The sequence below is a fragment of the Vibrio sp. genome (assembly GCF_050299255.1).
Classification (GTDB): domain Bacteria; phylum Pseudomonadota; class Gammaproteobacteria; order Enterobacterales; family Vibrionaceae; genus Vibrio.
Genome location: NZ_JBNKVP010000021.1, coordinates 1 through 49839, shown reverse-complemented (window position 1 = coordinate 49839; position 49839 = coordinate 1). Strand labels below are relative to the sequence as shown.

The window sequence follows — 49839 nt, the reverse complement described above, 5'->3', positions numbered from 1 at the left end:
TGTCGCGGAAGAAGCCTTGTTCCGAGGGTTTATTCAACAAGCACTAAGTCGACGTTTTAATTGGAAGATTGGCTTATCAGTGGCGAGTATCTTGTTTGGGTTGGCACATATTGCAGGTGGTGGATTACTGGTTGTATTTGCTGCGCTTGCGGGATTGGGCTATGGCTTAATTTTCCATTTTACCGAGCGATTGTGGTGTGCCGTCTTAGTGCACTTCCTGTTCAATTTTGTTCATCTGCTTTTCTTTACTTACCCTGCATTAGCGCGTTAATTCGTATCCAGCTACTCACTGGGAAACATAAGCGAGATAAAGTCGTGGCCAATGTTACTTGGCCACACTGGTTAACCTGAGCCAGGGATAACCAGCGCTTGTTGACTTGCTTATCCCGAGTTCAGGTTAGTTAAGATTAAACTGCTAACTCTTGAGAAGTTTTGATGTAAATATCGCGCAGTTTTAAAGCGATCTCACCGGGTTTTCCATTAGCAATTGGCTTATCATCGATAGCAACGACAGGCCACACAAACGTAGTTGCAGAGCTGATAAATGCTTCTTTCGCTTGATAGGCTTCTTCAATGGTGAAGAAACGTTCTTCAATGGTTAAATCCAGTTCGTTAGCGAGTGTCATCAATGACGCGCGAGTAATGCCGTGCAAAATATCATTACTGAGAGGGCGAGTGACCAACACATTGTCTTTCGTCACAATGTAAGCGTTACTTGAACCTCCTTCAGTGACATAGCCATCTTCAATCAGCCATACATCTTCTGCACCAGCGGCATATGCTACCTGTTTTGCCAAGCAAGCCGGTAGCAAACTGGTTGTTTTAATATCACGACGACGCCAGCGAATATCATCAAACGAAATGACTCTGATACCCGTTTGAGCTTTCGGGCTATCGATGAGATTGCGTGACTGAGTAAATAGCACCAGCGTCGGCTCAATATCCTTGCTATAAGAAAAATCTCGATCGCCTTCGTCACCACGGGTCAGCTGGAGATAGATACCACCTTCGACTAAGCCATTTTTTTCAATCAGCTGTCGTTGAATATCCATCAACTGTTCGCCGGTCACTGGCATTTTAATACCCAGTTCTTTGGACGAACGCTCTAAGCGGGCAAGGTGACCTTCACAATCAATCAACTTTCCATCTAATACTGCGGTCACTTCATAGACAGCGTCAGCAAAAAGAAACCCTCTATCAAATACTGAAATTTTTGCTTCGCTTTCAGCAAGATATTCTCCATTGAGATATACAATACGTTCCATTATATTTCCCCTCATCCCCACAATTCGCAGTGGAAAGGCAGCATAGAATTATTATCAAATTCGAAACCGTGTTCGATATCTTCACTTAGCAGCAGCGGGCCATCTAAATCTACAACTTCTGCACCCTGGGCTACGACAAATGCTGGTGCCATGCTTAGTGAGGACGCCACCATACAGCCGACCATAATACGTAAACCAGCCGCTTCTGCCTGCTGTTTAAGTGCTAATGCTTCGGTTAAACCGCCTGTTTTATCGAGCTTTATGTTAACCATGTCATAGCGACCAATTACGTTTTTAAGGCTCATTCGATCATGACAAGATTCGTCGGCACAAATCGCAATTGGGCGTTCAAGATCATCAAGGACATGGTCTTCATCCGCATGGAATGGCTGTTCTATCATTGAGACATCAAGCTTGAGTAGTTCAGGAATGAGCTGCTGATAGTTCTCTACTGTCCACGCTTCGTTGGCATCAACAATGATCGCAGAATGTGGTGCACCACGGCGTACTGCCTGAACGCGTTTTAGATCGTCCGGGCCGCCTAGCTTCAATTTAAGCAGTGGGCGATGAGAATGTTCTATCGCTTTTTTTTCCATATTTTCTGGTGTATCAAGAGAAAGGGTGTACGCTGTGGTTAGCCTTTCTGCAACCACATCGACTTTCTTCCAGATAGACTGATTGGCTTGTTTACATTCCAAGTCCCACATTGCGCAGTCTACGGCGTTACGCGCTGCTCCTGATGGCAGTAATGGTTGCAAATCTTCTCGGCTAATTCCTGATTCAATTTTTGGAATGATGCTTTCGATTTGCGTCAGTACATTCTGAATCGATTCACCATATCGAGCGTAAGGGACGCATTCTCCGCGCCCTTTTTCGCCTTGGTGTTCAATTTCCACAATGATGGTTTCAGCGTGGGTTTTACTACCACGAGAGATTGTAAAACTTCCGAGAATAGGCCAACGTTTTGTATAAAGACTAACCTTCATTACAGCTCCGCTAATTTATCTACAATACGTGCTACGCCTTGACGGAATGGGTCGACAACGGGCAAGCCAACTTCAGACTCAACTTTATCCATATACTTCAATGCTTCGCTCTCAGTCAGGCCTGAAGTATTGATCGATACACCGACAAACTGGACATTAGGGTTTGTGAGTTTGGCGGTGGCAATATTCGCTTCCATGCAGGTCTTAATGTCAGGCAACTGATAATCTGGCAGGCCACGCATGTGGGTGCGAGTTGGTTCATGACACAAAACTAAAGCGTCCGCTTGCGAACCGTGAATAAGGCCTGTGGTAACACCGGCAAAAGAAGCATGGAACAGCGATCCCTGACCTTCAATCACATCCCAGTGTTGTGGGGCATTTTCTGGAGCGATCGTTTCTATCGCACCTGCGATGAAGTCGGCCACAACACAGTCTGCACTTACACCGTCACCAGTAATAAGAATACCTGTTTGACCCGTAGCGCGAAAATCTGTATCGATACCTCGCGCTTTCATCTCTTTTTCAATCGCCAGAGATGTATACATTTTACCTACAGAGCAGTCCGTACCTACGGTCAGTAAGCGTTTACCCGAGCGTTTCTTGCCGTTAGCGACTGGGTAAACTTGAGTTGGGTAGCGAACATCAAAAAGGCTACAACCGTTTTTCTTCGCACATTCAACCAGCTCAGGGATATCGCTTAACTTATTGTGCAAACCTGACGCTATGTCCATACCCGCTTCTAAAGCTTCTATCAGCACAGAAACCCATTCTTTAGAAATGATGCCGCCTCTGTTAGCTACACCAATAACCAAGGTTTTAGCACCAGCTTCAACGGCCTGGGCTACACTCAAATCATCGAGACCAACGTCGGCATTACAGCCTTCAAGGCGTAACTGACCAACGCAATGCTCTGGACGCCATGTCTTGATTCCTTGTGCTACTTTCGCGGCTAAAGAATCTGCAGCGTCACCCAAAAATAATAGATAAGGTTGTTTAATTTCCATTTCGTGTTAGCTCCGTGTCGTGAACCTGGTGTCCCACCAGCTGTTAATCTTGTGTGTTAATACAAACTACAGTGCAAAATTCGTGACAGCAATATCAATTAATAGGTAGGAATATTTAAATTATAAGCATTGAAACTCAGTCATATGCAGAATTTATTCATATAAAATCAACCTCGTGAATATTAATTCACCTTTAGGGTTTTTATAAAATCCTGTATGTAGTTTATTTGTTAGATTTTAATTGAAGTTCGTGCCCGTATCAGCGACAGATTGTTTTATTACTAAATGAATTCTGCGTCCTATCTATAAAATAACACATTAAAACCCAATTGGTTGTTTACACCGTATTTATGAGCATTAATAGATTATTATAAAATGTGATAAATATCACATTAGGATGATTTGTTTTTATCGTCAGGTTTTAGTGTGTTGTTTGAATATTCACATATTTGCACCAAAACAATGCGTATAGTTCACTTTTGGTGCATAAAATTGCGCTTTTTATGAATTACTTATTTGCGGTTATACTATTCCTAGTTTGTTTTTTTGGGATTTCATAGCGCTCATTAATAGATAAATAATCTGATTATATTTATTGTAATGGTGGTATATGCTGATTGAAGTATTGCTGAGCGGAACTTTTGGTATGAATTTTTATTTAGGATATCTATCTATAAAAGTATTGACCAATGATTATATGTGCTAGTTGGTCAGGAAAATTTAATATGGTCTGCATATTGCTTAGATAGCTTTAAGCATATTTGTCTTAAAGTAATTTGGAGCAAGTTAAATGGAATTAATACAAGAGTTTATTGGACAAGTGAACGGGATAGTTTGGGGTGTTCCCATGCTCGTCATGATCTTGGGGATCGGTATTTATCTGAATGTTGGACTGAAGTTTATGCCACTGTTCAATATTGGCCGAGCATTCAAATTAATGTGGCGGGGGCGAAAAGCCACCGATAGTAAAGATGGAGAAATTCCTCCATATCAAGCGCTGATGACTGCGCTTTCCGCAACCGTTGGTACGGGTAATATCGCCGGTGTTGCAACTGCAGTGTTTATAGGTGGCCCTGGCGCGTTGTTTTGGATGTGGATAACCGCACTACTTGGTATGGCTACGAAGTACGCGGAAGCAGTGTTGGCGGTAAAGTATCGTGAAACAGATGCAAATGGCAGTTTTGTTGGTGGCCCAATGTACTACATCAAGAATGGTATGGGTAAAAAGTGGGCATGGTTAGGCACTGCATTTGCGCTGTTTGGTTCTTTCGCCTGCTTTGGTATTGGCAATGGTGTACAGATTAACTCCATCGCTCAAGTTATGGAAACGACATTCAACTTCTCGCCTTTAGTTGTCGGTGTTGTCGTAATGTTCTTATCTGGTGCTGTTCTACTTGGTGGTGTAAAACGTATTGGAGCTTTTGCAGGTTCTCTTGTTCCTGTTATGGGGATCGCTTACGTTGGTTGCGGTGTGGTCATACTGATTATGAATATCGACCAAATAGGTAATGCATTAGCACTCGTTGTTCAACACGCGTTTACACCAACGTCTGCTCAAGGTGGTTTTGCCGGAGCGACAGTTTGGATGGCAATTCGATTTGGCGTAGCTCGCGGTATCTTCTCAAATGAAGCTGGGTTGGGTTCGGCACCGATTGCACATGCTACGGCGCAGACAAGTGATCCTGTTCGTCAAGGCTTCATTGCTATGCTAGGCACCTTTATTGATACCATTCTAATTTGTAGTATCACCGGCTTGGTCATTATCATTTCGGGACAATGGACGGGTAGTGAATCGGGTGCGGCGTTAACATCGGCGGCTTTCGGTCAAGTTCTGCCTGGATTCGGCAGCTATTTGGTGGCAATTAGCCTGGCTATATTCGCTTTCACGACAATCGTTGGCTGGTCTGTTTACGGCGAACGATGCGCGTCTTATTTATTTGGCTCAAAAGCAGTCATACCTTTTAGACTCATTTTTGTACTGGTTTTACCCATTGGTGCAACCATGGAACTGGATTTTATTTGGCTGCTTAGTGATACGTTAAACGCAATGATGGCAATCCCTAACTTGATTGCGTTACTGGCTTTAAGCCCAGTTGTGTACAAGCTGACTAAGGAATTCTTTGTAGAAGAAGCCTCCGAACGCATCGCGGAAGAAGAACTGTAACCGCAAAATAAGCAGCTCAGCACAACGTCATCCCTATCGCAAACGGTGTTGGCTGAGCTGTCATGGATGAAATGAAGTACAGGAAAGAATTAATGATCACTGCTGAAGCTGTTATCAATCTAAAAGCACTTAGCGATAACTACAATATACTTAAGAAAAAAAGCGCGAATAAATCGGTTGTCGCCGTCATAAAAGGCGATGCTTATGGGCACAATGCGGTAAAAACGGCACAAACGCTAACACAAGCCGACATGTTTGCGGTGTCTCGCATAGAAGAAGCGCTAGAGCTAAGAGGCGAAGGAATTACGCAGCCAGTATTGCTACTTGAAGGTTGCTTTTGTAAAGCAGACCTCGAAACGGCCGCTCGCGAAGGATTTCACACCGCGATTCACTGCAAAGAGCAGTTGGAAGATCTTAAACAGGCGAATATCACTCAACCGATCACTGTTTGGCTCAAGCTCGATACGGGAATGCATCGATTAGGAGTTCATCCTTATGAACTCAACGATTACGTTCGACAAATCGAAGCAACCAATAAGATCGCCGGACCAGTGGGGTTTATGAGCCATTTCAGCTGTGCGGACGATATGTCTTCTTCAACAACACAAAAGCAGATTGATCTGTTTTTATCGCAAACCGCCGGCTACCCAGGACCCAAAACATTGGCCAATTCTGCCGGTATTTTATATTGGACTGACTCCCATTTAGACTACATGCGCGCAGGTATTTCACTGTATGGTATCAGTCCTAACGAAGATGAAACTGGCGCGCAGCACGGGTTACGTTGCGCAATGACGCTGAATTCAAAACTCATTGCTGTTCGTGAACACAAAGCGAATCAGCCTGTCGGATATGGAGAAAAATGGACATCAGGCCGTGATACCTATATCGGCGTTGTCGCGATGGGCTATGGCGATGGCTATCCTAGGAACGCCCCGGAAGGGACTCCTGTTTACATAAATGGACGTATTGTACCAATCTCAGGCCGCGTCTCTATGGATATGGTAACCGTTGACCTAGGGCCAGATGCACTCGATAAGGTTGGAGACAATGTCGAGTTTTGGGGAGAAAACTTACCTATTGAAAACGTTGCGCAACATATAGGGACAATCCCGTATGAGCTCGTTATCAAGCTGACTAAGCGAGTTCGAAAAACGTTCGTTGAGAACTAAATTTTAGAGTCATCGCCAGAGCGGCTTGAGTTATGGCCTGCGTGAATATTTTCTATTGAATCACTGTAAAATGATGAGGTTATATTCATTAGCTGTTTCACAATCTGCTCTTTATCTGATGCGCTGATCAAACGTTGTCGGACGAACTTTTCCAAATGTGCTTTATGCACCGTATTTAACATGTGGTGCAACCATTTTCTATGAGCTGTCGCAGTAATTACAGGATAGGTTTTGTCTAGTTTATTGACGGTATCAGAACTCTGTTTACGCCACGATTCCCAAACTTGCAGGACTCGTTTTTTCAACGCTTCCTCAACCGGATAATCGTTTAAAAGCGTCTTTAGCTCGATGAGAGTTAAGTCAGACGTTAGCAATCGAGACCATGCGATTTCATATTGGGTTGTCACATTGGATGTATGTTTCTTTGTCCATTTATCGAACATATGAGTAAGCCATCGTTTGTGAGTCGTTTGAGTTTGGGGATGCTGGTATTTATGACGAACTGCATCCATTTGTTGATCTAAAAACTCTCTTTGATTTTGATAACTTGCCATTGATAACAAGCCTTGATCATATAGCAGATATAAGTATTCACTCTCTATGCTGAGACCCTCCATGAGCAGTTTCTTAAACAAACTTTCAGTATCCAATTGTGTAGAATAGAGCTGGCGTAGGTTTTGTCTTTCTTCATCTACATGCGATTGAAGAGACTGCATCATTTGGTTCGGGGCTCCGCTATCCGCTAACGGTGTTTTAGCCAGATGAACAAGGACTTTCTCGCTGGCTTTCATGGCAGATAGCATAAGTTCTTTCTTGGTAATCTTTTCTTCTATGCTGGTTTCATCCAGCTTCAACCGGCTCGCAAGGGGAGACAAAGTTAATCCCTGAACCAGAATGGTAAAGAATACCGCGCCCATTGCGACCGCTAACATGGTTTCTCGTTCCTCAAGAGCAAACACTGAGCTGTCAGTAATAATCAGTATTGAAAGAGCCAGAGTGACAGCACCTCTTAATCCACCCCAAAGACAGATGTGTTGGTAGGCTCTGGGCAGAGAGTAGGATAGGCGTCGTAGCCGACCGAAAAATGGCAATATCCAGTATACAAAGCCTGCTCTCGCAGCAAGCATGCTGATGATCACCAGCAAAGTGATAAACCAGTGGGACGCGATCAATTCCAAGTTTAACCACAATCCAACCAGTATAAAAATCATGGACTTGGCAAGATCTGATAAATAGGTCCAGAATCTATTCAAATACTGGTTCGACTCATTACTGATCGGCAGTGGGGTGTTTTTCGCCAACACCAAGCCGCAAATGGTCAGGGCTACAATGCTGCTGGCATGGATAAATTGTTCAACACCAACAAAGCACCCAATCGCGGTGACCAGGCTGATGCTGATTTCAATGTAGGGATCGTCAGGAAGGGCTTTCATGAGCCAGAGAAGTATGTGCCCCGTAATGTAGCCGGACAGTGCACCAACTACAAAAACCCAGGTAAATTGCCAGATACCAGTCAATACCATTTCGGTTGGCGTTAGGCTCATTGCGAAAACCAATACCGCGATTTTAAATGCCGCAATGACGGTCGCATCATTAAATAAACTCTCCCCTTCGACAATTGTGATGAGATCTTTAGGGGCCCCGGATTCTTTAAAAATGGCAATCGTGGCACTGGGATCGGTAGCACTTAAAATAATCCCGAGTATAAGGGCGGTCTGAGGGGGGAAAATGCCAGTGAAAACCAATGTAGCCGTTATTACGAAGGTTGAGAACATGACACCAGGAATTGCCATTATCATGATGGCCGCCCAGTTAGCGGTGAACTTAGCAAAATCGAATTTATACGCAGCCTCAAACACTAATAAGGGTAAGAAGACAAATAAGATGGTCTTCTCTGTTATCTCGGGCTTGTAGAAGATGCTGATTCCGGTCGGCAATTCTGGTAACAGAGTCAGGAAAACGCCAGACATCACTAAAACAATAGGGAAGGGTACGCGTAAGGCTTTTGCAATAAGTGACGACGTAACGGATACCGTCAATAACAATACGATACCTAAGATGGACGATATGAAAATGTCAGGAACATTCATACTTATTGGACGTCTTATTTTATTCGTTGCGCTAAGCCTATGAATTAATCATGGTTGATCTTTTGAAAAGGTTCCGAATAAATTTCAACAAGTACCCAATGTTCCTTTTTTGAGTTTAAACGTCGGTATTTACGCTCAACTATGACTCAACATTTTTTGTTGCTTAGAAAATCCGCAATAATTAATCCAAATACCGATGCCAGCAATGAGCGAGCCAATAAAGGCGAGCGCCGAGTGCTGGATAAAGAGCATACGACTCCCAAATCAAGTAATGTTCCACCACCAATGGCCCAGTTACTTTTGTCTTTTGTGTTTGTCTCTTTACGAGCGATTGTATAGTTTTTCGAAATTGCTCGGATTCCAGCCAATCATGATCCGGTCGCCAATTTTTAGAACCGGTACCGAACGGGCGCCGATGGCATCCAGCTCTTTACGTCCGCGCTGCATTTTGGCATTACACAGCCGGTATTGAATACCTTTGGCTTCCAGATAGCGCTGGGCATCTTTACAGTGGGGGCACTTATCTTTGACATATAATACGACGCGTTTCATACCAGTAGGTTCCTGACAGCTTTTTGACCGGAAAAGTGTACAGAATTTTTCTCCGATGGCAATCTGACTGACAGATTGATAAGCGGTGTATTGTTGCGCTCAATCCGTTACACTATGCGCCCTCAAGAGGAAAGGTCCCGGAATGATTGCCCAGCTTCGTTATATTCAAGGTTATCCTGATCATATTGTCAGTTCAGTTGAACAACTGCTGCAAAAAGGCCAGTTCAAAACCTGGTTTGAACGCCGTTATCCGTCCTATCACGATATTCGCAGTGATCAGGCGTTGTACGAGTACACTCTGGCGATTAAAAATCGTTACATGAAAAAAACCGCGCCGCTGAGCAAAGTGATTTACGACGGCAAGATTCATCTCATTAACAACGCCCTGGGCCTGCACAGCTATGTGTCGCGGGTGCACGGCAATAAAATCAAAGCTAAAAATGAAATCAGAATCGCCAACGTATTTCGCCAGGCGCCGGAACCGCTACTCAGGATGCTGGTAGTGCATGAACTGGCACACCTGAAAGAGAAGCAGCACGACAAAGCGTTTTATCAGCTCTGTTGTCATATGGAGCCGGATTACCATCAGCTCGAACTGGACGCCCGCTTGTTTATGATTTACCAGGAAATCGATACATGACCAGCCGCAATAAACGTTTTTCCCGACCAACCAAACCCAAGCAAGCTGATTCGTCTCACCGCAAGCCAGCACAAAAAGCGGCCAAGCCTTCCGGTTCTCCATCATTGGGTTCAGCCGCCACTAAAAAACGGGTGAAATCTGGCTTGCATCCGCGCAACCGTCACCGCCATGGTTACGATTTCGCCGCCTTGGTTATGCAAACGCCGCAACTCAAAAAGTATTTACGTACAACGCCTGGTGGAGAAACCAGTGTCGATTTTGCCGATCCTACCGCGGTTAAGCTGCTTAACAAGGCGTTGCTGGCCTGTCACTACCAGGTTGAGGTGTGGGATATCCCGGCAGGATACTTGTGTCCGCCTATCCCGGGACGGGCAGACTATATTCATCGTCTGGCAGATTTACTCAATGAAGACTGCCCTGGGCTAGATCCGAAAGCCGTGCAGCTACTGGATATAGGGGTGGGTGCCAGTTGCATCTATCCCATCATCGCCTGCCAGGAATACCAGTGGCGCTGTATCGGCAGTGATATCGACCCGGTTTCGGTCAAAGTTGCCAACCAGATCGTATCGGCTAACGCTCAATTAAGCGGCAAAATCGATTGTCGTTTGCAGAGCGATTCACGCCGGCTGTTTACCAATATTATTCAGCCCGGCGAGCGCATTCACCTGACCTGTTGTAACCCACCATTTCATAAATCATTGCAGGAAGCCGAGCAGGGCACTAAGCGCAAACTGACCAATTTGCAGAATAACCGCCGTAAGCGTGGTGCCGCTGAGGTTGCTTCGCCTAAAAAAACGCTGAATTTCGGCGGACAAAAAGCAGAATTGTGGTGTCCGGGTGGTGAAGCGGCATTTATCAAAAACATGGCGCATGAGAGCCACCAGTTTGCCGACCAGGTACTGTGGTTTTCAAGCTTAATATCGAAAAAAGACAATGTTCGTTGGATGCGCAAGCAACTCGATAAGGCGGGGGCCAAGGATGTTCGCGTGGTTGAAATGCAGCAGGGACAAAAAGTCAGTCGTTTTATCGCCTGGAGTTTCAAAAATGAGACGGAGCGCCACAACTGGTTAAGGTCAAACGACTAAAATTTACCCCTACTTAGTGATACAAAAGTCAATAAGTTAGGAGTGGTGATGGAATTTAACCTTATATTGCCCTGCCAACCCATGTGGGTTTGTGGTGCTTTCGCTAACCTGTTTGCCATCGTGTTCTGCATTGGCCTGGTGCTGTCTACTGTTATGCTCTATCGGGACTGCGTCTGCGCACCACGCAGCAGGCGCGACAGGTAGTGACCACATCGGCATCATTAGTGACCGAGCTTGGTTGCTAAAGCAGAGTAATGATCGCTCAGCTTTGGATTGCCGGCCGCCAGCTCCAGTTCAGCCATCATCTCCAAGGCCAGCTTGTTCCAGCCCACTTCGCGTTTAAACTCAAACAGAGTGGCCCGGGCCTGAATCAATTTGCCCTGTTCCCGTTGCAATCTGGCCAGTTGCAGCCGTGCTTGAGCGTGACCCGGCTGAAACGCTAACAAGCGTTCAAAATACCGTTCTGCACGTTCGGCGTGGCCAGCTTTCCAGGCACATAAGGCCGCATTCTCAAAGCTGGATGTCAGTTGGTAATAGTCTGAAAGATCAAACGCTTTGTTAAACATTTCATCGGCGAGCGGAAAGTCGCCCTGTTTACATAAAAATGCCCCGTAGTTGTTCAGAACATGGCCGTTGCCAGGATGCTGTTTGAGGGCTTGCTGGTAGATGTCGCGTGCTTTATCCGGTTCTTTAACGAACTCCCAGTAGTGTGCCAGCGCCAATTGGGCGCGGTAATAGTCTGGCGCCTGTTGCAGCGCTCGTTCCAGGTTCTCTCTCGCTTTAACCGGCTGCTGTTGTTTTAAGTAGCCCAGACCAAGGGCGATTCTGGATTCCGCTATTGAAATCGGGTCCTGGTCGGGCAGGGTTTGGCTATTTTCAACCTGAGTAACACAGCCGACAAGTAATGCACTGATTAATAACAGATAGTTTTTCATCTCTTCTCCTTACTGCAGACCACATAATAAAAACTGGCGATGGTTGCGGTACGGCTGAAACAGAAGGATGCGAGTGAGTTGGCACAAATAGCGGGGTAAAAGACAAGGCCGCAGTTGCGGCCCTGGAAGAGTACTATTGATCGTCTTTGGTAAACGCGTCTTCGCTGAAATGATCCAGGTCGTATGGCGTTTGTTGGTACACGCAGTAGTTCAGCCAGTTGGCAAACAGCAAATGACCATGACTGCGCCAGCTGGCGATCGGTTTGTTATCCGGGTTGTTATTCGGATAGTAGTTAATCGGAATTGCCGGCTCCATGCCTTCGCCCAGATCACGAATATACTCGTTGTGCAGAGTCATCGCGTCATATTCCGGGTGGCCAGTCACAAACACGTTTCGTTTGTCTTTCGTTGATGCCAGATAAACCCCGGCCAATTCCGACGTGGCCAAGATATCCAGGTCGGTATGTTCGGCCAAAAATTCAGGTGAAAAGTCGGCGTAGCGGGAATGAGGCGCTAAAAACGTATCGTCAAAGCCGCGCAGAACCGGGTGGTGTGGGTCATGAATGTCATGCTGATACACACCGGATAATTTTTCTTTCCGGGTTCGCTTCGGCAGGTTGTACAGCAGCTTCAGTCCTGCCTGAGCAGCCCAGCAAACATATAGGGTTGAAGTTACATGTTCCTTCGCCCAGTTCATGATGGTTTTAAGGTGATCCCAGTACAGCACATCTTCAAATTGCACCAGGCCAAGTGGCGCACCGGTGATGATCAAACCATCGAAATTGCGGTGCTTGAGCATATCGAACTGGCGGTAGAAATTGTCCAGGTGTTCTGTCGGGGTGTTTTTACTCGGTCTGTCGTCGATACGCAGCAATTCGATATCGACCTGCAACGGACTATTGGACAATAAGCGCAGAAATTGAGTTTCCGTCTCAATTTTTTTCGGCATAAGATTCAGGATCAACACCTTCAGTGGACGAATTTCCTGAGTCATTGCGCGAGTCTCCGTCATAACGAAGATATTTTCGGTACGCAATACGTCTGATGCGGGTAATTGATCGGGGATCTTAATCGGCACAGCTCTCTCCCTAAAGCAGTTTGGACGTCTATACTTCTGAAATTAACTCAATAGCAGCGCGTTGTCGATAGCAAATTGCAACTAAATTACGTTAGTATCGAGTTCGAATCACTCAGCACGAAAACCTTATGACAGTTAGTTTAACCCTGATTCGCGGTTTGCCCGGGTCGGGAAAGTCCACTTTAGCCAGAACCATGGACGCGGCGCATTTCGAAGCAGACATGTTCTTTACTGACGAAAATGGCCAGTATCATTTTGAACCGGAAAAACTCGACCAGGCCCACCATTGGTGCCAACAGCAGACCGAATGCGCGCTACGAAACCACCAGAGCGTGGTAGTGGCGAATACCTTTGTCCGGCTGTGGGAGATGGCGCCTTATATTCGAATGGCGAAGCGGCTAGGCGCAGAGCTCAGAGTGGTGGAGTGTCACGGCAATTATGTCAGCCTGCATGGGGTACCAGAGAAAACCATCGCGACTATGCGTCGGCGCTGGCAAAACTGGCAGGGCGCGGAGCAGGTTAATGGCGGCTAGAAGCTTAAATGAGCCAGCACGGTGCTGGCGCTGGCTTAGAAGGGTTACTGTTGTTTTACGTCTCTTAAGTGGCTCAGCCAGAGTATGACGGACCAGCCCAGGAGCACCAGCCACAACTGGCTCCACTGCGCAGCGATTTGCCACCACTGGGCCCCCATCTGGTTAATCGCCAGAAAGGCCTGAATCGCCGCAGTGCTGGGTACCAGCTCAGATAAGACAAGTAAAGGCTGGGGAATGACTTCCAGCGGCCAGATAAAGCCAGCGGTGAAAATCAGCGGCATGGAGCTGATCAGTACCACCAGCGTCACCAGCTCACGGCGTGGCAGCAGTTTGCCTAATACCAGTCCGACCACCGTGCTGGCGACAAAAAATGGTAGCATCAGTAGCAGCAAGTCGCTGGTTTGGGCCAGCTGGTTGATCCCGTGAGTGGTAAAGCTGATGCCGAAATAAAACAGACCGAGCAGATAATAGATGCTAACCAGCAGGATGATACGGGCCAGGTAAAGCTTTAGTGGCGGGGTGTGAGTCCAGTAGCCGATGCCATCTTTCTGGGTGCCGACCATCAGCCCACTGGCCATGATCAGGGTTTGCTGCAGTATTAACACAAACACCGCCGGTACCACGTAATCGACATAGCCCATACGCGGGTTAAACGTCGGTTTAAGGTTGAGTTTGATGCTGGTGTACTGTTCACTGGCCTGATTCAGCGGCTGACCGTCCAACAGCAACTGGGAGACTTTCACCTGAGCGGCCAGCGTGCCACCAGCTTGTCCCAGACCTTCCACTACGGTGCCGTACACCAGAAAATAGGAAGCATCCCCCGCATAGGCCAGCGTGGGGCTGCGCCCGAGAAGCAGATCTTTATAAAAGTGCTCCGGGATCACCACCAGGCCACTAATGTTACCTTGCAGAAAAGCCTGTTTAGCTTGTTCGAGGCTGTGGTCTCTTTGCACCACTTTGACTTGTGGCGTGGCATCGATCATACGTTCAAGCTGGTAACTGGCGCTGGATTTATCCAGATTGACCACACTGACCAGTTGCTCCCGTGGTGTCTGATTAGCGTAGGGCAACGGGTAGAGCACAGAATAAAACAGTACGCCACCGAATACGGTAATCACCACTGCGGTATTGCTCAGCAGTGCGCGCAGTTCCAACCACAATAACCTGCCAAAATTCATGCGGTGGCTCCTCGCTTAGGTTCATTGTATAAGGCCCGTTTTAGCAGCAGGGCTGTAACGGCCAGTGGCAGGACAAATCCAGCCAATGGTAACAGGTGTTGCAACGACTGCCATGCCGTGACGCCGTAACTTGCCTGGCTGACTTGCAGCTCAATATAGTGACTGACGGGAAGCAAACTGCGCCAGAATTGCGCTAATGCCGGCATATCGCTGACCGGAAAGGTAATACCCAAAAACGCAAAGCTGGGAGCGGTAAACGCGCCGGCGAAACTGAGCGCACGAGCCGGGTCGAGCGACAGGAAAAAGAACAGACAGGCCATGATCATCGCTGCGATGGCCGTGACACACAGGCCAAGCAACATAGGCCATAGTTGCCCCTGCATTGGCCAGTCCATGCCCCAATAGAACCAGCACAAAAAGGCTGCGCCCTGCAGCAGATAGACAGGCAGATACCAGGCGAGAGTTTTAGCCAGTGACAATAGCGGTGTGACGTTACCCAGCCAGCGTTGCAGGCCAAAATAGCGTTGATGCGCAGCCAGGATCAGAATCGTTGATGCCACCACCATGATCTGCCAAAGGGCCGGGATGATGGCGCTGACCAGAAACTGGGCATAGTTGCTGTTCTGGTTAAACAGTGCTGTGATTTGCGTCTGAACCGTTACCGCGCGCCCGGCGGCGGCTGCGAGATCCGTGTCTCCTTTCGCCAATTGCTTGGCTACCGCCAGTTCAGCGTTGAACGTGCCCTGAGCACGCAATAGTGCAGAGCTAATCAGTTTGGCAGTAAGAATATACTGGCTGTTGTAGTAGGCCGAAATCTGTGGTGTTTGGCCGCTATACACCCCTTTGTCGAGTTGATGGGGAATGACCACATAGGCATAGATATCGCCCGATACCATAGCTTGCTTTGCCTGAGTTGCATCCTGATAGTGGCGCTGTACATCTAACGTGGGTGAGGCGTCATAGTAACGGACCAGTTTCTGGGACATGACGCTGTGCTGCAGGTCGACCACACCAATCGGTAATTCGGTTGCAATGGCAGCAGAAAATATCCAGCCAATCATGATCGCCAGGCCGACCGGAATCCAGGTCAGGCTGGCGAGTAACCATTTGTCATGGCGAAGGACTAACCATTGTGAAACCAGAGACTTTGGCATAGTTACAACTCAACTACCAGGCTCATCCCCATCCGCAGTGGCAGCAGCGGGTCTACAGGACGCGCTTCCACTTCAAAGGTTCTTAAATCGAATCCTTGTGAAGCGTCGGTTGAGCGCCAGGTGGCAAAGTCACCCATTACCGCGATATGGGACACTTCAAACTCAGCGTTTTTGTCCAGTGCTGGCAGGTAGGCACTAAAACGCTGGCCCTTAGCGAATGACTTAAGCTGATCTTCACGTACATTCAGCACTGCCCAGGAGTCTTGGGTATCGATCACGGTGACCACCGGAAAACCCTGCGGAGCCAATTCACCGCTGTGTAGCAGTACCTGCGATACTTCGCCGTTAAACCAGCTTTCGATCTTGGTGTCCTCGGCATACGCCTCCACTTCGGCGACCGCGCCAGCGGCCATACGCGCTTTTTCAGCGGCCGCCAGTTTGGTTTCATCACGGGCACCTTCACGGGCCATCTGATACATCTGGTAAGCGGCGCTTTCACTGTATTTTGCTGCCTGCCACTGGGTCTTGGCTTCATCACGTTTCTGCTCTGAAACCACCCCGTCCTGATAGAGGTTATTGACCCGCTGATAAGTTTTTTCCCTCAACTCTGCGGCGGCTTTGGCTTTTAACCACTGGTCTTTTGCCGCCTGGATTTGCTGAGTCCTGGCGCCTTTTTCCGCTTCCTGCGCCAGCGCGCCAGCGGCTTTTTGTCCGGCTACCGCCTGTTCCAGTTTGGCGTCAATTTCAGGGCTGTGCAGGGTAAAGATCAGCTGACCTTTTTCCACCGCGTCACCTTTTCTCACCATCACCTGATCAATCCGGCCCGGTACTTTAGAGGAGATAGAATATTGCTGAGATTCAATCTGGCCCTGAATTCTGACCGGCTGCGGTTGATAGGCCTGATAAAATCCGTAACCAACCCAAGCTGCAATGGCCGTTGTCGCGAGAGTGAAAAGAGCAGGTTTAACAACTTTCATGATGCATCCTCTAGGCTTAGCTCGTTGTCCGTCAGTGATGATTGTTGGTATTGATCAAAAGCATTCATTTCGCCGGATAAAGCCAGCAACTTGGTCAGGGAGAGCAGGTAATTGAAGCGTGCCGCTGCCTGTTGAGTACGGATACTGGCGAGATACAGTTCGGCGTCAACCACGTCGACCGAGGTGGATAGGCCCTGGTTAAAGGCTTTTTGCCGTAAACGCAGGTTTTCGTCTGCCAGTTGTAAGCTGCTTTGCAAGCCCAGAACTTCGTCACGTGCTTGCTCCGCTTGCAGATAACTTTTTTGTACCAGTACCGTGAGATCCTGTTTGGCCTGAGCTTTAAGGTATTTCACCTGAGCCACCGCACTGTGTGCTGCCTGTACTTGCTGTGAGCGGCCGCTGGATTCTATCAGCGGAATACTGACTCCGACGCCGACTAACCAATCCGGCTTCATCTGGCTGGCCAGCGACTCATGCTCATACAGGCTGTAATCCCCGTACAGATACACTTCTGGGTAGTATTTGCCTTTTTCTGCCTTCATCAAACTGTCGGCCTGCTTTTGTTTGGCTTCCAGCAGCGCCAGACCGGGGTAAGTGGTGAGGGTTTGATCGACAAACGCATCCAGTGGTGGCAGATGCTGGTTGATAAACAGCGCATCGGATGGGACCGCTGAAGAGGTTAAGTTCAGTATCTGGGTCAGAGCCGATTGGGCAATGGTGAGGTTTTTCAAGGCCTTGCGGGTTTCGACTTTTGCTTTATCCAGCGATGCTTCGGCTTGCAGTCTTTCTACCCGGGCAATCTGGCCCTGCTGCTCCAGTTTTATCGAGTTGTCGCGGTGTTGTGTCAGGCCGGCTTCAACCGCCTGGCGCGTAGAGAGTACTTCCTGGGCCAGTTTAACGCTGAAGTAATACTTACTTAAATCTTCGTAGCGGGCCTGGGTTTCCATCGCCAACTGGCTTTGAGCTTCTTCGCGGCGGCCGGCAGCAGCAGCTTGAGCCGCATTGATTCGTCCTCCGGTAAAAATCGGCCAAATTGCACGAATGGATGAACTAAAGATGTCGCGCTCGGTGATGGTCGATGTAGTATTGCTGATCTGGCGGATGATTGGGTCCAGCATCGGGCCCATACTGGCCGGTAAACTTTGCCCGGTACTGTCGATGATCTGTTTACCCGATAAAGTAACATCTCTGTCCAGTCGGGTGTAGTTGGCCCCCACCGTGACCTGCGGCAAATTGAGATTATCCGTTGCGTCTTCCAGATATTGGTAACGGCTGACGTTAGCCCGTTCGGCCGCCAGGGAATTGTTTTGTTGCTGTAGGATCTGCCACGCCTGACTAAAGCTGATATCTTGTGCAAAAGCCACATTTATACTGCTTGCGAGTAGCGGTAGCGCAATGACCCAAGGACGAATATTCACAAACCAGAGCTCATATTAAAATTAAAAATAGAGTATAAACTCTAGTAATGAGCTGTGCAATTCGTTCCAGTGGGATAACGAAGGAAAATAAAGTGCAGATGGACGCTTGAAGCGAGGGGGCAAACGATAAAAAGGGAGCCGAAGCTCCCTGTCAGGTTTACGATTCCGTTGGTAACGGTTGCCTGCGCCATCTGCTGACGATCATCATGATGATCGGGCTGGCCAATACCAGCACTGCTAGCAGAGTGAAGCTGAAGGTTATCGGTCTTTCCCATAAGAAGGACAACTCACCATCGCTTAACATCAGTGCCCGGCGCAGGTTCTCTTCCATTAATCCACCAAGGATAAAGCCGAGCAACAATGGGGCAAGAGGAAAACTCGCCAGCCTCAGCGCGATTGCGCCCATGGCGATCAGTATCATGATGAAGATATCCATGGTGTTAAACGAAACTAAATATACACCGGTGATCGAGAAAAACAGGATCATAGGCAGCAATACGGTGCGAGGTACCGCCAACAAACGCGAGATATATGGGATCAGCGGCAAATTGAGGATTACCAGGACGATATTGCCGAAATACATTGATATGATCACTGACCAGAACACGTCCGGATGCTCAACAAACAGTCTTGGGCCCGGCTGAATGCCGTAGGCGATCAGCGCGCCAAGCATGATGGCAGTGGTGCCGGAACCCGGAATTCCCAGTGTCAGCAGCGGGACAAAGGATCCACTGGATGCCGCATTGTTGGCTGACTCAGGAGCGACTAATCCACGCAGACTACCTTTACCAAACTGCTCTCGCTCTTTTTTCGGTGCCAGGTTGCGTTCCATGCCGTAGCTCAGAAACGCGGCGATTGTCGCCCCGGCGCCCGGTAGCACGCCGGTGAAAAATCCCAGAATCGAGGAGCGGATCGAAACAGGTGCGAGCTCTTTAACCTCTTCCCTGGTCACTTTCATACTGCCAAGCTGACTGATCTTCGACTGTTCGTCAGAGCGGGTGTCCTGGTCAGGTTTCAGGATACCCATGAGTGTTTCGCCCAGGGCAAACGTTGCCATCGCCAACAGCAGGAAGCTAAAGCCATCCATCAGGTCGGTCAGGCCGAAGGTAAATCGTTCAACTCCAACGCCTTTGTCTATGCCGACAGTCGACAGCATCAGGCCGAGCACGGTCATCATCCAGGCTTTGAGTACCTGTCCTTTGCCGGCAAACGCGGCCACGGCAGACAAACCAAGCAACATCAGCGCGAAATAGTCGGAAGACTGGAAGCTCAGCGAGACTTTGGCCAGCGCAGGTGCGGCGACCAGTAGCATCAGTGCTGACAATGTGCCGCCGGTAAACGACGAGTAAGCCGCCAGTGCCAGTGCTTTACCAGCCTGACCTTTTTGCGCCAACGGGTAGCCATCAAATGCGGTGACTACCGTGGATGAACATCCGGGCGCATTAATCAGAATTGATGAGGTTGAACCGCCAAATACGGCACCGTAATAAACGCCGGCCATCAGAATCATTCCAGATGAAGGGTCCAGACCGTAAGTAATTGGGATCATCAGCGCTATGGCAGAAATAGGGCCAAGACCGGGAAGCATACCGATAAAGGTTCCCACAAAACAGCCAAGCATGACCATCATCAGATTCATGGGCATGACCGCGGTGGACAGCCCTTGTAAAATTCCATCTAACATAATGATATTCCGTGTTAAACCTTACCAGAGCGTGAAAAGAACACCCGGTTCAAGATAGATATCCAGTCCTTTGGTCAACAGCAGGTAAAAGCCGGTGACAAATGGCAGTGAGGCTGCGAACAGCACTTTTAGTCGTCGCTCTCCCAACAAATAAAAGCCGGCAACCAGGAACAGACTGGTGGCGATAACAAACCCCAGATAGGTCAAGCCGACGCCGTACAGCGCCATCAGTGCCAGAAAGCCAACCAGTAGTTTCCAGCTCATGCCTCTGACGTCCTCTTGCTGTTGATCCCCCTGACCAAACACCAACAGCAGCAGTGACAGGCCGATACCGGCAATGGTCAGCAGCGTCGGCAGTGTCCGGGCAGTAAAGGGTTCGTACTCATCGCCCGGGAACATGGGAATCAGGCTGGTCTGATAGCCGTAACAGAGAGAGAGCAGCAAAAACAGCATCGCTCCGACGCGATCCCGGCTAAGCAGGTTTTGCCTGGTAAAGAATTGAGTAGGTGAAGACGACATATCCGACTCCTGTTATGAGAGAAAGTGCTCTAAAGCGCGGCACCAATTGAGTGGTTGTTTCTCTGGTGCCGCGAACCTGGCTAAAGTACACAGTGGTTGCTAGTGGCAACTCATACTGTTATTTCAAAAAACCAAGCTCTCGCATCAGGTCACCCATCTGCTTTTCCTGATCTTCTAAGAAGGCATAGAAGTCTTTGTCGGCTTTGTAGTTGTCGATCCAGCCGTTGCGGTCACGCACGACTTTCCATTCAGGAGTGGCGTACATCTTATTCAACGCCGCAGTCCATTCGTCAATCTTGGCTTGGCTAACGCCTGGAGCGGCGAAGAAACCACGCCAGTTAGCAAACACGGTTGGGTTGCCATAGTCAGTTAGAGTAGGGATATTCGGCGCCGCTTCCAGTCGTTTTGGGGCGGTCACTGCCAGAATTTTCACCTGGCCGGATTTGGACATTTCCAGTACTTCGCCAAGGCCGGTAGACAGCAGTTTGGTTTCTCCCGACAGCAGTGCTGCCATGGCTTTGCCGCCCGCATCATAGGCGATATAGCGAACCTGTTTAGCGTCAAAGCCTTCACCTTTAAACGCGGCTGCGACGACCAGGTGGTCCATACTGCCTCGGGCAGACCCCCCCGCGACTTTTACACTGCGAGGGTCTTGTTTGAAATCTTTGACCACATCTTCCCAAGTGTTATAGCCGGAATCGGTGGACGTCACGATCGCACCATAATCGGCAATGGTCGCTGCCACTGGTGTGAGATCGCAGAATGATTGTGGAAAAACACCAGAAAGGGAACGGACCACGATAGGAGTTGAGTTAACCATCAGAGTGTCCGGTTGACGCTCCGCTGTTTCGATCAGGTGAGCAATGGCTTTACCGCCGCCGCCACCGGACAGATTCTGAAAGGAGACATTGTCGACAATATCTGATTTAACCAGTACATCACCAGTTCCACGCGCGGTCATATCCCAACCGCCACCTGCGCCACCAGGGATCAGAAAATGAATTTTCTCGATATCCGCTGCAAAGGCAGAGAGAGAAAAGCTTGCCGTAATCACGGCTGCTGTCAGGGTAGGTTTTAACATTTTCAACATGGTTCACGTTCCTTATGTAATGTGCGTTCCCGTAAGAGCAACACTTATCGTTATGGCTTGTTCTGCTTGCCACAATGGCTGGCAGATGGAACAAGGTTAAGAAAATGTTAATCAGCTGTCTGTATAAGTGAGATAAAAACAATATTGGGCAATAGCGCTATTTTGTTCATAAAGTTCACGCCATCATGCAAACAAACGTGATTGTCGACACATGGTGGAAATTTACCCAATTTACCCTTCCGATGCTCAAGGCGCGATTGTTTTGAGTGCAATGCTATTAAATACAATGATATATGGTGATTTAATTGTTATTAAATGACTTATTTGGTGTCGTTTGAGATGTTATACCTTAGTCTACATTGTCGACAATACTCTTGATTGTTGACACTTTGTCGGCTAATTTTACTGTAGTTGAATGAGGTTGTAGACAATAGCAATACCCAGCGCGGCAGATACATCGACCGCTCAGAGTCCGCCTGGCGAGTCCTCTAGATAAAAATTGATACAGAGACTTAACATCGATAACTACGAGTGCCTTGAGATGAATAATGAAGTTAAAACTCGTCCCATCGAGAAAGAAAATACCAAGTCGGAGAGTCTGACCGGATATCTGGTGGATGCGATTGTTGAGGGAACGATTGCACCGGGCAGCAAAATTTCAGAGCCGGAACTGGCGAAGAAACTGCAGGTAAGCCGCGGTCCATTGCGTGAGGCGATTATGCGCCTGGAAGGGTTGGGGCTGGTCGAGCGTATCCCACATGTTGGTGCCCGGGTGATCAGCTTCTCGCTGGAAAAATTGCTTGAACTGTATGCGGTCAGAGAAGCGCTTGAAGGTATGGCGGCGCGATTGGCGGCAAGAAATATTACCGAAGAAGAATTACACGGTCTGGAAAGTGTACTGAATACACATTCCAGGCATATCGATCAGGTTGATGGCGCGTCGTATTTTCACCAACACGGCGATTTTGATTTCCATTACCGAATCATAAAAGCCAGCCGTAACAGCCAGTTAGTCACCTTATTGTGTGATGAGCTGTATCACTTGCTGCGTATGTACCGATTCCAGTCGCCACGTTCTCATTCTCGCCCGAAAGAGGCGTTGGATGAGCATAAATACATTTTGCAGGCGATTCGTAATCGGGATGAAGAACTGGCGGAGATGTTGATGAGAAGACACATCTCGGGCAGCCGAACACTGATCGAACAACAAATATCACTCGCTGAAAACGAATAAGGAGATTTCGCCATGACTTTATCGCCGGGGGCTAAGTTCAGACAAGCCGTTGAACAAAATGATCCGCTACAAATCGTCGGAACGGTTAACCCATATTGCGCCATGATGGCGAAAAACCTGGGCCATCAGGCGATCTACCTGTCTGGTGGTGGCATCGCGAATGCTTCCTATGGTTTGCCGGATCTGGGTATCACCACGCTAAACGATGTGCTGGTCGACGTTGACCGCATCACCAATGCCTGTGATCTGCCGCTGCTGGTTGACATTGATACCGGCTTTGGCGGCGCCTTTAATATCGCCAGAACCATCAAAGCGATGGAAAAAGCCGGAGCGGCCGCGGTGCATATGGAAGACCAGGTCGCGCAGAAACGTTGCGGTCACCGTCCAAACAAAGCCATTGTCAGCCAGCAGGAAATGGTCGACCGGGTCAAAGCGGCCGTCGATGCCCGTACTGATGAAAACTTTGTCATTATGGCACGTACCGATGCGCTGGCAGTGGAAGGTATCGATAGCGCGATTGAACGCGCCATTGCCTGTGTTAATGCAGGTGCCGATATGATTTTCCCTGAAGCGATGAACAAACTGGATCAGTATGTGACTTTCTCACAAGCACTGGAACAGGCGACCGGTAAGCACGTGCCAATTCTGGCGAATATCACCGAGTTTGGTCAGACGCCATTGTATGGCTGTGAAGAACTGGCCCAAGCCCGTGTTGACATGGTGCTGTACCCGCTGAGCGCATTCCGTGCCATGAACAAAGCCGCTGAAATGGTCTACAAACACCTGCTGGAAGTCGGCAATCAAGAAGCCTTGCTCGACAGCATGCAGACCCGAAAAGAGCTGTATCAACACCTGAATTATCACGACTACGAGGACAAGCTAGATCGCCTGTTCTCTGGTCAGTAACAACGGAAGCCCAAGAAAAACATCCTAAACCTATAACGTGAAATTGCTTGGCCGGAATAGAAAAGTCCCAAAAGAGGACAACCGGCTAAGCCAGAAAAGGAGTTCATTATGCCTTCTAAAGAGTTAGGCGGAGCTGGCCTACGTGGTCAAAGCGCTGGTAGCACTGCATTGTGTACGGTCGGAAAAACTGGAACGGGGTTAACGTATCGTGGCTATGACATCACTGATCTAGCCAACAATGCTCAGTTCGAAGAAGTCGCCCACCTGCTGTTACGCGGTCACTTACCCGACCAAGCGGAACTGGACGCCTACAAGACTTTGCTAATGAGTCAGCGCGGTCTGCCTCAAGAACTTAAATCCGCCCTGGAGCTGATCCCGGCTGATGCCCATCCGATGGATGTAATGCGTACCGGTTGTTCAATGTTGGGCAACCTGGAACAGGAGCAGGACTTCAGCCAACAGCAGCAGGCGACCGAGCGCATGCTGGCCCTGTTCCCGGCCATTATCTGCTACTGGTATCGCTACAGCCATGACGGCGTACGTATCGACACCGAAGATCGTAACGAAGATTGTACCGGTGGCTACTTCCTGAAAATGCTGACGGGCAAAACGCCGAGCGAGTTGCACAAAAAAGTGATGCACTGTTCTTTGATCCTGTACGCGGAGCACGAGTTCAATGCCTCTACCTTTACCGCCCGTGTCTGCGCCTCAACGCTGTCGGACATTCACTCCTGTATTACCGGCGCCATCGGTACCCTGCGCGGTCCACTGCATGGCGGTGCCAATGAAGCCGCCATGGAAATGATCCAGGACTGGAAAACACCGGATGAAGCGGAAGAAAACATCCTTAAGATGCTGGCTAACAAAGAAAAAATCATGGGCTTTGGCCACGCCATCTACCGAGAAAGCGACCCGCGTAATGCCCTGATCAAGCGTTGGTCGAAAGAGTTGTCTGAAGCGGTGGGCGATACTCATCTTTATGCGGTATCTGAGCGGGTAGAAGCGGTGATGAAGCGGGAGAAAAACCTGTTCTGTAACGCAGACTTCTTCCACGCGTCGGCTTATCACTTTATGGATATTCCGACCAAGCTGTTCACACCGATTTTCGTGATGAGTCGTTTAACAGGTTGGGCTGCGCACGTGTACGAGCAGCGCGCCAATAATCGGATTATTCGTCCAAGTGCGGATTATGTAGGACCGGATCATCAAGAATGGTTGCCAATTGAAGAGCGCTGATTGGCGGGTTTGCCGCTAATCAGGTTTTAACAAGACTAGAGCGTTCAGAGCTAACCATGGTCACACTGAGAAATGTATCGGTTGAAAGTGACGTTGAGAACAATAAGCGCCAATGATTAAGACCAATGTAGTTGTTTCACAGTGATGCACACTGGCTAGGCCAAGCCGAGAGAGATCAAAGCCCGGCCACAGGGCTGAACGCCATCAAGAATAAGATGGAAGTTATGAGCATAAAAATGAACAGCCAGTATCGCAAACCGCTGCCTGGTACCGATCTTGATTATTTCGATACCCGTGAAGCGGTGAATGCGATCTCACCTGGAGCTTACGAAACCCTTCCTTACACCTCGCGCGTGTTAGCAGAACAGCTGGTACGTCGCTGCTCACCAGACACCCTGACCGATAGCCTGAAACAGATTATTGAGCGTAAACGGGATCTGGATTTTCCCTGGTATCCTGCGCGTGTCGTTTGTCATGACATTCTCGGCCAGACCGCTCTGGTTGATCTGGCCGGTCTGCGCGATGCCATTGCAGAGCAGGGCGGCGACCCGGCTAAAGTGAACCCGGTGGTTGAAACCCAACTGATCGTTGACCACTCACTGGCGGTTGAACACGCCGGATTTGAACCGGATGCGTTTGAGAAAAACCGTGCGATAGAAGATCGCCGTAACGAAGACCGTTTCCACTTTATCGAGTGGTGTAAGACTGCCTTTGAAAACGTCAGTGTCATCCCGGCCGGTAACGGCATCATGCACCAGATTAACCTGGAAAAAATGTCTCCGGTGGTGCAGGCCAAAGACGGTGTCGCCTACCCGGATACTTGTGTCGGCACCGACAGTCATACTCCTCACGTCGACTCGCTGGGCGTAATCGCCATCGGTGTCGGTGGTCTGGAAGCCGAAACCGTGATGCTGGGCCGTCCTTCGATGATGCGCCTGCCGGATATCGTTGGGGTGAAACTGATTGGTAAACGTCAGCCGGGTATCACGGCTACCGATATCGTGCTGGCCATTACCGAGTTCCTGCGTAACGAACGGGTAGTGTCGTCTTATCTGGAATTCTTTGGCGAAGGGGCGAAAGATCTCACTATCGGTGACCGTGCTACCATCTCGAACATGACGCCGGAATATGGCGCGTCGGCTGGGATGTTCTACATCGACGAACAGACCATCAACTATCTGAAATTGACTGGCCGTGAAGACAAACAGGTTGATCTGGTTGAGCGCTACGCCAGGCAGACCGGCCTATGGGCCGATGATTTAGACACTGCTGTGTATGAACGGGTGCTGGAATTTGACCTGTCCAAAGTCGAAAGAAACATGGCCGGTCCGTCGAACCCGCATCGCCGCCTGCCTACCTCTGAGCTCGCCCAGCGTGGCATTGCCGGAGTGTGGCAACAAAAAGAAGGCGAATTGCCTGACGGCGCAGTGATCATCGCCGCCATCACGTCATGTACCAATACCAGTAACCCGCGCAATGTTATTGCAGCCGGCCTGCTGGCGAAGAAAGCCAACCAACTCGGTTTAACGCGCAAACCCTGGGTGAAATCCTCCTTCGCACCGGGCTCAAAAGTGGCCAAACTGTATCTTGAAGAAGCAGGACTGTTGCCGGAACTGGAACAGCTGGGCTTTGGTATCGTGGCTTACGCCTGTACCACCTGTAATGGTATGAGTGGCGCCCTCGATCCGGCAATTCAGCAGGAAATCATCGACCGCGATCTCTATGCTACCGCAGTACTGTCGGGCAACCGGAACTTTGATGGTCGTATTCACCCCTATGCCAAACAGGCATTCCTGGCTTCTCCGCCGCTGGTGGTGGCGTATGCGCTGGCCGGTACTATCCGCTTCGACATTGAACGTGATGCGCTGGGTGAAGATGCCGACGGCAAGCCAATCTACCTCAATGATCTCTGGCCAAGTGATGAAGAGATCGATGCGGTAATGGCGAGCTATGTTAAACCATCGCAGTTTAACCAGGTTTATATCCAGATGTTCAAACTGGGTGACCAGGAAAAATCCAGCAACCCACTGTATGACTGGCGTCCGATGAGTACCTATATTCGCCGTCCGCCATATTGGGAAGGGGCATTGGCCGGCGAGCGGGCTCTGAAAGGGATGCGTCCACTGGCCGTGTTGGGTGACAACATCACCACCGACCACCTGTCTCCGTCTAATGCAATTCTTGCTTCCAGCGCTGCCGGTGAATACCTGGCTAAGATGGGCCTGCCGGAAGAAGACTTTAACTCGTACGCGACTCACCGCGGCGATCACCTAACGGCGCAGCGCGCCACTCTGGCTAACCCGAAACTGTTCAATGAAATGGTCAAAAAGGATGGCGAAGTGGTGCAGGGCTCACTTACCCGGATTGAGCCGGAAGGCCGAGTCACCCGGATGTGGGAAGCGATCGAAACCTATATGAATCGCAAGCAGCCGTTGATCGTGGTGGCCGGGGCCGATTATGGTCAGGGCTCGTCCAGAGACTGGGCAGCGAAAGGGGTTCGCTTAGCCGGTGTCGAAGCCATCGTCGCAGAAGGCTTTGAACGTATTCACCGGACTAACCTGGTCGGTATGGGCGTATTGCCGCTGCAGTTTAAACCTGGCGTGAATCGCCAGACGCTGGAACTCGATGGCACTGAGTTGTACGACGTAGCCGGTGAGATCACTCCGGGAGGTGATTTAGCGCTGGTGATCACCCGTAAAAACGGAGAAAAACTGGATGTGCCGGTATTGTGCCGTCTCGACACCAAAGATGAACTGGAAGTATATAAGGCAGGCGGTGTGTTACAACGCTTTGCTCAAGACTTCCTGGCGCAGTAAGGGAGCTGATTATGACAGTTTCAACTGCAAAAGCCTCACAGATAAAAGTGCCGGCCACCTATATGCGTGGCGGCACCAGTAAAGGGGTGTTTTTTAACCTGGCGGATCTGCCGCCAGCGGCTCAAACTGCTGGCGAGGCACGCGACAAGCTGCTGCTGCGGGTGATCGGCAGCCCGGATCCTTATGCGAAACAGATAGATGGCATGGGCGGAGCGACATCCAGCACCAGTAAAACGGTGATCGTGTCGAAAAGCCGCCGGCCGGATCATGATGTGGACTATTTGTTTGGTCAGGTCTCGATAGATAAACCGTTTGTCGACTGGAGCGGTAACTGCGGCAATCTGTCGGCCGCGGTCGGCCCGTTTGCGGTTCACCGCGGCTTGGTCGATGCAGACAAAATTCCGCACAACGGGATCGCAATCGTGCGTGTCTGGCAGGTCAATATCGGCAAAACCATCGTGGTGCATGTGCCGATCAGAGATGGCCTGGTGCAGGAGACCGGTGATTTTGAACTGGATGGGGTGACTTTCCCGGCGGCGGAAATTCAGGTCGATTTTATGGACCCGGCCGATGGTGAAGGCTCAATGTTCCCAACCGGAAATCTGGTCGACGATCTGGAAGTGCCCGGAGTGGGCACCTTCAATGCCACGCTGATCAACGCCGGCATCCCGACTATTTTTGTCGATGCGCAGGCGATTGGTTATCAGGGCACGGAACTGCAGGATGACATCAACAGCGATGCCAAGGCATTGGAAATGTTTGAAACCATTCGTGCCTACGGCGCACTGAAGATGGGGCTTATCAAGCAACTCGAAGAAGCAGAAAGCCGTCAGCATACGCCAAAAATTGCCTTTGTTTCCCAACCGAAAAGCTATCAGTCGTCCAGCGGTAAAACCGTTAGCGCAGACGAAGTTGATGTACTGGTCAGGGCACTGTCGATGGGCAAATTGCATCACGCCATGATGGGGACGGCAGCGGTGGCGATTGCCTCTGCGGCATGCGTCCCGGGTACATTGGTCAACCTTGCTGCCGGTGGTGGCAATAAACAAACCGTCACGTTCGGGCATCCGTCCGGTACGTTAAAAGTGGGTGCAGAAGCTAAACAAGCGGATCAGGGCTGGGTAGTTGAGAAAGCCATTATGAGTCGCAGCGCTCGCATTCTAATGGAAGGCTGGGTCAGAGTCCCACGCGAAACTATCGAGTAATGTCAGCACATACTGGAGGAAGCAACATGTCTGCATATCAAGAACAATATCAATGGGCGCAAACCGATCCGGAAGGATTCTGGAAAGCGCAGGCTGACAAGATTGATTGGTTTGAAGCACCAAAAACCATTTTACAAAATGATGAGAACGGGATTGAACGCTGGTACCCGGATGGCCTGTTAAACACCTCATGGCTGGCCCTGGACTACCACTGTGAACAAGGCCGTGGCGAGAAGATCGCACTGATCTACGATTCGCCTGTCACCAACAGCAAACACATTTACAGCTATCGCCAGTTGCGTGACCGGGTGGCAAAAGTGGCCGGAATGCTGGCAGAACAAGGGGTAACCAAGGGCGACCGGGTGGTGATTTATATGCCGATGATCCCGGAAGCGGCTGTCGCCATGCTGGCCTGTGCAAGGCTTGGTGCCATTCACTCAGTGGTGTTCGGTGGCTTTGCACCGAATGAGCTGGCCGTGCGTATTGAAGACGCGGAACCTAAGGTAGTCATGACGGCCTCATGTGGTATCGAAGTCAACAAGGTACTGGCCTACAAACCTCTGGTTGACCGTGCCATCATGGACAGCCGCTGGAAACCGGAAAAAGTGTTTGTGTTCCAGCGCCCGCAATGCGAAGCGGAAATGACCGAGCGCGACATTGACTGGAAGCGGGCCGAGCTTAATGCTTTGCCTCATGCGTGTGTGCCGGTACTGGCGACCGATCCGCTATACATCCTGTACACCTCGGGCACCACAGGCAAACCTAAGGGCGTGGTACGCGATAATGGTGGTCATGCGGTAGCACTGAAATATTCGATGTCGACCATCTATAACATGCCGCAGGATGGCGTGTTCTGGGCGGCATCCGATGTGGGCTGTGTAGTGGGTCACTCGTATATTGTTTATGCGCCGCTGCTGCACGGTTGCACTACCATCATGTTTGAAGGCAAACCAGTTGGCACACCCGATCCTGGTGCGTTCTGGCGTGTGTGTGAAGAATATGGTGTCAATGCACTGTTTTCTGCTCCGACGGCTTTTCGGGCGATCAAAAAGCAAGATCCTGAAGGGGAGCAGATCCGTCGCTATGACCTGAGCAAGCTGGATACCATATTCATGGCCGGTGAGCGCTTAGATCCGCCTACTTTGGAATGGGTCACCAGCCAAACCGGCAAACCGGTGATCGACCACTGGTGGCAAACCGAAACCGGCTGGGCAATTGCGGGCAACCCGACCGGTCTGGAAATGCTGCCGGTTAAAGCCGGTTCGGCGACCATGCCAATCCCTGGTTATCAGGTGGAAATCCTGGACGAGTTGGGTGAACAAATGCCAGCCAACCAGCAGGGGTACGTGGCGCTAAAACGGCCACTACCACCAAGCTGCTTACCAACGGTGTGGCGCAACCATGACCGGTTTGAAACCGGCTACCTCAGCCAGTTCCCAGGCTATTACGTATCTGGCGATGGCGGCTATCTCGATGATGAAGGTTACCTGTTTATCATGGGCCGAATCGACGATGTGATTAACGTAGCAGGACACAGGCTCTCTACCGGTGAAATGGAAGAGATTGTTGGTGGTCACCCGGCGATAGCTGAGTGCGCGGTTGTCGGCATCCACGATGAACTGAAAGGCCAGCTGCCACTGGGTCTGGTGGTGTTGAAAGATGGCGTTAAAGTCGACATGGAACAGCTGGAAGCGGAACTGGTAGGCAAAGTACGTAACGAGATCGGTGCGGTGGCATGCTTTAAACAGGCGTTAGTAGTAGAGCGACTGCCGAAAACACGCTCAGGCAAGATACTGCGACGGGTCATACGCCAGATTGCAGACGGCGAGCAGTACACAGTTCCGTCTACCATCGACGATCCAACCAGCTTGTCTGAAATTGAAAAAGTGCTGCACCATGAATAATGCTTCAGCGCTGAAATTAAAATTATGCTCTTGAGTCTTGTGAACTTTCAGCCCCAGCAATGGGGCTGCTTTTTTATTGCTATTCAGCGAAACAGTCATCAAACTAGCTTAAGTACTTTTAACTGATCCGGCTTATGAACGCGATAACTATTACTGCCGCCCGATATGACGATCTCGAGCTCCTAAACCAACTGATGTACGACCTGCATCATGAACATCACCTTAACTCACCACAATTTTTTAAAACCGCAGAAGAGGTTGAACAGGAAAAGAGTATCGCCCGTTATCTGGATGACCCCGAATGCCTGGTTTTTGTCGCTCGCGACGAAGACCAGCTAGTGGGTATGATCACCGGTCATTTTTGTGAATTGACCTCTAGCGTCAGTAAGCCACTACCGATGGGCAGCATTGATGAGTTGTATATCAGGCCGGAATACCGGCAGAAAGGGGTGGCAAAACGTTTGTGTCAAAAGTTGGAGCAGACGTTTATCGACTATGGGGTTGAGCAGATATTTGTCGAGGTGTGGCACTTCAACGAATCGGCGCAAAGCTTATATCATCAGCTGGGTTTCGAGCCGCATATCCACTGGTTACGCAAAGCCGCCGGTTCCAGGTAATCCAGCGGCGTTTCACAAACCAGTGCGGTTGCCATTAGCGTAACAAAAACTGCTCGATAATTTTCGCCACACCGTCATCGTCGTTGCTGTCGGTGACCATATCGGCCAGCTGACGGGTCTCTTCCATACCGTTGGCCATGGCAACGCCGAGTCCGGCAAATTCAATCATAGCGTGGTCGTTTTGCGCATCACCAATGCAGATGGTGTGCTCTGCCGCAATGCCTAGCCGTTGGCAAATCGATTCTATCGCCGCGCCTTTGCTACTGGCAGGGTTGAGAAACTCGAGGAAAAACGGTGCGCTTTGTACAACCGCGTACTGCTGATGGATATGAGCCGGAAGTTGGGTACGAATCGGCGTCAGCAGCGAAGGTTCACCCACGATCATGGCTTTAATCACCGGATGGTCATCGTCCAGCTGGGCAAAATCCATTTCAGTGGCGGTCAAGCCGTTGAGCCGGCATTCCACGTCGGTATAGCGGCTCAGTTTCGGCGTGATCAATCCAAGCGTTTCACTAAAAGCGTGGCAATCCAAACCGGTTTCCTGGGCCAGTTTTGCCACCATTTTAGCGGTTTGACCGTCAACAATACTGCGGTGCACCAGGCTGTGCGAAACCAGTTCGGTAACCCAGGAGCCGTTAAAGCTGACCAAAAATTCATTGTCGCCTTCAATTTCGAGTTGCTGCAAAAACGGATACATCCCCTGCGGTGGGCGTCCGGAAGCCAGAACAACTTTCACCCCTTGTGCGCGAGCTTGTGACAGAGCTTGCTGCGTTCGCGGCGAAATGGTCTTGTCACTGCGTAACAGGGTTCCGTCAAGATCGAGGGCGATAAGTTTGTACATACAATACTTCCTGAGGGTTTGAAAGATCTAAGATTATAAGAGTCATCACTATTGTTCAATTTATGATTTTGTTGACCTTGGCAGTCGAGTCATTTATGGTCTGCCTCCGGTCTTTTCAGGGTGACAGAGTCATTTCGAAAATATGACCAAAAGTCAGCGTCATGGTCGTGAAACAAGAGGCGAGAAAGTTGTATAAAGTTAACGAGATGTTTGAAACTATTCAGGGTGAAGGTGTATTCACCGGCGTACCGGCAGTGTTTATTCGTCTGCAGGAGTGCCCGGTAGGTTGTGCCTGGTGTGATACCAAGCAGACCTGGCATGCTGAAGCCGCTGACCAGATCGACATCATAGACGTACTGGCGAAAAAAGGTGATCACCCAACCTGGTGTCAGGCAACTGCAGAACAACTTGTAGAACAGTACAACGCTCAGGGCTTTAATGCCAAGCACATAGTAATTACTGGTGGTGAGCCCTGCATTTATGATTTGCTGCCGCTAGCCACGGCCTTTGAACAGATAGGCTGCCGGATTCAGATAGAAACCAGTGGTACCTATCCAGTACAAACCAGTGATAAAACCTGGGTGACAGTGTCACCAAAAGTGGCGATGAAAGGTAAATTGCCGGTACTTGACGATGCGCTGCAACGGGCCAACGAAATCAAACATCCGGTCGCGACAGAAAAAGACATTGCACAGCTGGATGAACTGCTTGCCAGGGCGGAAGTGGCGGCAGATACCGTGATCGCGCTGCAGCCAATTAGCCAGAAACCACGCGCTACTGAGCTGTGCATTGAGACCTGCATTGCAAGAAACTGGCGCCTCTCTATCCAGACTCACAAATATCTCAGTATTGCCTAAGGAAATGATGATGAAAAAAGCGGTAGTCGTATTTAGCGGCGGTCAGGATTCAACCACCTGCCTGGTCCAGGCTCTTAAGCAGTATGACGAAGTTCATGCGATCACATTTGACTATGGTCAGCGACATAAACTGGAAATTGAAGTGGCGCAGAAGCTGGCCGTGCAACTGGGCGTGACAGCGCATAAAGTGATGGATGTCGGTCTACTGAATGAACTGGCGATCAGCTCTCTGACCCGTGATGACATTCCGGTCTCACATGAGTTGCAGGAAAATGGGCTGCCAAATTCGTTTGTGCCGGGCCGCAATATTCTGTTTCTCACTCTGGCGGGCATTTATGCCTATCAAATCGGCGCCCAAAGCGTGATTACCGGTGTGTGTGAAACGGACTTCTCTGGTTATCCGGATTGCCGCAACGAGTTTGTTCAGGCGATGAACAGCGCGCTGGAGAAAGGGATGGATCGACCATTGGATATCGTGACTCCGCTAATGTGGCTGAACAAAGCGGAAACCTGGGCGCTGGCTGACCAGTATCAGGCGCTGGATCTGGTTCGCCACCATACCCTGACTTGCTATAACGGCATTATCGGTGATGGCTGCGGCGATTGCCCGTCATGCGACCTACGCCGGGCCGGTTTGAATGACTATCTCAGTAATCGAGAAGAGGTGATGGCAGAACTGGTGCGCAAGCAGCAGGGCACCGAATAAACCGGCTCACCAAATCCGGCTTAAATAGCAAAAAACCAACGCGACAAGCGTTGGTTTTTTTGTGTCCGGCCATAGGGCTGCAAAGCGCGTGTCACGCCCTCGGAACCTTACAGATACATTTTAGCCAGTTCTGACGGTTCAACTTCTTTGCCATCCAGTTCAGCATTCCAGTTGGTACCGATCAGCACGCCATCTTCGTCCAGGGTGATCAACCAGTCTTCGACGAAAATATCCAGTGGGATTTCCAGCACTTCAAAATCCTGCCACTCTTCAACGTTGTGCAGCAGAGCATCAGTTTTGGCAGACCAGAATGGCATTACTTCAGTGTCTGCGAACTCAGTAGACTCGCAAGAAAGCCATCCCTCATCGTTTTTTAATCCCCAAACCAGTCCGGTTTGTTTTGATTCTTCAACGAAAAGGGCCAGGTTTGCTTCAACGTCTGCAGTTAAATTGCTCATGGAAATACTCTCAGTCATAAAATTCCGTCTAAGAGTATCATTTTAGCACGAAAGGCTAAACAAAAAGGTCAGCTCCAGGCTGACCTTTTCGGTATCAATTATTTTTTGCCTTCAGCGGTTTACTACCGCTATTTACTGGCAAATTCCAGCTGTATATTTTCGTCCTGATGGTGCATCCAGCGCAGTCGGACATAGAGCATCAGCGCGGCAGAAGATAAGCCCACAATCAGGCCGATCCAGAACCCGGAAGCTCCCAGTGGCTCACCAAACCAATTGGTATTGGCCAGGATATAGCCAGACGGCAGACCAAGTAACCAGTACGCGATAAAGGTACGGTTGAATATCGCCGTCATATCTTTATAACCCCGCAGCGCACCCGCTGCGATAACCTGAACAGCATCGGTACACTGGTAAATCGCGGCAAATAGCAGTAGCTGACCCGCATATGCGATCACTTCTGCGTCATCGGTGTACAGCAGTGCAATAGATTCTCTGAACGTGAGAGTTAGTAGTGCGGTTACACTGGCTATGCTAAGGCCGAATAATAAACCGATTCGTGAGGCGATTGCGGCACCGTCGACGTCTTCTTCTCCAAGTTGGTGACCAACCCGGATACTGACGGCTGATGCGATGCTCATAGGCAGCATAAATACCAACGACGAGAAGTTCATCGCGACCTGGTGAGCGGCGACGATCAGCGAACCTAACGGCGCGATCAGCAGCGCGATAATGGCAAAGATCGACACTTCGAAAAACAGCGCAGCAGCAACAGGGAAACCCAGTTTAGTTAGCCGAATCATCGCAGACAGGTTGGGCGCGTAGAATTGCTCAAGGGTTTTCACCTTTTGCAACCGTTTTGCATAGACAACGTAACCCAGCAGCATAAAAAACATCGCCCAATAGACGATCGCAGTAGCGATACCACAACCGATGCCACCGTAAGGTGTAATGCCAAACTTACCGTAAACAAATATCCAGTTGAGTGGGATATTAAGCAACAAGCCAATAAATCCAATCACCATGGCGGGCTTTGTTAATGACATACCATCGGTCAAAGAACGTAAAGCCTGGAATAACAGGAAAGGAACGACCGCGTAGATCACCGCATCCATATATCCGACTGAGATATTGGCCAACAGGGATTCAACATCCATCCAGGTCAGAATGGTTCGGGTTTGCATCAACACCAGAATCGTCGGTAAAGAAACCACCAGGGCCAGATAAATGCCTTGCTGGATTTCGTACGGAATCTTACTCGTACGAAGCGAGCCATTAAGCTGAGCCACTATTGGCACTAAGGCCATCAATAGCCCCATACCAAACAATATTGAAGGTAGCCAGATACTGGCAGCAACGGAAACGGCAGCCATATCTATCGGACTAACACCGCCAGCCATGACGGTATCAACAAACCCCATCCCAGTTTGAGCCACTGAGGCGATGAGTACTGGAGTTGCTAGTGATACTAGATTTTTGGATTCTTTCTTGTAACGATTCACCAATTTCTCCATGTAAAATCCACATAGTGGAATCGACCACATATCGGCAAAACGGCCAATAAAATGTATTGTCATGCATGATATAGAAATGTCACACTGAAAACCAAATAAAACATATCGGAAAATCATATGTTCACTGGAATCGTCCAAGGAATAGCCGAAATTGTCTCGATCAGCAAGGCTGATCAGTTCCAAACCCACACATTACGCATGGATGAAACTATGCGGGAAAATTTGCAAATTGGTGCATCAGTGGCACATAACGGTTGCTGCCTGACCGTAACCAAAATAGAAGGCGAGCTAGTTAGCTTCGATTTAATGCAGGCGACACTGAAGTTAACCAATCTGGTCCTTCTTAAGCAGGGTGACTGGGTCAACATCGAGCGAGCTGCCAAGTTTGGTGATGAAATCGGTGGTCATAACATGTCCGGGCACATTACGCTGACGGCAGAGATCGACCAGATCATCGACAGCGAAAATAACCGTACGATCTGGTTCCGGATTCCTGAAGCCAAAATGAAATACGTATTGGCAAAAGGCTACATCGGCCTGGACGGATGTTCACTGACGATTGGTGAAGTTGAAGTCGATCGATTTAGTGTTCATTTGATCCCGGAAACGTTGCAACGAACGCTGTTCGGCAGCCGTCAGGTTGGGGATAAAATCAATGTGGAATTTGACCCTCAAACCCAGGCTATTGTAGACACAGTAGAGCGAGTGCTGGCCAGCCGAAACCTGTAAGGCGTTCGGCCCGAATCTGATTTCGAATGCCAGGTCATTGATAGTAAATTGCCTGGCACTCTTGCAATCATGGCATAACCGCTTGACTAGAAAATTTGTTCATCGTCCGCGTCAACCATCAGTTCTACCTGATCGTATTGTTCATTGACGGTCATATGTAAGTGAATGGCGTTACAACAAGCAGGACAATCATCATAGAAATCCTGGCTACCATTCGATGTGTCCAGAGTAATGCCTATGGAGTGCCCACAGTGAGGGCAGGTGACCATTCGTTCGGTAAAGTTGCGCATATCTCTTTCCTTACGTCATTGATGAGATAATCAAATCATAAGTGCCTAAGTTAGTTATAGCCCTAAATTAAGTATAAAGTTTGAGATGACCCGATAAAAATACAGCGTACCTTGAGAAGGTACGCTGCGCTATTGATTGTATTGTAAATATAGGGTATATCCTATTGAAAATTATCGCTATTAATGTAACTAGTTGCCTATCCGTCACGAGTAATTCGGTTGATTAGCTGCTGCGATTGTTCAAGGTAATGCCCCCCAAATAAATTGCAGTGATTCAGCATGTGGTACAGGTTATACAGGTCCTTGCGGTCCTGATAGCCTTTATCGAGCGGATAGACGCTTTCATAACCGTTATAAAAGGCTTTTTGAAAACCACCAAACAGCTCTGTCATAGCGATATCGCATTCGCGATCACCCCAATAACAGGCCGGGTCATAGCAGATCGGGCCGAAGGCTGAATTGGCGACATTTCCATGCCACAGATCGCCGTGTAGTAATGAAGGTCTTGGTTGGTGAGAGCCCAGCATATCCATCGCGAGATTAGTAAAGTCTTCTATATCGACCAGGTTAACGCCTTTTTCCTGCAATAGCTGCAATTGCCAGCCAATCCGTTGCTCGGCAAAGAAACGGTGCCATTTTCTTTCCCATTTATTTGGTTGCACCGTGGCGCCAATAAAGTTGTCGTAATCAAATCCGTACTCTTTTTGATCACCCCACAGGTGCAGGCGAGCCAGCTGCTGACCAAACAGATAACTGTTTTCGTCGTCTTCCAGAGCTTTAACCGGAACGTAATTGAGAATCAGGAAGGAGTTGTCTTTACTCTGACCTATGTGGACCAGTTCGGGCACATACACGGTATCTGATTCTCGCATAAGTCGAATATTTTCTGCTTCAATCTCAAAATTGGGCAGAAAGTTCTTTTCGTTAACTTTGACAAAGTAACGCTGTTCGCCATCGCTAATCATATAACACTGGTTGATTTCACCTCCTGAGATCTTACTTTTCTCAGCAAGGTTAAATTCAAACATAAGTGTATCAGACAACTGTTGTGTGATCGCTTGCCACATAGAAGCTCCAATCTGTAACCCGTTGTTATGCCATAGTTTAGGCTATTAATTCAGGTATTTCTGTAGCGAAGATTAATATTTCAGCATAATGGTCGCCTTCAACTAGAGTAATTTGTGACTCATATCCGGGAGTTACACAACAATGACAAAAATTCTAGCCTGAAAAATAACCTTTGCCGGTGAAATTTGCTCCCAAGCTCAAAGAAACAGTGACAGTTGGCGAAAATCAACCATTTGCACCGGATGTTGAGTTGTGATTATCCACCGCATTGGCATAGTATTAAGAAGGCAATTAACTTCGGCTTATATAGCCTGGCGGAGAAAGTAGTGGTTGTAGAAACCGATGGATATTTGGCCCTGATAGAACACTTGGCATTCAATCTAGATATATTTGCTAAACATGACAGTGACTTCGGCGAAGAAAGTGTTGAAGACATAGTCACAGATATGGTCGCCAGTAACATCATGGCAATTTTCGAACAAAACCCGGAACTGCATTCCAGTGTGCGATTTCAACTGCTGAAGGAAGCGGACTCAGTGGTGGAAGATCTGGGAGAGGTACTGGCGGGAGTTTGGGCCAAACCGGCTACCAATGCACAAATTGCCTTCATGGACGAGTACATTGCATTGGTTAAGAATCTGTTCGATTCTGCTGTTGCTAAATACGACTAATAGCGGTATTGGCGGCACTAATCTATTATGCAGACTCACCAAGTCGTCAGATTCAGTTTGTAATTAGACGTCGCCAGTTCCACCACCGACAAGCTGCTTAGTTCTGTTGTTTGTTTGCTGATGAGGCAATCAAACACTTCCAAACTCAACTCTATTGCTAGTCCAGAGCAAAGGTGGTTACACGCCTAAACTGCCAGAACTTGTCTGCCCAGTACGGGTTGTCCAATCTGGAAATGATCACCCCTTTTGATGTAGAGGCGTGCATAAATTGCCTGCCACCAAGATAGATCCCAACATGTCTTACTTTGCGAGAGGTTTTGAAAAACACCAAGTCACCACTTTGTGCCTGCTGGTAATTAATCTGCTGGCCCAGATTAGCCTGCCGTTCTGTGGTGCGCGGAAGCATTAATGCAAAGCTCTGTTGGAAGGCATTCTGAACAAACGCAGAGCAATCGACGCCAGCCATTGAGCTGCCACCCAGTTTATAAGGCGTACCTTGCCATTGCTGATAAACTTCGAGCAGTTGCCGGGCGGTGTTGTCCTGTTTGGCCAGTTCTTTAACTGCCACCGCCGGAGGGGGATTCTTAGTCACGTTTTGCGATGACGAACAAGCAGTGATCGCTATAACCGCCACAATACAGGTTAAAGGATGGAACACTCTCATTAGCTTTTGCCTCCTGCATCAATGACATAGAACTGTAATACAACTGCCATACACTTTTCGGGACTTTAATACCTGGGGCAGATGTTATCAAATTATGACCACACTTTCGAAAAACCGACTATCACTGATCCACGTTATCAGTGGTATTTTCATCACCATCTCTTTACTGGTCGTGGTGTTATCATGGATGAGCGAATCGGCGCTGGAGCGAATTGAAGGTCAGTTTACGACACTATCCGAGCAAGCATTACCGATGGCAAGCACAAACGCGACCCTCACCCAGAATATACTAGAGCAAGTTAAGAGGCTTAGTTATGGCGCGCAGAGTGAAAATGAGCCGGAACTGGCGCAATTAACCAACCAGCTGGCCGAACTCAGTGCTAAAAGCAGCGAGTTGACCGCGCAATTGTTTCAGAATGCCAGCCAGTTTCCAGGCGCAATCAGCGATAAGCAACAAACAGAACTGCAGACCAATATTGACCAGCTACAGGCGTTAAGCCGTGAAATTCTGGCGATGCAGTCGCAGCGCTTAAAGCTACAAAAAGAGATTGAGCAAGCCGTTACCGGGTTTCGCTACGGCCTAAGTTCCATCGGACCGGAAATGAACCGTATTGCCTCTTTTCTGGCAACAGACAACCCGGAATCTACCGATGCCGCCAACCGTTTTAGTGCCAGTGCCAGCTCGATGGAAGGCACCTTCCTGATGTTAATGATGCAGACGGACCGCGACAAAGCATCGGAGCAGTATAAAGAGATGGCGACGCGTCTGGCGGGTATACAGCTGGCCTATGACGATTTTTCCGAGTGGCATCCGGATGTCGCCGATTTTGCCAGCCTAACAACGCCGTACCAGATGGTTGAACAGGGGTTTGCCGATAATGGTGTACTAAAACAAATAATGGTCAGGCTTGAGTTGATGCTTGATCAGCAGTCGAAGATCCAGCAGGCCGCCAGCCAGGCGAACTACACCATCAGTTTGCTCAATACTATTTCAGCTACCGCACAACAGCTGATAGGCGAGAGCCAGGATGTGGTGGCATCAACGATGACGATGGCAAGCCGTACGCTCCTGTTCAGCGGCGCCGTTACGGTGTTTATTATCATGTTGTCATGGCTGTTTTTGCGTCGATGGATCAATCTGGGTCTGGTCAATATCAGCGGCCATCTTAACCGGTTAACTGAACACGACTTTACCCGGCAGGTAGACGCGCTGGGGCCAAAAGAATTGTGCCTGGTATCAGAGCAGTTGAACCAGGTCATTCTCTCAACACGTGAATCGATTCAAACGGTGACCCGAAACTGTGAAACTTTGTATCAGACAGCTGAACTGAGTCACGATGCCGCAGAGCACACCAACTCCAGCCTGGCAAAACAAAATGACGCTTTGTCCGCCATGATCACGACCGTAACCGAGCTGGAAGCTTCAATCAGAGAAATCGCCCAGGTAACCAACGAATCCTATCAGGAATCGCAACATGCGGCGGATCATTCGTCTAGTGGTGTAAGGGCTGTCGACCACAACCGTCAGCGGCTGATGCAACTGGAATCTTCGCTCGATGCCAATGAAGAGTCGATGCAGGAGTTAGACAAGCGGGTAAAACAAATACGCGAAATGGTCGATTTGATCGCAGGCATTGCCGACAACACCAACCTGTTGGCCCTCAATGCTGCCATTGAAGCGGCCAGGGCTGGTGAACAAGGTCGAGGCTTTGCCGTCGTGGCCGATGAAGTCCGTAAGTTGGCCAGTGATACCTCTGAACATACCAGTAATATCCGCGACCGGATGAATCTACTGATTAAAGCGGCTGAACAGTCCCGTCAGGCGGTAGAAGAATCTCGCCAGGAAATGGCTTCAGCGCTGGAATCCAGTGATCAGGTTCAACATACGTTTGAATCGATAGAGACCGCTGTGGCGCATATTCGGTTGCGAGTTGAGCAAATCACCGTTGCAACCGAGCAGCAGGAGCGGGCGACTGCAGACGTTAGCCGCGCCATCAGCCAAATTTCAGAGCAGGGCGATCATACCAAGCTGCAACTGGAAGCTATGGTGGAAAGCTCACAGCAAGTGGCGGATATTGCCGGAGACCAGCAGACCATGCTGCACAAGTATCAGGTAGAGGCCGTCTAGCTGGTTCGTTACTGCGGGCGTGACTTTACTGGCTTCTGAATGGCTGGGTAAGCAACTTATCCAGCCATTGCTCACGCGGGCGGCGAAATAGATTAATACCAATTTTAACGCCTTGATGACCATATTTAGGCTGAGCACGATAGGTACCCAACCAACGATCCCAAATGGACAGGCAGAAGCCGAAATTGGAGTCGGTTTCTGCTCGGATGACGCTGTGGTGGACTCTGTGCATATCAGGCGTAACGATGATTTTTCGCAGTAGCTTGTCCGCTTTAAGAGGCAGAAATGCATTGCTGTGGTTAAACATCGCACAGGCGTTAAGTAGCACTTCAAAAATCAGCACCGCGATTGGTGATATTCCCAGCGCGACAACCAGGCCAATTTTGATCCACATTGACAGAATAATTTCGATCGGATGAAAACGCGCACCGGTGGTGACATCAATGTCTTGGTCGGCATGGTGAACCCGGTGTAATCGCCATAACCAAGGCAGGCGATGAAACAGTACGTGCTGTAGATAAATTGCAAAATCAAGCAGGACTACTGCAAGCAGTATTTCCAGCCAGCTCGGCAGCGACAGTGTGTTAAATAGCCCCAGCTGATTGTGCTCAGCATTGAAAGCCGCATCCATCGCCAACATAGGCATGATTAGCGCAAGGCAGACACTGTTTAGCCCGACCAGGCCAATATTGTTCAGCCATCGGGTCGCTTTGCTTTGGCTGAGCGGTTTTCTGGGCCGTCGCCATTCCCAAACCGCGCACAGGGTAAACACCAAGACAAAAACTGAAAATCGGATCATTTCTGCTGCTGGCATGTGGTGGAGTCTCGACTGGTTATTTAAGGAATCATCTTGAATCTCATCTGCGGGCAGATACAATCGCTGCCATCTGCAAAAAGGCGCGCACTATGAGAATTCACGCTTTCCATCATTTATACCAGCAAAGGTTGTCTCAATCGACCAAACCGTTTGTCGCCCGAGGGGCAAAAGTCATTCGCTGCCAATTTTGCCAGGTGGCGAAAAAACACTGCATTTGCCACCAGCAGCCAGATATTGATTGTGATATTGCGGCGCTGCTACTGGTGTCCAAAAACGAAGTCTTCAAACCGAGCAATACCGGACGATTGATCGCCGATACTATAAAGCAGACCTATGTATATCAGTGGAAACGCACTGAACCCGATAGTGATATGTTGGCACTGCTTAATAACACACGCTATCAACCTGTGGTGGTGTTTCCAAAACAGTATGTGGAGAATGAAAAGAGGGTAGTGGCTGCGCCACATTCCTGGCGCAATAGCGACAAAACGCCGCTGCTGGTATTAATAGACGGCAGTTGGCGAGAAGCCAGAAAGATTTTCCGTCGTTCTGAGTATCTTGCCGATTTACCGGTGATCTCTATAGCGCCAGAGCGAGTCTCTCAGTACGTAATGCGTAAGTCTGCCGACGAACAGCACCTGGCGACTGCAGAAGTCGCGACGCTGGTATTGGAGGAACTGGGCGAAACTAACACCGCACTTTCACTTTCGGCTTGGTTTGAACTGTTTAGGGAAAGTTACCTGTTGAGCAAAACACAACGGCAACGCTGACCAGCCGCTATTACAACAGCTGCGAATAGAAGAGATAACCGAGTAACAGGCTTTATCGGTTGCTCAAGCCTTCGCCAGCTGAACATGCCTGGTTGATAAATAAGTGATTGGTCACGGATCCTGTTGAAACCGATATGGATAATGCAGAATAATTTTGTTTTTATATTGTAGTTTTATTTTTTAGGGAGAGAATTCATGTACTACGGCTTTGACGTGGGTGGCACCAAAATTGAGTTTGGTGCGTTTAACGACCAATTAGAACGTGTAGCGACAGAGCGTGTTGCCACTCCGACCGAAGATTATGCGCTGTTGGTCGAAACTATCGCAGTTCTGGTTGCCAAGTATGACCAAGAGCTGGGCTGCGAAGGTAAAATCGGCCTGGGTCTGCCGGGTATGGAAGATGCCGACGACGGTACTGTGCTGACAGTGAACGTTCCAGCGGCGAAAGGCAAACCACTTCGCGCTGATCTAGAAGCTAAAATCGGCCGTCCGGTGAAGATCGAAAACGATGCCAACTGTTTTGCACTTTCTGAAGCGTGGGATGACGAGCTGAAAGACGAGCCTTCGGTAATGGGCCTGATCCTGGGTACCGGTTTTGGTGGTGGCCTGGTGTATGAAGGTAAAGTATTCTCTGGCCGTAACCACGTTGCCGGTGAGCTAGGGCATATGCGCCTGCCAATCGATGCGTGGTTCCACCTTGGCGAAAATGCGCCACTATTGGGCTGTGGCTGTGGTAAGAAAGGCTGTCTGGACAGCTACTTATCAGGTCGTGGTTTTGAGCTGATTTATGCGCATTACTTTGCCGAGCAGAAAAAAGCTATCGACATCATCAAAGCATACCAGGAAGGTGAAGCGAAAGCCGTTGAGCACGTAGAACGTTTCATGGAACTGCTGGCGATCTGTTTTGGTAATATCTTCACCGCTAATGATCCACATGTTGTTGCGCTGGGTGGCGGACTGTCTAACTTCGAACTGATTTATGAAGAGATGCCTAAACGGGTACCGAAATACCTGCTGTCGGTGGCGAAGTGTCCGAAAATCATCAAAGCCAAACACGGCGATTCCGGCGGTGTTCGTGGTGCGGCATTCCTGAATATCCGCGACTAATTGCTAAAACAAGTTTGGTTTTGATTGAAAAGGTTTGCTTCGGCAAACCTTTTTTGTGGCCATGACGAGTTCTAAATATGGTTGACAGTAATAGCGGTGTTATTCAGTTAAACGTTCTATTATCCAGTTTCCAGCGGCACCAATGCCAGGCCTCCATGCCAGCTCTATCAACCAAGTATTGTCCATTTTTCCATAGTTAAACTGTAGATCTATCAATAACCCTTGATCGATTAGTGGCTTAGCCAGTTCTTCCGGGTAGAGTGCAAAACCCGCACCAGACAACAGCAGGTCCTTCAACTGGTAAAATCGATCAAGATTGATCACACGAGTGGTATAGCGCATCGCTTCACGAAATTCCGGTTTGGTTATAAATCCTTTATCGAGCAGCAATTGTTGGTGCTGACCCAAATCTTCATACTCTACGTCACCTTTAAATTTGCTGAGGGGGTGGTGCGGCGCACAAACCACTCTCCAGTTGATATGATCAATCCCGGCAGATTGAAAACCCCGTAGTATCTCGTTTCTGGTTGGTGCTAGAAAGATGTCGCAGCTAATGCTGTCCGGGTTAATTGTCTCAGCGTCTATCAGAGTCAGTTCTACATCGGGGAACGTTTGTGTCAGTTCACTGAATAACTCGGTGTATTTGGGGTAGAACGTGTAAGGGTGAACGGCGATTGTAAGCTTAGTGTCTATACCCTGACGGATCATCTCAGCTTGCTTTTCCATTTTAAGCAATCTGGGAACCACATCCAAAGCCTGAAAGTAGAGATCCTTACCGAGTTGCGTTAAGACTGGACGTTTACCTGCGTGACGTTCAAACAATTCCAGTTCAAGATCAAATTCGAGTGCGCTGATCGCTTTATTTACAGCCGTAGTACTGACCCCGAGCTGTTTAGCTGCGGCTGAGAAATTGCCATATTCCACTACCGCGACCAGATAGCGCAATCTTTCTGTGGTAATAATCATTTTCGGTCCAACACCATTTAAACAACTTTAGGTTAGATGAAAAACAAATTTAGGTACAGCGGTAAATCTGGTTCAACCTGGCGGCAATACCAGAGCATCTATGCCTCAAAAGCAGTATTTGCACCGAATAACCGTTATTTAGATTTAGCAGTACAAAGAAAAACCTGAAACTTAAGGTTATACTTTTTGTGAGTCTCAAATTGACCGAAAGCAGTAATCTACTCCCAACGAAACAAATCACCAATACACACATAGTGTGGGAGTTAAACATGAAAAAATCGCTTTTGACTACATTGATCTCTGCTCTGGCTGTGACTTCAGCTGTGGGTGTATCTACCAGTGCTAACGCATGCTCTCGCTTGGTTACTGAAACTGAATACGGTACGTTACTGATTCGCAGTGCGGACTGGGTAAGTACAGCCCCATTTGATGGCCAGGTATCAGTATTTCCGGTAAACACTGTGCGCGAAATGCGTGGAGAAGTTAAAGAATACCAAAACGCTTACAACAAATGGCAAACCAAATACCACACGATTTCTATTGAAGAACACGGTGCGTTTAACGGCTTGTCTGGCCAGACTGTGAACGACAAAGGCCTGAGCGTAATGGCACTGTCGCAACACGACAGCGAACCTTACCTGAAAATGCATAAAGATAATGGTGCACCAGCGGTCAACGTTACGGATCTGCCAACCTTTATTGCAGAAAACTATGCCACCACGGCTGAAGTGAAATTGGCGCTCGATAACAAAGAATTCCAAATCGCATGGGCATCCGCACCAAACGGTTTTGAAGCCCCTGCGCCGCTTCATTACTCTATCGTCGATAGAGACGGCAATATTATGCTAATTCAGCTTGGTGAAGGTGGTGTTGAAAATGTACACCTGGGAGATTCTAGCTCAGATCTGAAAGTAAAAACCAACGACCCACTGCAAGAAGAACAACGTGCATACGTGGCTAAGTTTGACTTGAAAGATCCTAAAGTAGCCAGTGAAATTCCATGGGGAATCGGTGGTAAAGATCGCAACGCTCGCTTACTGGCTCTGTCTGAGCACATGGACCTGGATGGTCTGAACTACGCAGAAGTTGTCGGCCGTCAGAAATCTACCTTCGATGTTGCTGCACTGGTACCGTTTGGTGCGCAAGATCCAGCTACTGGTGAAGACTATCCGTCATTCTTTACTATGCAGTTTAACCTGGACAACGGTGACATCTGGTTCCGCAGCGTTATGACCGGTAAAGAAGTGGCGTTTAACATTGAAGACACCAAAGTGTTTACCAAACCTATGCACGCTGAGATTCAACAGCAGGTGGACGCAGGTGCAACAGAGATTACCTGGAAATAAATCCAGAAACTCGAGTTCGAAAGAGCGACTCTATTGGGAAGAGTGTTGGGCCTTAGGGCCTGCCATTTTTTATTGCTAAGTATGAGATTATCAAGCGATGCAAATCGGCTCTGCAGGAACAATTGAGATGTTTTGTGCGCAGTACGGATTATTTTTTGCCTACACCAAGGTTTTGTTTAGGTTTTAAAGTGATTTTGCCAAAACCCAGCTTGGCGAAATAATTATCGCGATAGTTGCGAACCGCTTTGGTATCGGAAACAGCCTCTAGCTGTTGTTCCATTTGCAAATAGTCGGAAATATCGAAGCCTTCTTCCGCGGCGACGGCTTCGTGGATAGTGTGGAACTGTTGATAAGAGAAAGTCAGCTCTTTCTCTTCACCCTTAAATTCATAAATAATGGTGCGTGCCATAGATTTGTACCTTTGATTAAAAAAGGCCAGCAGCGCTGACCTTGTTTTGTTTGGCTAGATTCTGCCTTGAAGGGGAATAATTGTCACGCTTTCGCCGGTTTTTATTGTGTCCACATCGGGTGAAATTTCTATCAGACAATTGGCTTCACTCATCGAGCGCAAAATGCCGGACCCTTGTTTACCTGTGGCCTGGACGACCAGACGACCTTGATGATCCACGCTGTAGATCCCACGACTAAACTCGGTTCGGCCCTGGCGAGAGCGCAAATCTTCACTGGCCACCGCTTGTACTTTCAAAGGTTGCCAGTTGATTTCGCCCTGCATCTTACGAATTGCGGGCTCGACAAAGTTGATAAAGGACACGCTGGCCGCGACCGGATTTCCTGGGAGGCCGAAGAAAGGACGGTCGTTAATTTGGCCAAAAGCAAGTGGACGTCCAGGACGCATACTGATGCGCCAGAAATTAATCTCGCCTAACGTATCTAAGGCCAGTTTCACATAGTCTGCATCACCGACCGAGACACCGCCAGAAGTAATGATCATATCAGCTTCGCTAGAGGCTTGTTCCAATGCTTCGGTGATCCGTTGCTGGTTGTCTTCCAGAATACCGAAGTCGAGAATTTCGCAGCCCAGATTCTGTAACAGCCCCATTAAGGTATAACGGTTAGAATCAAAAATAGTATTAGGTTTTTGTTCGCTTCCTGGAGCCTGAACTTCATCACCGGTGGAAAACAGTGCCACTTTCAGACGGCGATACACATTGCACTGCGCCATACCCAGTGATGCGATCATGCCCATTTCTGCTGCACGAACTCGCGTACCAGCGTCAAATACCGACTGGCCATATTTTAGATCTTCACCAGCCTGGCGCACGTTTTGTCCAGCGGTGATTTTTGCGCCGTTAAACGTAACAAAGCCTTCAGTTTCATTAGCTTGTTCACGCATCACTACCGCCACTTCACCGGGAGGCGTCGGTGCGCCTGTCATGATTTTTACCGCTTCACCGGGCCGCAATGGCTTCGGATAGGCTTGTCCGGCCATGACTTCGGCAACAATTTTGTACTGCGCTTGCTGCAGATCATCGGCTCGAATCGCATATCCGTCCATCGCAGAGTTGGTGTCTTGCGGCACGTTTACCGGGGAGCTGATTGCTTCACACAGCACGCGCTCTCTGGCTTCAGTGATGGCGCAAATTTCCTGTTCGTCCAGGGCACGTACCGATTCAAGAATCTTCTGTTGACCCTGTTCCACACTTAAAAAGGCTGGAGATAGGGTATCGCAGCAGGCACTGACGGCGTTTTCTTGTTTTGTTTGTTTGGACTTGGCACCGGCATACTGCAATACAAATTTGGCGATGGCATCCAGATCGTTAATGTTCAGGTGCGGCAGAACGCTATCAACAGAGTCACCATCGGTCGCAATCGCGATAATGTTGCTGTCATTAGGGTAAAGCCAAGGTTTGCCCAATTCATCGCGGTGCAGCTCGATTTTCGGGAAGGCTATATTTTTACAGCCTTCGACCAATACCAGATCCAACTCATTTTGATCAAAGCGGCTTAGGAGATAGTCAAACTCTGCTTCGGCCTGTGGGGTTTCGGTCATCAGTGCAAAACGGTTACGTGATGCAATCAGCATCTGAGACGCGCCGGCCTTCCGCAGTCGGTAGCTGTCTTTACCTGGTTGGTCGATATCAAAATTGTGATGCGCATGTTTTAACATGCCGATGCGTAACCCAGCTTTAGTCAACTTTGGCAATAGTGCTTCCAGAAGGGTGGTTTTTCCTGTACCGGAATAGGCGGCAAAACCGAGCAGCGGGATGGAAAGAGGTCGAGTCATGGTGTTAATGTTCCGAATTGTGCCAGTTCTTCTGGTGTATTGAGGTTAACAAAGCAGTCAGGAGAGTCGCTGAAATCGACATAGCGAGTGACGCAGTCATGATAGAGCAAAATGATTTTTCGGTCGCCACGCTCTAAAAAGGCCGTGAGCTTTGGTAGTACGCGTTTGTGATAAAGGGTAAACACCGGCTGTTGATGTTCACCGTCGTGTGCTACCACGATATCGGTTTCCGGCTCTACCTTGTTGCAGAACCGTTCGACCAGATCAAGGTTGATCATCGGGCTATCACAGGGCACAAATCCCACCCAGTCAGTAGTAGCATGCATAAGCCCCGCGTGAATGCCGCCTAAAGGGCCGGGAAAATTTTCAAATTGGTCGCTAAATACCGGAGCGAGTTTGGCATAGGTCGATTGATTTCGGTTTGCATTAATGCTGATGTTGTTTGTCTGTGTAGCCAGTCTGTCGATGACATGTTGAACCAGGGGTTTACCATTTAATTCGATAAGTCCTTTGTCTTTTCCCCCCATACGACTGGCTTGGCCGCCAGCCAAAATAACCCAACTAGTTTGCGTTGGAAGAAGCATAATTGTTCTCTTGTTCTGATTGCTTGATTACTTGAAGTAGTGGCGACTCGAATAAAGTCGAATCTTTTATCCACCACTGTTTACGACATATATCCGTTAAGGCGTTACGCTGGTGACTGGTGATCACTATGCTTGAGCCTCTGTCCAGTAGATCACGCGCCATCATCACCAGCCGTTGGATAGATTCCTGATCCAGCGAAGCACTCGGTTCATCCATTAACAGGATGGACGGCTTAAGCACCCAGGCTCTTGCCATGGCAACACGTTGTTTCTCACCTCCGGATAACACTGAGACATGTTCGTCTACCAGTGTTTCTAAACCTACCATACGTAAAGCGGCAATTGCTTGAGCTCGCTTATCTTTTGAAGAAGCTTTTTGAAATCGGATCCCATAAGCGACATTTTGGAACACGGTACCATCGAACAGGTAAGGTGACTGATGCAGATAGATGACGTCTTTGCGACCACGGTTAGGAAAGCAGCGATGAAACCAGCTGTCATTAGGTGCATGTAACCTGCCCGTCGAAGGGACAAGCAAGCCGGACAATATTTTCAGTAGTGTTGTTTTGCCAACCCCGTTGTCTCCCCGCAGGTAAATGGCATCGTTTGGGCCGATAGACAGGTGCGCAATATGGAACA

48 protein-coding genes are annotated in these 49839 nt (G+C 49.0%); 22 read left to right on the top strand and 26 right to left on the bottom strand.

Annotated features, from left to right (window positions below):
• The coding region (locus ACQY6F_RS08315; protein WP_428773580.1) for a lysostaphin resistance A-like protein at positions 1 to 271 on the top strand (271 nt) is incomplete at its 5' end.
• 136 nt (positions 272 to 407) lie between these two features.
• Here ACQY6F_RS08315 and ACQY6F_RS08310 read toward each other — a convergent pair.
• From ACQY6F_RS08310 to dgcN, 3 genes are read right to left on the bottom strand one after another with little or no spacing between them, the layout of a single operon-like run.
• Positions 408 to 1265: a D-amino-acid transaminase gene (locus tag ACQY6F_RS08310; RefSeq protein WP_428773578.1), complete on the bottom strand. Its 858-nt coding sequence runs from the start codon at positions 1263 to 1265 to the stop codon at positions 408 to 410.
• 11 nt (positions 1266 to 1276) lie between these two features.
• Positions 1277 to 2251, bottom strand: a complete 975-nt coding sequence (gene dgcA, locus ACQY6F_RS08305; protein ID WP_428773577.1) for an N-acetyl-D-Glu racemase DgcA — start codon at positions 2249 to 2251, stop codon at positions 1277 to 1279.
• Positions 2251 to 3255, bottom strand: coding sequence for an N-acetyltransferase DgcN (gene dgcN / locus ACQY6F_RS08300; protein WP_428773576.1), 1005 nt, complete (start codon positions 3253 to 3255; stop codon positions 2251 to 2253). Before dgcN ends, dgcA begins: the two co-directional genes overlap by 1 nt.
• Before the next feature lie 790 nt (positions 3256 to 4045).
• Here dgcN and ACQY6F_RS08295 point away from each other — a divergent pair.
• Positions 4046 to 5419, top strand: a complete 1374-nt coding sequence (locus ACQY6F_RS08295) for an alanine/glycine:cation symporter family protein (RefSeq protein ID WP_428773574.1) — start codon at positions 4046 to 4048, stop codon at positions 5417 to 5419.
• A 92-nt stretch (positions 5420 to 5511) separates the two neighbouring features.
• Positions 5512 to 6591, top strand: a complete 1080-nt coding sequence (gene alr / locus ACQY6F_RS08290) for an alanine racemase (protein ID WP_428773581.1) — start codon at positions 5512 to 5514, stop codon at positions 6589 to 6591.
• On the opposite strand, the gene ACQY6F_RS08285 is transcribed toward alr, so the two are convergent.
• Entirely contained in the window at positions 6588 to 8681 is a 2094-nt protein-coding gene (locus ACQY6F_RS08285) for a cation:proton antiporter (RefSeq protein WP_428773573.1), read from the bottom strand. The genes alr and ACQY6F_RS08285 overlap by 4 nt on opposite strands.
• A gap of 321 nt (positions 8682 to 9002) precedes the next feature.
• Entirely contained in the window at positions 9003 to 9233 is a 231-nt protein-coding gene (locus ACQY6F_RS08280; protein WP_428773571.1) for a glutaredoxin family protein, read from the bottom strand.
• Positions 9234 to 9375: 142 nt separating this feature from the next.
• Here ACQY6F_RS08280 and ACQY6F_RS08275 point away from each other — a divergent pair, with 142 nt between their 5' ends.
• Genes ACQY6F_RS08275 through ACQY6F_RS08265 form a run of 3 tightly spaced genes read left to right on the top strand, consistent with a single transcriptional unit; the run spans position 9376 to position 11162 of the window.
• Complete coding sequence (locus ACQY6F_RS08275) at positions 9376 to 9873, top strand: M48 metallopeptidase family protein (RefSeq protein ID WP_428773570.1); 498 nt, start codon at positions 9376 to 9378, stop codon at positions 9871 to 9873.
• Positions 9870 to 10958 (top strand): 23S rRNA (adenine(1618)-N(6))-methyltransferase RlmF, encoded by a 1089-nt coding sequence (gene rlmF, locus ACQY6F_RS08270; protein WP_428773569.1) that lies wholly within the window; start codon positions 9870 to 9872, stop codon positions 10956 to 10958. The genes ACQY6F_RS08275 and rlmF overlap by 4 nt, the downstream gene beginning before the upstream one ends.
• Positions 10959 to 11006: 48 nt before the next feature.
• Entirely contained in the window at positions 11007 to 11162 is a 156-nt protein-coding gene (locus tag ACQY6F_RS08265; RefSeq protein ID WP_428773567.1) for a hypothetical protein, read from the top strand.
• 17 nt (positions 11163 to 11179) lie between these two features.
• Here the strand turns inward: ACQY6F_RS08265 and pilW are convergent, their stop codons facing one another.
• On the bottom strand, positions 11180 to 11893 hold the full coding sequence (pilW, locus tag ACQY6F_RS08260; protein WP_428773566.1) for a type IV pilus biogenesis/stability protein PilW: 714 nt from the start codon (positions 11891 to 11893) through the stop codon (positions 11180 to 11182).
• Positions 11894 to 12026: 133 nt separating this feature from the next.
• Complete coding sequence (gene metA / locus ACQY6F_RS08255; RefSeq protein WP_428773564.1) at positions 12027 to 12971, bottom strand: homoserine O-succinyltransferase MetA; 945 nt, start codon at positions 12969 to 12971, stop codon at positions 12027 to 12029.
• 128 nt (positions 12972 to 13099) lie between these two features.
• On the opposite strand from metA, the gene ACQY6F_RS08250 reads away from it, so the two are divergent.
• Positions 13100 to 13504 (top strand): AAA family ATPase, encoded by a 405-nt coding sequence (locus ACQY6F_RS08250; protein WP_428773563.1) that lies wholly within the window; start codon positions 13100 to 13102, stop codon positions 13502 to 13504.
• A 44-nt stretch (positions 13505 to 13548) separates the two neighbouring features.
• On the opposite strand, the gene ACQY6F_RS08245 is transcribed toward ACQY6F_RS08250, so the two are convergent.
• The 7 genes from ACQY6F_RS08245 to ACQY6F_RS08215 all read right to left on the bottom strand — a co-directional run bounded on the left by ACQY6F_RS08245 (position 13549) and on the right by ACQY6F_RS08215 (position 21524).
• Positions 13549 to 14682 (bottom strand): ABC transporter permease, encoded by a 1134-nt coding sequence (locus ACQY6F_RS08245; protein WP_428773561.1) that lies wholly within the window; start codon positions 14680 to 14682, stop codon positions 13549 to 13551.
• Entirely contained in the window at positions 14679 to 15836 is a 1158-nt protein-coding gene (locus tag ACQY6F_RS08240; protein ID WP_428773559.1) for an ABC transporter permease, read from the bottom strand. Before ACQY6F_RS08240 ends, ACQY6F_RS08245 begins: the two co-directional genes overlap by 4 nt.
• A 2-nt stretch (positions 15837 to 15838) precedes the next feature.
• Positions 15839 to 16813 (bottom strand): HlyD family secretion protein, encoded by a 975-nt coding sequence (locus tag ACQY6F_RS08235; RefSeq protein ID WP_428773557.1) that lies wholly within the window; start codon positions 16811 to 16813, stop codon positions 15839 to 15841.
• Complete coding sequence (locus ACQY6F_RS08230; RefSeq protein ID WP_428773556.1) at positions 16810 to 18177, bottom strand: TolC family protein; 1368 nt, start codon at positions 18175 to 18177, stop codon at positions 16810 to 16812. Before ACQY6F_RS08230 ends, ACQY6F_RS08235 begins: the two co-directional genes overlap by 4 nt.
• Before the next feature lie 211 nt (positions 18178 to 18388).
• Positions 18389 to 19915, bottom strand: coding sequence for a tripartite tricarboxylate transporter permease (locus tag ACQY6F_RS08225; RefSeq protein ID WP_428773554.1), 1527 nt, complete (start codon positions 19913 to 19915; stop codon positions 18389 to 18391).
• A gap of 21 nt (positions 19916 to 19936) precedes the next feature.
• Positions 19937 to 20434, bottom strand: a complete 498-nt coding sequence (locus ACQY6F_RS08220) for a tripartite tricarboxylate transporter TctB family protein (protein WP_428773553.1) — start codon at positions 20432 to 20434, stop codon at positions 19937 to 19939.
• Positions 20435 to 20552: 118 nt separating this feature from the next.
• Complete coding sequence (locus ACQY6F_RS08215; protein WP_428773551.1) at positions 20553 to 21524, bottom strand: tripartite tricarboxylate transporter substrate binding protein; 972 nt, start codon at positions 21522 to 21524, stop codon at positions 20553 to 20555.
• 541 nt (positions 21525 to 22065) lie between these two features.
• Here ACQY6F_RS08215 and ACQY6F_RS08210 point away from each other — a divergent pair.
• The 7 genes from ACQY6F_RS08210 to ACQY6F_RS08180 all read left to right on the top strand — a co-directional run bounded on the left by ACQY6F_RS08210 (position 22066) and on the right by ACQY6F_RS08180 (position 31442).
• On the top strand, positions 22066 to 22758 hold the full coding sequence (locus ACQY6F_RS08210; protein WP_428773549.1) for a GntR family transcriptional regulator: 693 nt from the start codon (positions 22066 to 22068) through the stop codon (positions 22756 to 22758).
• A 12-nt stretch (positions 22759 to 22770) separates the two neighbouring features.
• Positions 22771 to 23664, top strand: coding sequence for a methylisocitrate lyase (gene prpB, locus ACQY6F_RS08205; protein ID WP_428773547.1), 894 nt, complete (start codon positions 22771 to 22773; stop codon positions 23662 to 23664).
• A gap of 108 nt (positions 23665 to 23772) precedes the next feature.
• The gene (prpC, locus tag ACQY6F_RS08200) at positions 23773 to 24900 is read left to right on the top strand and encodes a bifunctional 2-methylcitrate synthase/citrate synthase (RefSeq protein WP_428773546.1); all 1128 of its coding nucleotides are present in this window, start codon (positions 23773 to 23775) and stop codon (positions 24898 to 24900) included.
• 224 nt (positions 24901 to 25124) lie between these two features.
• Positions 25125 to 27716 carry a Fe/S-dependent 2-methylisocitrate dehydratase AcnD gene (gene acnD / locus ACQY6F_RS08195; protein ID WP_428773545.1) on the top strand — a complete coding sequence of 864 codons (2592 nt, stop codon included), beginning with the start codon at positions 25125 to 25127 and terminating at the stop codon, positions 27714 to 27716.
• Between the two features lie 11 nt (positions 27717 to 27727).
• A complete protein-coding gene (gene prpF / locus ACQY6F_RS08190; protein WP_428773543.1) occupies positions 27728 to 28921 on the top strand; it encodes a 2-methylaconitate cis-trans isomerase PrpF in 1194 nt (397 codons plus the stop codon).
• Positions 28922 to 28947: 26 nt separating this feature from the next.
• Complete coding sequence (locus ACQY6F_RS08185) at positions 28948 to 30825, top strand: propionyl-CoA synthetase (RefSeq protein WP_428773541.1); 1878 nt, start codon at positions 28948 to 28950, stop codon at positions 30823 to 30825.
• Between the two features lie 134 nt (positions 30826 to 30959).
• Entirely contained in the window at positions 30960 to 31442 is a 483-nt protein-coding gene (locus ACQY6F_RS08180; RefSeq protein ID WP_428773540.1) for an N-acetyltransferase family protein, read from the top strand.
• Positions 31443 to 31476: 34 nt separating this feature from the next.
• Here the strand turns inward: ACQY6F_RS08180 and ACQY6F_RS08175 are convergent, their stop codons facing one another.
• Positions 31477 to 32283 carry a Cof-type HAD-IIB family hydrolase gene (locus ACQY6F_RS08175; RefSeq protein WP_428773539.1) on the bottom strand — a complete coding sequence of 269 codons (807 nt, stop codon included), beginning with the start codon at positions 32281 to 32283 and terminating at the stop codon, positions 31477 to 31479.
• 188 nt (positions 32284 to 32471) lie between these two features.
• Between ACQY6F_RS08175 and queE the strand changes: the two genes are divergently transcribed.
• The gene (queE, locus tag ACQY6F_RS08170; RefSeq protein WP_428773538.1) at positions 32472 to 33140 is read left to right on the top strand and encodes a 7-carboxy-7-deazaguanine synthase QueE; all 669 of its coding nucleotides are present in this window, start codon (positions 32472 to 32474) and stop codon (positions 33138 to 33140) included.
• A 10-nt stretch (positions 33141 to 33150) separates the two neighbouring features.
• A complete protein-coding gene (gene queC / locus ACQY6F_RS08165; RefSeq protein WP_428773536.1) occupies positions 33151 to 33846 on the top strand; it encodes a 7-cyano-7-deazaguanine synthase QueC in 696 nt (231 codons plus the stop codon).
• A 107-nt stretch (positions 33847 to 33953) separates the two neighbouring features.
• Here queC and ACQY6F_RS08160 read toward each other — a convergent pair whose 3' ends face one another.
• Positions 33954 to 34304, bottom strand: a complete 351-nt coding sequence (locus tag ACQY6F_RS08160) for a DUF2750 domain-containing protein (protein ID WP_428773535.1) — start codon at positions 34302 to 34304, stop codon at positions 33954 to 33956.
• A gap of 128 nt (positions 34305 to 34432) precedes the next feature.
• Complete coding sequence (locus ACQY6F_RS08155) at positions 34433 to 35803, bottom strand: MATE family efflux transporter (protein ID WP_428773533.1); 1371 nt, start codon at positions 35801 to 35803, stop codon at positions 34433 to 34435.
• A 129-nt stretch (positions 35804 to 35932) separates the two neighbouring features.
• Here ACQY6F_RS08155 and ACQY6F_RS08150 point away from each other — a divergent pair, with 129 nt between their 5' ends.
• Positions 35933 to 36544 (top strand): riboflavin synthase subunit alpha, encoded by a 612-nt coding sequence (locus ACQY6F_RS08150; RefSeq protein WP_428773532.1) that lies wholly within the window; start codon positions 35933 to 35935, stop codon positions 36542 to 36544.
• Between the two features lie 86 nt (positions 36545 to 36630).
• Here ACQY6F_RS08150 and ACQY6F_RS08145 read toward each other — a convergent pair whose 3' ends face one another.
• Positions 36631 to 36834, bottom strand: coding sequence for a CPXCG motif-containing cysteine-rich protein (locus ACQY6F_RS08145; protein WP_428773531.1), 204 nt, complete (start codon positions 36832 to 36834; stop codon positions 36631 to 36633).
• Positions 36835 to 37031: 197 nt separating this feature from the next.
• Positions 37032 to 37901: a fructosamine kinase family protein gene (locus ACQY6F_RS08140; protein ID WP_428773530.1), complete on the bottom strand. Its 870-nt coding sequence runs from the start codon at positions 37899 to 37901 to the stop codon at positions 37032 to 37034.
• 327 nt (positions 37902 to 38228) lie between these two features.
• Here ACQY6F_RS08140 and ACQY6F_RS08135 point away from each other — a divergent pair, with 327 nt between their 5' ends.
• Positions 38229 to 38573 carry a DUF3802 family protein gene (locus ACQY6F_RS08135; RefSeq protein ID WP_428773528.1) on the top strand — a complete coding sequence of 115 codons (345 nt, stop codon included), beginning with the start codon at positions 38229 to 38231 and terminating at the stop codon, positions 38571 to 38573.
• Positions 38574 to 38730: 157 nt separating this feature from the next.
• Here ACQY6F_RS08135 and ACQY6F_RS08130 read toward each other — a convergent pair whose 3' ends face one another.
• Positions 38731 to 39237, bottom strand: a complete 507-nt coding sequence (locus ACQY6F_RS08130) for an NlpC/P60 family protein (protein ID WP_428773527.1) — start codon at positions 39235 to 39237, stop codon at positions 38731 to 38733.
• Positions 39238 to 39331: 94 nt separating this feature from the next.
• On the opposite strand from ACQY6F_RS08130, the gene ACQY6F_RS08125 reads away from it, so the two are divergent.
• Positions 39332 to 41365 carry a methyl-accepting chemotaxis protein gene (locus ACQY6F_RS08125; protein ID WP_428773526.1) on the top strand — a complete coding sequence of 678 codons (2034 nt, stop codon included), beginning with the start codon at positions 39332 to 39334 and terminating at the stop codon, positions 41363 to 41365.
• Positions 41366 to 41390: 25 nt separating this feature from the next.
• Here the strand turns inward: ACQY6F_RS08125 and ACQY6F_RS08120 are convergent, their stop codons facing one another.
• Positions 41391 to 42179 (bottom strand): sterol desaturase family protein, encoded by a 789-nt coding sequence (locus tag ACQY6F_RS08120; RefSeq protein WP_428773524.1) that lies wholly within the window; start codon positions 42177 to 42179, stop codon positions 41391 to 41393.
• A gap of 92 nt (positions 42180 to 42271) precedes the next feature.
• Here ACQY6F_RS08120 and ACQY6F_RS08115 point away from each other — a divergent pair, with 92 nt between their 5' ends.
• On the top strand, positions 42272 to 42952 hold the full coding sequence (locus tag ACQY6F_RS08115) for a tRNA-uridine aminocarboxypropyltransferase (RefSeq protein WP_428773523.1): 681 nt from the start codon (positions 42272 to 42274) through the stop codon (positions 42950 to 42952).
• Positions 42953 to 43147: 195 nt separating this feature from the next.
• Positions 43148 to 44059, top strand: a complete 912-nt coding sequence (gene nagK / locus ACQY6F_RS08110) for an N-acetylglucosamine kinase (RefSeq protein WP_428773522.1) — start codon at positions 43148 to 43150, stop codon at positions 44057 to 44059.
• A gap of 99 nt (positions 44060 to 44158) precedes the next feature.
• Here nagK and ACQY6F_RS08105 read toward each other — a convergent pair whose 3' ends face one another.
• A complete protein-coding gene (locus tag ACQY6F_RS08105) occupies positions 44159 to 45025 on the bottom strand; it encodes a LysR family transcriptional regulator (protein ID WP_428773521.1) in 867 nt (288 codons plus the stop codon).
• A gap of 269 nt (positions 45026 to 45294) precedes the next feature.
• Here ACQY6F_RS08105 and ACQY6F_RS08100 point away from each other — a divergent pair, with 269 nt between their 5' ends.
• On the top strand, positions 45295 to 46371 hold the full coding sequence (locus ACQY6F_RS08100) for a linear amide C-N hydrolase (RefSeq protein ID WP_428773519.1): 1077 nt from the start codon (positions 45295 to 45297) through the stop codon (positions 46369 to 46371).
• Between the two features lie 148 nt (positions 46372 to 46519).
• Here the strand turns inward: ACQY6F_RS08100 and ACQY6F_RS08095 are convergent, their stop codons facing one another.
• From ACQY6F_RS08095 to ACQY6F_RS08080, 4 genes are all read right to left on the bottom strand, one after another.
• Positions 46520 to 46780, bottom strand: a complete 261-nt coding sequence (locus tag ACQY6F_RS08095) for a DUF2960 family protein (RefSeq protein ID WP_428773518.1) — start codon at positions 46778 to 46780, stop codon at positions 46520 to 46522.
• Positions 46781 to 46834: 54 nt separating this feature from the next.
• A complete protein-coding gene (locus tag ACQY6F_RS08090) occupies positions 46835 to 48616 on the bottom strand; it encodes a bifunctional molybdopterin-guanine dinucleotide biosynthesis adaptor protein MobB/molybdopterin molybdotransferase MoeA (RefSeq protein WP_428773517.1) in 1782 nt (593 codons plus the stop codon).
• A complete protein-coding gene (gene mobA / locus ACQY6F_RS08085) occupies positions 48613 to 49200 on the bottom strand; it encodes a molybdenum cofactor guanylyltransferase MobA (RefSeq protein ID WP_428773516.1) in 588 nt (195 codons plus the stop codon). The genes ACQY6F_RS08090 and mobA overlap by 4 nt, the downstream gene beginning before the upstream one ends.
• The coding region (locus tag ACQY6F_RS08080; protein ID WP_428773514.1) for an energy-coupling factor ABC transporter ATP-binding protein at positions 49178 to 49839 on the bottom strand (662 nt) is incomplete at its 5' end. The genes ACQY6F_RS08080 and mobA, both read right to left, overlap by 23 nt.

Excerpts from the sequence above, each read along its gene's own strand:
- ACQY6F_RS08310 (WP_428773578.1), bottom strand. The coding sequence starts at position 1,265 with ATGGAACGTATTGTATATCTCAATGGAGAATATCTTGCTGAAAGCGAA.
- dgcA (WP_428773577.1), bottom strand. The coding sequence starts at position 2,251 with ATGAAGGTTAGTCTTTATACAAAACGTTGGCCTATTCTCGGAAGTTTT.
- dgcN (WP_428773576.1), bottom strand. The coding sequence starts at position 3,255 with ATGGAAATTAAACAACCTTATCTATTATTTTTGGGTGACGCTGCAGAT.
- ACQY6F_RS08295 (WP_428773574.1), top strand. The coding sequence starts at position 4,046 with ATGGAATTAATACAAGAGTTTATTGGACAAGTGAACGGGATAGTTTGG.
- alr (WP_428773581.1), top strand. The coding sequence starts at position 5,512 with ATGATCACTGCTGAAGCTGTTATCAATCTAAAAGCACTTAGCGATAAC.
- ACQY6F_RS08285 (WP_428773573.1), bottom strand. The coding sequence starts at position 8,681 with ATGAATGTTCCTGACATTTTCATATCGTCCATCTTAGGTATCGTATTG.
- ACQY6F_RS08280 (WP_428773571.1), bottom strand. The coding sequence starts at position 9,233 with ATGAAACGCGTCGTATTATATGTCAAAGATAAGTGCCCCCACTGTAAA.
- ACQY6F_RS08275 (WP_428773570.1), top strand. The coding sequence starts at position 9,376 with ATGATTGCCCAGCTTCGTTATATTCAAGGTTATCCTGATCATATTGTC.
- rlmF (WP_428773569.1), top strand. The coding sequence starts at position 9,870 with ATGACCAGCCGCAATAAACGTTTTTCCCGACCAACCAAACCCAAGCAA.
- ACQY6F_RS08265 (WP_428773567.1), top strand. The coding sequence starts at position 11,007 with ATGGAATTTAACCTTATATTGCCCTGCCAACCCATGTGGGTTTGTGGT.
- pilW (WP_428773566.1), bottom strand. The coding sequence starts at position 11,893 with ATGAAAAACTATCTGTTATTAATCAGTGCATTACTTGTCGGCTGTGTT.
- ACQY6F_RS08250 (WP_428773563.1), top strand. The coding sequence starts at position 13,100 with ATGACAGTTAGTTTAACCCTGATTCGCGGTTTGCCCGGGTCGGGAAAG.
- ACQY6F_RS08245 (WP_428773561.1), bottom strand. The coding sequence starts at position 14,682 with ATGAATTTTGGCAGGTTATTGTGGTTGGAACTGCGCGCACTGCTGAGC.
- ACQY6F_RS08240 (WP_428773559.1), bottom strand. The coding sequence starts at position 15,836 with ATGCCAAAGTCTCTGGTTTCACAATGGTTAGTCCTTCGCCATGACAAA.
- ACQY6F_RS08235 (WP_428773557.1), bottom strand. The coding sequence starts at position 16,813 with ATGAAAGTTGTTAAACCTGCTCTTTTCACTCTCGCGACAACGGCCATT.
- ACQY6F_RS08225 (WP_428773554.1), bottom strand. The coding sequence starts at position 19,915 with ATGTTAGATGGAATTTTACAAGGGCTGTCCACCGCGGTCATGCCCATG.
- ACQY6F_RS08220 (WP_428773553.1), bottom strand. The coding sequence starts at position 20,434 with ATGTCGTCTTCACCTACTCAATTCTTTACCAGGCAAAACCTGCTTAGC.
- ACQY6F_RS08215 (WP_428773551.1), bottom strand. The coding sequence starts at position 21,524 with ATGTTGAAAATGTTAAAACCTACCCTGACAGCAGCCGTGATTACGGCA.
- ACQY6F_RS08210 (WP_428773549.1), top strand. The coding sequence starts at position 22,066 with ATGAATAATGAAGTTAAAACTCGTCCCATCGAGAAAGAAAATACCAAG.
- prpB (WP_428773547.1), top strand. The coding sequence starts at position 22,771 with ATGACTTTATCGCCGGGGGCTAAGTTCAGACAAGCCGTTGAACAAAAT.
- prpC (WP_428773546.1), top strand. The coding sequence starts at position 23,773 with ATGCCTTCTAAAGAGTTAGGCGGAGCTGGCCTACGTGGTCAAAGCGCT.
- acnD (WP_428773545.1), top strand. The coding sequence starts at position 25,125 with ATGAGCATAAAAATGAACAGCCAGTATCGCAAACCGCTGCCTGGTACC.
- prpF (WP_428773543.1), top strand. The coding sequence starts at position 27,728 with ATGACAGTTTCAACTGCAAAAGCCTCACAGATAAAAGTGCCGGCCACC.
- ACQY6F_RS08185 (WP_428773541.1), top strand. The coding sequence starts at position 28,948 with ATGTCTGCATATCAAGAACAATATCAATGGGCGCAAACCGATCCGGAA.
- ACQY6F_RS08180 (WP_428773540.1), top strand. The coding sequence starts at position 30,960 with ATGAACGCGATAACTATTACTGCCGCCCGATATGACGATCTCGAGCTC.
- ACQY6F_RS08175 (WP_428773539.1), bottom strand. The coding sequence starts at position 32,283 with ATGTACAAACTTATCGCCCTCGATCTTGACGGAACCCTGTTACGCAGT.
- queC (WP_428773536.1), top strand. The coding sequence starts at position 33,151 with ATGAAAAAAGCGGTAGTCGTATTTAGCGGCGGTCAGGATTCAACCACC.
- ACQY6F_RS08160 (WP_428773535.1), bottom strand. The coding sequence starts at position 34,304 with ATGAGCAATTTAACTGCAGACGTTGAAGCAAACCTGGCCCTTTTCGTT.
- ACQY6F_RS08150 (WP_428773532.1), top strand. The coding sequence starts at position 35,933 with ATGTTCACTGGAATCGTCCAAGGAATAGCCGAAATTGTCTCGATCAGC.
- ACQY6F_RS08145 (WP_428773531.1), bottom strand. The coding sequence starts at position 36,834 with ATGCGCAACTTTACCGAACGAATGGTCACCTGCCCTCACTGTGGGCAC.
- ACQY6F_RS08140 (WP_428773530.1), bottom strand. The coding sequence starts at position 37,901 with ATGTGGCAAGCGATCACACAACAGTTGTCTGATACACTTATGTTTGAA.
- ACQY6F_RS08130 (WP_428773527.1), bottom strand. The coding sequence starts at position 39,237 with ATGAGAGTGTTCCATCCTTTAACCTGTATTGTGGCGGTTATAGCGATC.
- ACQY6F_RS08125 (WP_428773526.1), top strand. The coding sequence starts at position 39,332 with ATGACCACACTTTCGAAAAACCGACTATCACTGATCCACGTTATCAGT.
- ACQY6F_RS08120 (WP_428773524.1), bottom strand. The coding sequence starts at position 42,179 with ATGCCAGCAGCAGAAATGATCCGATTTTCAGTTTTTGTCTTGGTGTTT.
- ACQY6F_RS08115 (WP_428773523.1), top strand. The coding sequence starts at position 42,272 with ATGAGAATTCACGCTTTCCATCATTTATACCAGCAAAGGTTGTCTCAA.
- nagK (WP_428773522.1), top strand. The coding sequence starts at position 43,148 with ATGTACTACGGCTTTGACGTGGGTGGCACCAAAATTGAGTTTGGTGCG.
- ACQY6F_RS08105 (WP_428773521.1), bottom strand. The coding sequence starts at position 45,025 with ATGATTATTACCACAGAAAGATTGCGCTATCTGGTCGCGGTAGTGGAA.
- ACQY6F_RS08100 (WP_428773519.1), top strand. The coding sequence starts at position 45,295 with ATGAAAAAATCGCTTTTGACTACATTGATCTCTGCTCTGGCTGTGACT.
- ACQY6F_RS08095 (WP_428773518.1), bottom strand. The coding sequence starts at position 46,780 with ATGGCACGCACCATTATTTATGAATTTAAGGGTGAAGAGAAAGAGCTG.
- ACQY6F_RS08090 (WP_428773517.1), bottom strand. The coding sequence starts at position 48,616 with ATGACTCGACCTCTTTCCATCCCGCTGCTCGGTTTTGCCGCCTATTCC.
- mobA (WP_428773516.1), bottom strand. The coding sequence starts at position 49,200 with ATGCTTCTTCCAACGCAAACTAGTTGGGTTATTTTGGCTGGCGGCCAA.